Origin of the sequence: Psychrobacter nivimaris (genome assembly GCF_904846365.1) — a bacterium.
GTDB lineage: Bacteria > Pseudomonadota > Gammaproteobacteria > Pseudomonadales > Moraxellaceae > Psychrobacter > Psychrobacter nivimaris_B.
Window position 1 is genome coordinate 1 of record NZ_CAJHAL010000017.1, and the last position, 57,671, is coordinate 57,671.

At 42.9% G+C, this 57,671-nt stretch carries 48 protein-coding genes (1 of these 48 running past the window's edge); 19 read left to right on the plus strand and 29 right to left on the minus strand.

Going from position 1 to position 57,671, the window contains the following annotated elements; genetic code table 11:
• The first annotated feature begins 374 nt into the window (after positions 1–374).
• Positions 375–1,226, plus strand: coding sequence for a thymidylate synthase (locus JMX63_RS08205; RefSeq protein WP_101204880.1), 852 nt, complete (start codon positions 375–377; stop codon positions 1,224–1,226).
• A gap of 171 nt (positions 1,227–1,397) precedes the next feature.
• On the opposite strand, the gene JMX63_RS08210 is transcribed toward JMX63_RS08205, so the two are convergent.
• The 11 genes from JMX63_RS08210 to urtA form a co-directional block, all read right to left on the minus strand.
• Positions 1,398–1,910 (minus strand): hypothetical protein, encoded by a 513-nt coding sequence (locus JMX63_RS08210; protein WP_101204881.1) that lies wholly within the window; start codon positions 1,908–1,910, stop codon positions 1,398–1,400.
• Entirely contained in the window at positions 1,907–4,015 is a 2,109-nt protein-coding gene (locus tag JMX63_RS08215; RefSeq protein ID WP_101204882.1) for a site-specific integrase, read from the minus strand. The genes JMX63_RS08210 and JMX63_RS08215 overlap by 4 nt, the downstream gene beginning before the upstream one ends.
• The gene (locus tag JMX63_RS08220) at positions 4,015–6,468 is read right to left on the minus strand and encodes a tyrosine-type recombinase/integrase (protein WP_102078171.1); all 2,454 of its coding nucleotides are present in this window, start codon (positions 6,466–6,468) and stop codon (positions 4,015–4,017) included. Before JMX63_RS08220 ends, JMX63_RS08215 begins: the two co-directional genes overlap by 1 nt.
• Entirely contained in the window at positions 6,465–7,700 is a 1,236-nt protein-coding gene (locus tag JMX63_RS08225) for a tyrosine-type recombinase/integrase (protein ID WP_102078170.1), read from the minus strand. The genes JMX63_RS08220 and JMX63_RS08225 overlap by 4 nt, the downstream gene beginning before the upstream one ends.
• A gap of 42 nt (positions 7,701–7,742) precedes the next feature.
• A complete protein-coding gene (gene thyA / locus JMX63_RS08230) occupies positions 7,743–8,384 on the minus strand; it encodes a thymidylate synthase (RefSeq protein WP_265089096.1) in 642 nt (213 codons plus the stop codon).
• 148 nt (positions 8,385–8,532) lie between these two features.
• On the minus strand, positions 8,533–9,417 hold the full coding sequence (gene lgt, locus JMX63_RS08235; protein ID WP_057761969.1) for a prolipoprotein diacylglyceryl transferase: 885 nt from the start codon (positions 9,415–9,417) through the stop codon (positions 8,533–8,535).
• Between the two features lie 317 nt (positions 9,418–9,734).
• The gene (urtE, locus tag JMX63_RS08240) at positions 9,735–10,433 is read right to left on the minus strand and encodes an urea ABC transporter ATP-binding subunit UrtE (RefSeq protein ID WP_057761967.1); all 699 of its coding nucleotides are present in this window, start codon (positions 10,431–10,433) and stop codon (positions 9,735–9,737) included.
• 78 nt (positions 10,434–10,511) lie between these two features.
• A complete protein-coding gene (gene urtD, locus JMX63_RS08245; protein WP_320157864.1) occupies positions 10,512–11,321 on the minus strand; it encodes an urea ABC transporter ATP-binding protein UrtD in 810 nt (269 codons plus the stop codon).
• A 44-nt stretch (positions 11,322–11,365) separates the two neighbouring features.
• Positions 11,366–12,436 carry an urea ABC transporter permease subunit UrtC gene (gene urtC, locus JMX63_RS08250; RefSeq protein ID WP_160022111.1) on the minus strand — a complete coding sequence of 357 codons (1,071 nt, stop codon included), beginning with the start codon at positions 12,434–12,436 and terminating at the stop codon, positions 11,366–11,368.
• 10 nt (positions 12,437–12,446) lie between these two features.
• Positions 12,447–14,273 carry an urea ABC transporter permease subunit UrtB gene (gene urtB / locus JMX63_RS08255; protein ID WP_406947836.1) on the minus strand — a complete coding sequence of 609 codons (1,827 nt, stop codon included), beginning with the start codon at positions 14,271–14,273 and terminating at the stop codon, positions 12,447–12,449.
• A 214-nt stretch (positions 14,274–14,487) separates the two neighbouring features.
• On the minus strand, positions 14,488–15,840 hold the full coding sequence (urtA, locus tag JMX63_RS08260; RefSeq protein ID WP_406947837.1) for an urea ABC transporter substrate-binding protein: 1,353 nt from the start codon (positions 15,838–15,840) through the stop codon (positions 14,488–14,490).
• 413 nt (positions 15,841–16,253) lie between these two features.
• Here urtA and JMX63_RS08265 point away from each other — a divergent pair, with 413 nt between their 5' ends.
• Complete coding sequence (locus JMX63_RS08265) at positions 16,254–17,906, plus strand: DUF4139 domain-containing protein (protein WP_201571981.1); 1,653 nt, start codon at positions 16,254–16,256, stop codon at positions 17,904–17,906.
• A 108-nt stretch (positions 17,907–18,014) separates the two neighbouring features.
• The gene (locus JMX63_RS08270; RefSeq protein WP_201571983.1) at positions 18,015–18,848 is read left to right on the plus strand and encodes an NRDE family protein; all 834 of its coding nucleotides are present in this window, start codon (positions 18,015–18,017) and stop codon (positions 18,846–18,848) included.
• Between the two features lie 97 nt (positions 18,849–18,945).
• Here JMX63_RS08270 and JMX63_RS08275 read toward each other — a convergent pair whose 3' ends face one another.
• On the minus strand, positions 18,946–19,464 hold the full coding sequence (locus JMX63_RS08275; protein WP_057761956.1) for an RNA pyrophosphohydrolase: 519 nt from the start codon (positions 19,462–19,464) through the stop codon (positions 18,946–18,948).
• 475 nt (positions 19,465–19,939) lie between these two features.
• On the opposite strand from JMX63_RS08275, the gene JMX63_RS08280 reads away from it, so the two are divergent.
• Positions 19,940–20,353, plus strand: coding sequence for an OsmC family protein (locus JMX63_RS08280; RefSeq protein ID WP_102093887.1), 414 nt, complete (start codon positions 19,940–19,942; stop codon positions 20,351–20,353).
• An 11-nt stretch (positions 20,354–20,364) separates the two neighbouring features.
• A complete protein-coding gene (locus JMX63_RS08285) occupies positions 20,365–20,793 on the plus strand; it encodes an MAPEG family protein (RefSeq protein ID WP_406947838.1) in 429 nt (142 codons plus the stop codon).
• Positions 20,794–21,009: 216 nt separating this feature from the next.
• On the opposite strand, the gene JMX63_RS08290 is transcribed toward JMX63_RS08285, so the two are convergent.
• From JMX63_RS08290 to JMX63_RS08320, 7 genes are all read right to left on the minus strand, one after another.
• Positions 21,010–22,044, minus strand: coding sequence for a tRNA dihydrouridine synthase (locus JMX63_RS08290; RefSeq protein ID WP_201571985.1), 1,035 nt, complete (start codon positions 22,042–22,044; stop codon positions 21,010–21,012).
• Between the two features lie 75 nt (positions 22,045–22,119).
• Positions 22,120–23,619, minus strand: a complete 1,500-nt coding sequence (locus tag JMX63_RS08295; RefSeq protein WP_057761950.1) for a UvrD-helicase domain-containing protein — start codon at positions 23,617–23,619, stop codon at positions 22,120–22,122.
• A gap of 216 nt (positions 23,620–23,835) precedes the next feature.
• Positions 23,836–24,723, minus strand: a complete 888-nt coding sequence (tatC, locus tag JMX63_RS08300) for a twin-arginine translocase subunit TatC (protein ID WP_201571987.1) — start codon at positions 24,721–24,723, stop codon at positions 23,836–23,838.
• Entirely contained in the window at positions 24,723–25,418 is a 696-nt protein-coding gene (tatB, locus tag JMX63_RS08305; RefSeq protein WP_201571989.1) for a Sec-independent protein translocase protein TatB, read from the minus strand. The genes tatC and tatB overlap by 1 nt, the downstream gene beginning before the upstream one ends.
• 26 nt (positions 25,419–25,444) lie before the next feature.
• Complete coding sequence (gene tatA, locus JMX63_RS08310; protein ID WP_201571991.1) at positions 25,445–25,684, minus strand: Sec-independent protein translocase subunit TatA; 240 nt, start codon at positions 25,682–25,684, stop codon at positions 25,445–25,447.
• Positions 25,685–25,889: 205 nt separating this feature from the next.
• Complete coding sequence (gene hisIE / locus JMX63_RS08315; protein ID WP_201571993.1) at positions 25,890–26,726, minus strand: bifunctional phosphoribosyl-AMP cyclohydrolase/phosphoribosyl-ATP diphosphatase HisIE; 837 nt, start codon at positions 26,724–26,726, stop codon at positions 25,890–25,892.
• 195 nt (positions 26,727–26,921) lie between these two features.
• Entirely contained in the window at positions 26,922–27,365 is a 444-nt protein-coding gene (locus JMX63_RS08320) for an acyl-CoA thioesterase (RefSeq protein ID WP_102093896.1), read from the minus strand.
• Positions 27,366–27,801: 436 nt separating this feature from the next.
• Between JMX63_RS08320 and rpmI the strand changes: the two genes are divergently transcribed.
• From rpmI to JMX63_RS08345, 5 genes are all read left to right on the plus strand, one after another.
• Complete coding sequence (rpmI, locus tag JMX63_RS08325; RefSeq protein WP_025651519.1) at positions 27,802–27,999, plus strand: 50S ribosomal protein L35; 198 nt, start codon at positions 27,802–27,804, stop codon at positions 27,997–27,999.
• A gap of 124 nt (positions 28,000–28,123) precedes the next feature.
• Complete coding sequence (gene rplT / locus JMX63_RS08330; RefSeq protein ID WP_025651520.1) at positions 28,124–28,480, plus strand: 50S ribosomal protein L20; 357 nt, start codon at positions 28,124–28,126, stop codon at positions 28,478–28,480.
• A 357-nt stretch (positions 28,481–28,837) separates the two neighbouring features.
• Complete coding sequence (gene pheS, locus JMX63_RS08335; RefSeq protein WP_201571995.1) at positions 28,838–29,893, plus strand: phenylalanine--tRNA ligase subunit alpha; 1,056 nt, start codon at positions 28,838–28,840, stop codon at positions 29,891–29,893.
• Between the two features lie 188 nt (positions 29,894–30,081).
• Positions 30,082–32,487: a phenylalanine--tRNA ligase subunit beta gene (gene pheT / locus JMX63_RS08340; protein ID WP_201571997.1), complete on the plus strand. Its 2,406-nt coding sequence runs from the start codon at positions 30,082–30,084 to the stop codon at positions 32,485–32,487.
• A 215-nt stretch (positions 32,488–32,702) separates the two neighbouring features.
• Positions 32,703–33,002, plus strand: a complete 300-nt coding sequence (locus JMX63_RS08345; RefSeq protein WP_160022131.1) for an integration host factor subunit alpha — start codon at positions 32,703–32,705, stop codon at positions 33,000–33,002.
• Positions 33,003–33,250: 248 nt separating this feature from the next.
• Here JMX63_RS08345 and JMX63_RS08350 read toward each other — a convergent pair whose 3' ends face one another.
• Complete coding sequence (locus JMX63_RS08350) at positions 33,251–33,610, minus strand: hypothetical protein (RefSeq protein ID WP_201571999.1); 360 nt, start codon at positions 33,608–33,610, stop codon at positions 33,251–33,253.
• 551 nt (positions 33,611–34,161) lie between these two features.
• On the opposite strand from JMX63_RS08350, the gene ypfJ reads away from it, so the two are divergent.
• The gene (gene ypfJ, locus JMX63_RS08355) at positions 34,162–35,049 is read left to right on the plus strand and encodes a KPN_02809 family neutral zinc metallopeptidase (protein WP_102092076.1); all 888 of its coding nucleotides are present in this window, start codon (positions 34,162–34,164) and stop codon (positions 35,047–35,049) included.
• Between the two features lie 196 nt (positions 35,050–35,245).
• On the opposite strand, the gene JMX63_RS08360 is transcribed toward ypfJ, so the two are convergent.
• The 3 genes from JMX63_RS08360 to trxA all read right to left on the minus strand — a co-directional run bounded on the left by JMX63_RS08360 (position 35,246) and on the right by trxA (position 37,911).
• Positions 35,246–35,473, minus strand: a complete 228-nt coding sequence (locus JMX63_RS08360; RefSeq protein WP_101204904.1) for a hypothetical protein — start codon at positions 35,471–35,473, stop codon at positions 35,246–35,248.
• Positions 35,474–35,790: 317 nt separating this feature from the next.
• The gene (gene rho / locus JMX63_RS08365) at positions 35,791–37,059 is read right to left on the minus strand and encodes a transcription termination factor Rho (RefSeq protein ID WP_055125334.1); all 1,269 of its coding nucleotides are present in this window, start codon (positions 37,057–37,059) and stop codon (positions 35,791–35,793) included.
• A gap of 525 nt (positions 37,060–37,584) precedes the next feature.
• Complete coding sequence (gene trxA / locus JMX63_RS08370; RefSeq protein ID WP_057761928.1) at positions 37,585–37,911, minus strand: thioredoxin; 327 nt, start codon at positions 37,909–37,911, stop codon at positions 37,585–37,587.
• Positions 37,912–38,391: 480 nt separating this feature from the next.
• Between trxA and JMX63_RS08375 the strand changes: the two genes are divergently transcribed.
• A complete protein-coding gene (locus tag JMX63_RS08375; protein ID WP_201572000.1) occupies positions 38,392–39,105 on the plus strand; it encodes an RluA family pseudouridine synthase in 714 nt (237 codons plus the stop codon).
• 219 nt (positions 39,106–39,324) lie between these two features.
• On the plus strand, positions 39,325–40,827 hold the full coding sequence (locus JMX63_RS08380) for a flavin-containing monooxygenase (RefSeq protein WP_406947839.1): 1,503 nt from the start codon (positions 39,325–39,327) through the stop codon (positions 40,825–40,827).
• An 11-nt stretch (positions 40,828–40,838) separates the two neighbouring features.
• Here the strand turns inward: JMX63_RS08380 and JMX63_RS08385 are convergent, their stop codons facing one another.
• Positions 40,839–41,786, minus strand: a complete 948-nt coding sequence (locus JMX63_RS08385) for an NAD(P)-dependent oxidoreductase (RefSeq protein ID WP_201572002.1) — start codon at positions 41,784–41,786, stop codon at positions 40,839–40,841.
• Positions 41,787–42,240: 454 nt separating this feature from the next.
• Here JMX63_RS08385 and rapA point away from each other — a divergent pair, with 454 nt between their 5' ends.
• Together rapA and JMX63_RS08395 are read left to right on the plus strand one after the other, a co-directional pair.
• Positions 42,241–45,129 carry an RNA polymerase-associated protein RapA gene (rapA, locus tag JMX63_RS08390; RefSeq protein ID WP_201572003.1) on the plus strand — a complete coding sequence of 963 codons (2,889 nt, stop codon included), beginning with the start codon at positions 42,241–42,243 and terminating at the stop codon, positions 45,127–45,129.
• 360 nt (positions 45,130–45,489) lie between these two features.
• Positions 45,490–46,392, plus strand: a complete 903-nt coding sequence (locus JMX63_RS08395; protein ID WP_201572004.1) for an acyl-CoA thioesterase — start codon at positions 45,490–45,492, stop codon at positions 46,390–46,392.
• A gap of 227 nt (positions 46,393–46,619) precedes the next feature.
• Here the strand turns inward: JMX63_RS08395 and mutY are convergent, their stop codons facing one another.
• Entirely contained in the window at positions 46,620–47,861 is a 1,242-nt protein-coding gene (mutY, locus tag JMX63_RS08400) for an A/G-specific adenine glycosylase (RefSeq protein ID WP_201572005.1), read from the minus strand.
• 188 nt (positions 47,862–48,049) lie between these two features.
• On the opposite strand from mutY, the gene JMX63_RS08405 reads away from it, so the two are divergent.
• Positions 48,050–49,174 (plus strand): hypothetical protein, encoded by a 1,125-nt coding sequence (locus JMX63_RS08405; RefSeq protein ID WP_201572006.1) that lies wholly within the window; start codon positions 48,050–48,052, stop codon positions 49,172–49,174.
• Positions 49,175–49,180: 6 nt separating this feature from the next.
• Positions 49,181–49,576, plus strand: coding sequence for a hypothetical protein (locus JMX63_RS08410; RefSeq protein ID WP_201572007.1), 396 nt, complete (start codon positions 49,181–49,183; stop codon positions 49,574–49,576).
• A gap of 21 nt (positions 49,577–49,597) precedes the next feature.
• Here JMX63_RS08410 and ylqF read toward each other — a convergent pair whose 3' ends face one another.
• The 3 genes from ylqF to JMX63_RS08425 all read right to left on the minus strand — a co-directional run bounded on the left by ylqF (position 49,598) and on the right by JMX63_RS08425 (position 54,823).
• A complete protein-coding gene (ylqF, locus tag JMX63_RS08415) occupies positions 49,598–50,554 on the minus strand; it encodes a ribosome biogenesis GTPase YlqF (protein WP_102092071.1) in 957 nt (318 codons plus the stop codon).
• A 143-nt stretch (positions 50,555–50,697) separates the two neighbouring features.
• Positions 50,698–53,913 carry a DUF2339 domain-containing protein gene (locus tag JMX63_RS08420; protein WP_201572008.1) on the minus strand — a complete coding sequence of 1,072 codons (3,216 nt, stop codon included), beginning with the start codon at positions 53,911–53,913 and terminating at the stop codon, positions 50,698–50,700.
• Between the two features lie 172 nt (positions 53,914–54,085).
• Positions 54,086–54,823, minus strand: a complete 738-nt coding sequence (locus JMX63_RS08425) for a dienelactone hydrolase family protein (RefSeq protein WP_201572010.1) — start codon at positions 54,821–54,823, stop codon at positions 54,086–54,088.
• A 160-nt stretch (positions 54,824–54,983) separates the two neighbouring features.
• Here JMX63_RS08425 and JMX63_RS08430 point away from each other — a divergent pair, with 160 nt between their 5' ends.
• The gene (locus JMX63_RS08430) at positions 54,984–55,577 is read left to right on the plus strand and encodes a YcgN family cysteine cluster protein (protein WP_201549024.1); all 594 of its coding nucleotides are present in this window, start codon (positions 54,984–54,986) and stop codon (positions 55,575–55,577) included.
• A gap of 23 nt (positions 55,578–55,600) precedes the next feature.
• On the opposite strand, the gene JMX63_RS08435 is transcribed toward JMX63_RS08430, so the two are convergent.
• Positions 55,601–56,914 carry an Lnb N-terminal periplasmic domain-containing protein gene (locus tag JMX63_RS08435; protein WP_201572012.1) on the minus strand — a complete coding sequence of 438 codons (1,314 nt, stop codon included), beginning with the start codon at positions 56,912–56,914 and terminating at the stop codon, positions 55,601–55,603.
• Positions 56,915–57,202: 288 nt separating this feature from the next.
• Between JMX63_RS08435 and JMX63_RS08440 the strand changes: the two genes are divergently transcribed.
• A protein-coding gene (locus JMX63_RS08440) for a CBS domain-containing protein (protein WP_201572021.1) crosses the window boundary here: on the plus strand, positions 57,203–57,671 show its 5' portion. Its footprint extends 431 nt past the window's final position; the window shows 469 of its 900 coding nt (coding positions 1–469); it begins with the start codon at positions 57,203–57,205; its stop codon lies off the right edge, out of view.

The following is a 57,671-nucleotide window of genomic DNA, read 5'->3' on the forward strand; positions in this document are numbered from 1 at the left end:
GCGCACCGATCATAGATAGAATATCTATGGTAAGTACATCATGAAGTACACTGTGGCTATCTCAGCAAGTTGAAACCTTAATACCATTAGCTCACAGCCAAAGATTCAAGTCCTCACTAGGGAACCGCGCATTCTGCGCATAAAGCTGCATTATGGTAAATGGTTTTAGATAGAATGATTCGGTTTCATTGGATCCATTGGGGCATAGCCTGTTGATAAGTTATTAAGACAATTAGTTGTTACGAACAGGTTTGTACAATTGAGCCTTGAAACTTTATAATGCTCAATGAAATCATGAGGTAAAATGTGTTGTGATCACGGGCAATAAGAAATTACCTCACGAGAAAAGTATACAGTCCAATTAAGGTTATTGAATGAAACAATATCTAGATTTATGTCAACGTATAGTTGATGAGGGTGTATGGGTCGAGAATGAACGGACTGGAAAACGCTGCTTAACCGTTATTAATGCTGATTTAAACTACAATGTAGGAGCTAATGAGTTTCCCTTAGTAACTACTCGAAAGAGTTATTGGAAAGCAGCTATCGCAGAATTATTAGGGTATCTACGTGGTTATGATAGCGCAGCTCAGTTTCGAGCTATTGGATGTAATACATGGAACGCTAATGCCAATGAAAATGAAGCTTGGTTAGCTAATCCTTATCGTAAAGGTGAGGATGATATGGGCCGAGTATATGGTGTACAGGGCCGCAGGTGGCGTAATTCAGTAGGAGAGGAGTTTGACCAGCTTCGTAAGATTTATGATAACTTGCGGAACGGTATTGATGATCGAGGTGAAATCCTAACTTTCTATAATCCAGGTGAGTTTCATATGGGATGTTTACGTCCTTGTATGCATACTCATACATTTTCGTTGTTAGGTGGCAAGCTTTATTTGACTTCATCACAACGTTCCTGTGATGTGCCATTAGGTCAAAATTTCAATCAAGTCCAGGTTTTTACTTTATTGGCTTTAATGGCTCAAATTACGGGGCATGAGGCTGGAAAAGCTTATCACAAGATTGTAAATGCACATATATATGAAGACCAATTAGAGTTAATGCGTGATGTGCAATTAAAACGCGAACCGTATCCAGCCCCTAAACTTCACATTAACCCTGAAATTAAGTCTCTCGAAGATATTGAGACATGGGTAACATTGGACGATTTTGAAGTGGAAGGGTATCAGTATCATGAGTCTATCGCGTATCCATTCTCAGTTTGATACAAATATAAATTAAAAGTTAAGAAAGATGATAAATTTCTGTTAGGCATAAAGTATTAATATATGTGATTTATGCTATAAGGTATATATTTGTTAGCTAAGCTCTTGCTAGCTTTTAAGTACAAGGAAATTAAGTTTATACTTTTTATAGCATAGGTAGTTTTCGATAGATTAGTGCATCAGCTGGTTCGGTGTTGCATCTTTTAAAGCTAACATTTGTCTCAGTTTTTTAATCTCCTGTCTAGCTTCTAATAACGACCTTTTATCTGTATCAGATTGTGTTTTATAATAATCTCGTGACTCTTTCATTTTTTGTAACCGTTTATCTGAGTGTTGAGTGACTCTTTTTATATCTTGATATTCATTAAACCAGTAGATAACCTCATTTTGTGCTTGAATCATTTTTGCTTCAAGCGCATTCTTAACATCAGCGTTATCTATAGCTTTTTTTTCTTTACGCGATTTCTCTTCAGCTTTTCTGATATCTTTGATCTGATTTAGCTTTTGGACAGGCCAACCACGGTTTGTAATAGTATTTCGATGAATACCAGTCATCTTCGAAAGTTGCGCTATAGTGGGTTTTAGTTTTTTATTATTTTCAAGATCTATTAGGGCAATATTTAGAGCAGAAGTTATTGCTTCATAGTCGTCATTATTTTTTTGATCATAAGCTTCATTACTCATAGTTCGATTGCCTCACCAAGATTTTCCAATACCATTTTGGCCTCGTTCATTGCTGATAGAATTTGCTCTCGATTGTCTGAATATTCTGGTTTATTGAGGTTGGTTTTATTTAACATGTAAACTTCACGCCATTTAGGAGCATGCTTAGTAGTTACAACGGCTTGTTTGCATCGAGCTGGGTTACAACGCAGTGAACCAATACATGGTAGGCTTGAGTCATACTCTTCTGCTCTACCACCATAGCAAAGCCCTTGTCCCATATAGACCATGGCAACCCCTTGATCTACCATAGCCTCATAAATCTCATCCTCTGTGTATCCTTCAGCCATATATCCACTAAACGTCTTGATCAGACCTTTTTTATGCTCACTCGCTTTACCACCATAATATGTACCATTTGGATTATGGGCAGTTTTAATAGCATCTAATTCAGCTGCTCGGCGCAGTGATTTCGTATCACCTTTTCGGTTGCCGTCTTTTGACAGCATCTCACCTATATCACCGTAGCCTAACGTAACTGACGAGGTGGCGCCAGTAGATGTGTACTTAGAGATGCTCTCTACAAAATGTTTCAATTGAAACGATATAAGAGGCAATCCAACTTCAGCCTTAAACAATTGATATGTTAATGTGTGTCTTAACATATATGGATTGAATTTTAGTTCTTTAGCAACTTTTTCGCCTAAGAGTTGGCTAATAAAGTTATTCATTTGATACACGATACCAGTACTAGTCATTGACTGGGGGGAGTTATCAGGTTTAACAGTATCTACATTAGAAATTAAGTAGGGCGACGCCTTAATTTTTGAGATATACGAAGCTGCTAATACTGCATCCTTAACAATTGGTATAGCTACCCATCTGTCGTCAAACAAACCTGTACTAACTTCATCTTTATGCTTTTTGACCGTACTTTCAATCAGCCAGACGGAGTCACTTTGAATTAAGCACGAACAATCCTGAACTCTTATTTCTGATAGTTCAGATGGTCTCATACCTGTATATTGACCCACTAAATACGCGCAGGCATACGCTACGAGGTTAAAGTATTCTCTAAGATTATCTAACTTGTAACCACGTTTTTTCAATGCGTTACGTAAAGTTCGTCCACCCATGACACTAGAGTCTTTTTTGAGCATCCAATCATAGGGTTCAATTATGTTTGTAATGAAACTTGAAGGATAGCCTTTAGTTCCTAATCTCATAGCAATATAAGCATTTAAAATTTCGTGGGTTACTCCTTCTTCGTTTGCCCATGAAACGTGGTTGCTTGTATTAAATCTTTCTAAGGAGTTAGGATCTGATATCTTTGCTGAAGCTCCTGTAGCGTTTAAAAAGTCCACTATGATAAAGGAAGCCATTTTCGAGAGAGATTCAAATACCAGATCTGGCAGTACTTGTTCTTTTTTCGAAGTATTAGTATTAGCAAGTTTCTTCCATTTCAGGCTATTTAACTCTACATAAGCGATAGGTTTTTCAAATACATACTTGACAGAAGCCGGGCTGCGTAGATATTTGAAAAATTTATCTAGCTCCACACCTTTTACGCGATCATAGTTTTCAGCAGCTTTGGAATACAGTTCGGGTGTTATATCGGAGAGTGTTCTGATTTTTTCCTGAACAAACTCATAGCCTAGCTCATGAGATGCCTGTTTAAATATTTCATTAATAAACGTTAATCCATTTTCAAAAATTGTAATTAAAGAGTTTGCTTTTAAGACTTTTTTTGTTCGACTTTGGCCTTCCTTACTTTGAAGCTTGAAAATCGAATTGTTTAGCAAGGCCAACTCGAATATGATTTTTATTTCTATTAAAACGAATCTTGGGATATCTGTATACTTTGAAAAACTAATGCGGAGCTTTGCGCCCTGAACATTTCGTGCAGCATTAGGATAGTCGTCATTAAAGTCCCAAAAGTCGTCAGAAAACTTTGATAATTTCGATACAGGTTTGTCCATAAGGTACGTCACATACTCTATGTCATCTGTGTAATTATTTTGAAGGTGCTTCTTCTTTTGAACTGTAGCATGGTCTAGAGCATCTAAAACATATAAACGATGTTCTGCAAAACCTGTTAATACATTCAGCTTTTTTTCATAGTCCATTAGATTACTCCATCAACTAGTGTGGTCGTTTCAATGTATTCTGCTAAACGCCGTCCATTTTCTAATTCTTCTAAGGAAAAATTAGATAGTTCAGGTTCTGTAATACCTTTTATCAGTTCTAAATTCTCTGAAATAACATGCCCATAGGGTGTATCCATGACACGGGAGTGCTCTTTCAAAAGCGTATAGTCACGCTTCATTGCAAAAATTTCAGGCAGATTCTTAGCTGTAATAATGACATTGTCACAACCCAAACATTTGTTATATTGTGAGCATGGAGTACCAGGTATGTAGGATGAAAGATTTTTTACAAAATCTGGTGGGTCAAAAATATTTCTGCATTCAGCTAGAGGAGTATGAAAGGTTGTTACCAACTCATCATTTTTTTTGGACTCTATATCTTCTGGCACTTTCTCAACTTTTTTATCCAGAGTCGATTGATGTATCTCTTCTAATTCATCATTTATCTTCATTCTACTCATGGAGTTAAAATCTAGAGAATCTATATAACCGAGAGTTGTTTGGAGTGAGGAGTGACCCAACATGAGTTGAATTTCACGTACAGTTACGCCATTTCTAAGCATCTCACTAACAAATGTTGGTCTAAAGCGACTTATTGTAAGAGTTAGGGGATCTCCTGCATCATTTTTTAAATTATATTTCTTAACAAACCTGGACAAACTAGCTCCCAATGCTTCTGTATTTTTTTCTTTGTTTCCTAATAGTGGAGATACTCTGCCGTGCTTTTTTGTACTATTCGACTGATAGATAAACAACCTATCTTTAAAAGCATTATCTTCAATGTCTTGTCGAAAACTACTCGTCAATTGGACTAATTCTTCAAAAATAATTTTTATAGACTTAGCTTGAGATGACGTAAGCCATGTCAGTTCTGCATTAAAAAGATCGAGGTGGTATTCTTTATGACCATCAGACCTTTCTTTCCAATATCTAAGACAAGGCCGCGATGTTGCCGGATGGGAATCTACATAATCGTTTATATCAAGAGAAAGTAAAGGATTTGCATTTAAACCAGTAATTTGAGCAAGCCTTAAAACGTAAGGCGTTAGTGTATCCATATTTATCATTGGGGTAATGCCCCAGTCGTTGTATACCTCTATCAAACCCTTATCTGAATCATTAATAATTCTTAAGAAAGACTTTTCAATAGGTGATTTAGCTGTATTATAATGAACTGGCTTACACATTAAGCGGTTTTCAAAGAGCCATCGCGCATTCTCTAGTGTCGAAAGGCCTCTAATGACTGAACCCTTTTCGTCCAAAGGATTGCTACCTAAACCCGTTTTCTTATAAGGTTTGAGGGCTTTTCTAGATTCGCTCAATCCTTTTTCAATAGCCTCTAATATTCGAAGTCGCTCGTTCATTGTAAATGGCTTTTTAACATCTGTTTCTCTAGTTGTAGCAAATCCATTTATATTGAAAAAGCTATATTCTATATCGCGTACTTGAGTCAGCCGATTCAATGTTATACGGACTGAACTCAAAACTGTATTTGCATGATGACTTGATATTTCTTTATTTATTACCTTGCCCTCTAAATATTTCCGATATCTAGATAATAGGTATTCATCAAAAGTTGTTACGATTCTAAAGGGTTTATTTCCATACAGTTTAGATAAGAACTCTATAAATGAACTACTCGCAACTCTATAATTACTCTTGCCTGATTTTGAAGAGACAGTTTTGCTACTACAAGCAAACAGTTGCTCAACCTGAATAAACGGTTCTAATTTTGAAGGAGGGAAGAAGTCATCAGCTGCATTTAGCTCTCTTGCTGCGAGTCTATGAAAACGCTCTATCTGACTTTCACTATGATTTATTCTATTGACATTCGCTTCGCTTGTTCTTTCAGCAACGCTTTTATAATTTGGATCAATAATTCCAATTTTTTCTAAGTCTTTGTGAATGAATTCCCAAGCATCTTTAACAACATTAAATCTTAAGGATTCTTTTTTTATAGGTAGTTGTTCTGGAGACATTTTTCCTATCGAAATTTTGTTGCCGAAAATAGGTAAAGTGTGCTTTTCCTCTACAGTTAGCTTTCTGTACCAATTCAAAAGTTTTCTAGTGTTTTCGATGCCAGCCGCTTCGTAGCTTTCACTTGGTATTACTAGAATCCCTTCTTCAATCATCCTTCCAATTAAAGGAGTAGTAAGACCCCTATATTTTTGTGCAACAGAGTATGAGACACCTACAGCACTCTGAATATGCTTAACAGCTACACTGAAGCCCAAAGTATTATCCGCTTTACTAATTGGTATTTCCCATAGTGCTTCTTTATCTCCAGCTGTTTTCGATACCCATTCTATAACAGCTGCTTCGGCGTCTTTAATCGGTTGTTTTTCTTCAACGTTCTTAAAGTCTGCACCTAAAATTCCTGGCTCAGGAAAATCCTCATGAATCTCATCAATGGTTATTCCAATGTTTTTCATTTGATGTCCTTAATGCCAATTCTTAACTGTGTCTGTTCAGATAAGCGCTTCATTTTCTCAGCTTTGGTTAATGTATCACCATTCTCGTCACACATGCTCTTGTAGATATCTTGAGGGATATTAGTGTATATCTGTGTAGTACTAAGATGGTTGTGGCCTAAGCAATTCTGCACAATAGCAAGCCGATCTACATAGTTAGGCCCTAAATCCTTTGACTGTAGTATTGAATAAGCGTTGCCATGCCGTAGCTTGTGGGGAGAAATCAGTCGATTGAGTCGACCGTGTTTGATTGCGCGTTTACTTATACGTTCAAGTAGCTTACTGATTGAATTTGGGGTGTAAGGAGTGCCTTCAGCATTAAGGAACGCTGGTGTTTCAGACGGCTTTAAATATTTACGAGCGTATTTTTTATACAAGGGAGATGCGTGGTATTTTTCCACACGTTTGATAGTTACTAAGCTAAGCAAAGTCCAGCGTGGCTTAATTTGATTACCACGGCCCTTACTTCCTTTAACTTTCAAAGATACATAGTCGGGATGAATAGGCAGGTCAGTATCGCGGGAAATATATTTTTCAGAATTAAGGCTAGTAATATCTTTAAAGTCTTGAAGAGTAACTCTAGGTAGTTCTGAACGACGTAAGCCAGAGTCGTATAAAAACTGGAGTAAAGCTCTTTCTCGTTCTGAATCAGTAAATTCAATCAATATGAAAAGGTCATCAAGTGTGCAAGAGCTAATCGGTGTGCGCTTTGGTGGTTTTGATAGCAAGCCATCGCTATATGGGTTATCTTGTCTAAGCTTATCACGGTCTTCTGTAGGGCTACAAAGGTATTCGATGAAGGCATGTATTGTCTCATCTCGACTTCTAACAGTAGATGAGTTCTTATGGTCTTCACGGATTAAAAATGTCAGGTATTCTTGAATTACGTATTTTGGAACTGTAATAAATACTTCATCAGATTCACTGTCATCATAATCTGGACGACTACGAATATAACTTAAGAAGTAGCTTAGGTTTCTACCATAAGTAACTGCTGATTTATAAGAGATTATTTGATGTTTGGTTCGATACGACAAATACTCAGAAACAAGAGGAAGGATCTTGCCATCATCATCAAATACTCCAACACCATTCACTGTTACGGTTTTGTTCAATGATAAATTTGGAATCTCATTGAGTAAACAAGACTTAGATAAATCTAACTTTGTATCAAAACAAACTTTAACATCCATAATAATCACTATCTCAATACATAGACTAAGTTATGTATTGCATTATATACGATCTATTACTCCGTATTGTGCATTATTGTTATGGGGGTATAATAGGAATAAGTCAGCCGAACGTTGATATAGCTGGCATGACAGCTTATTGTCTGCGACAAAGAACTGAAATAATGTATGACATGGTGGTAGGGCTACTTGCTCTGCTTCACCTGGATTCCAGCCTGACACAATCAAGCGGCGCGAATTCGGATTGGTCTTTATCTGTTCAACGACCTGTGCGATTTGATCGACGCCATCAGCGTTATAACTGGCATCTTCATTTTTGGTCGCGCCATAGTTACGCCATTGATGCCCATAGATAGGACCCAAATCGCCAGCAGGTCTGTTAAAGCGCGCGGTCTGTTCTGCTGTCGCCCACTCATTCCAGATACGAACGTTATTCTGTTGGAGATAATCGACATGAGTGCTGCCACTTAAAAACCATAATAGCTCATAAGCGATAGATTTAAAGTGAACCTTTTTGGTCGTTAGCAGTGGAAAGCCATCTGCTAAGTCAAAGCGTAGCTGCGCGCCGAAATGGCTAAGCGTACCCGTACCAGTACGATCACCTTTTTCGGTGCCATTGTCGAGAACGTGGCGTAGCAAATCTAAATAGCCTTGCTCGTTATTACTTTGGATGCCATTGATCATAAAATGCTCTTTAGTTACTGCTGACAGCACATACAGGCTAGATGAATAGTCGATATATACACTGTCATTATTGAAAGTATTGCTAGGATAAGCGTTTTGACAGCTTACCCTATTTTAAGTCATCAACCTTTATCATAAAAAGGTAGGCTTAATAAGCAGCTTGCTTACCCCAGTCGTAGATGCCGCGTTTATAGGCATAACCGATCAAGAACAGACCGATAATTATCATTGGGGCGCTTAGTATCTGACCTTTGGTCATCCAGCCTAGCAAGATGAATCCTTGGTCGATGTCTGGCTGGCGAAAAAACTCAATGATGAAACGGCTAAAGCCATAACCAAGCATAAAGACACCAGTCACTGCCATACGAGGACGGGGCTTCGATGAGTACCACCACAAGAATAGAAATAACAGTAGACCTTCTGCAAGGGCTTCATACAGTTGCGACGGGTGACGAGGCAACAGGTACTGGCCATTGACCTCAGTCATCAGGTCTTGTAGCGCAGGATTGGCTTGTAGCTGCTGCATATCAACGCTAGCGGCCTGCGGGAAGTAGGTCAACCAGTTATAGCCACCATCAGAGACGCGGCCCCATAGCTCGGCATTGATATAGTTACCAATACGTCCGAACAATAGACCAGTTGGCACACAGGGAACGACAAAATCGAGCACTTGGAAAGGTGTCTTTTTATATTTGCGGGCAAAATACAGCATACCCAACATGACACCAATCAGGCCACCATGGAATGACATACCGCCTTCCCAGACTTTAAACAGATAGGCAGGGTTTTGGAGCAGTTCACCGAACTGATAAAACAATACATAGCCGACACGGCCACCTAATATCACACCAAGTGCGCCAAAGAACACTAGGTCAGAGACCATATCTGTCGTCCAGCCTTCACGTTTGGTACTGCGATACCATGCCAGTCCGTAGGCGGCGGCAAATGCCAACAAATACATCAGCCCATACCAATGGACTTCGACAGGCCCAACTGCTAATGCTACAGGATCGTACTGAGGATGAATCATCATAAGGGCATCATAATATTGATAATAAAATACTGACTATAATAGCAAATTTCGTTCAATGGGCATACACAATTGCTATGACGCCAATCAGAGGATATTGGTAATGTGAGTTTTTGAAATGGCACAGAATATATAGGCTAAGAGTCAAAAAATAAGAAGTGAGGTAAAAAGTGACTTTAATTAAGGAGTGTTTTCGTGATGATATGTAATCTTGGTAGCTAGCAGCTCAGAATAAAAGCGTGATTTCTGTTGTTTTAAGCGGTCACTACCAAGTGTTCGTAAATAAACGCAGTTAAGCCAATATAGCTAAGTAAATGCAGCTAGATGGCGACTAAGTCTTGTACTTTGTTTTCGACCATCGTGTCGCCTGCGCCTTGTGAGACTACCTTGCCGCGTGATAATACCGTGTAATTGTCAGCAAGCTCTTCGGCGAATTCATAGAACTGCTCAACCAGTACAATGGCCATGTCACCTTTGTCAGCCAAGTCACGTAGTACTCGGCCAATATCTTTGATGATAGAAGGCTGTATACCCTCAGTTGGCTCATCTAAAATTAACACAGTCGGCTCGGAGGCTAAGGCACGGGCGATAGCAAGTTGCTGCTGCTGACCACCAGACAAATCACCACCGCGGCGATGTTTCATCTCATCGAGTACCGGAAAAATATCGTATAAATGCTTGGGTACGTGTTTTGCCTTGCTGCGTGAAAACTTGGCCATACCAATTAATATGTTCTCTTCTACCGTCAGTGTCGAAAAAATATCGCGGCCTTGTGGTACATAAGCCAATCCTGCTCGTACCCGTTGCTCTGGAGACATCTTGCTGATGTCTTTATCATTAAGCAAAATTTCTCCTGATTTAATCGGTAGTATCCCCATCAGGCATTTAAGCAGAGTAGTTTTGCCCACGCCATTACGTCCAAGTACCACGCTGCATGCGCCTACAGGCGCTGTAAACGAGACATCTCGTAAAATATGACTGCCGCCGTAATACTGGTTGATATCGTTCACTTGTAACATGGCTGTCTCCTAAACTCTAAAACTTTTCTAATATTTCAAAGGGAATGTTCGTTTGGCTCGTCTAGATGATACGTTTAGCTATCGACCTAAGTAGGACTCAATCACTGCTTCATTGGCTTGCACTTCCGCTAACGTACCTTCGGCCAAAATCGCCCCTTGTGCCAATACTGTGACTTTTTCACTGATAGCATCGATAAAGGTCATGTCATGCTCAACTACTACTAAGGTATGATTCTTTTTAAGGCGTAGACACAGCTCAGCGGTATGTTCAGTTTCTGCATCAGTCATACCGGCCACAGGCTCATCAAGCAGAATTAGCTTGGGGCTTTGCATTAACAGCATGCCAATCTCTAGCCATTGCTTTTGTCCATGTGAGAGCAAGCCAGCAGGTTTATTGATCTTATCGGTCAGGCGAATTTGTTGTAGGGTCGCGTCGAGGGTATCGCGAGTATCGGCATTGAGTTTGTTAAATAAGCTTTTAACCACACGTTTGTCTTTTGGCGCAGCAAGTAACAGATTATCCATTACCGTAAAATTCTCAAAGACAGTAGGTTTTTGAAACTTACGGCCGATACCTGCTTCAGCGATTTGTTCGGTAGATAAGCTGGCAAGGTTGTGAGTCTGACCAAAAAACACGCTGCCTTCGGTAGGGCGGGTTTTACCTGTAATGACATCCATTAGTGTGGTTTTGCCAGCGCCGTTGGGGCCGATGATACAGCGTAGCTCGCCTTCTTCGATATAGAGTGACAGATTGTTGAGTGCGCGAAACGAATCAAACCAAACACTTAAATCTTCTAAATATAATGCAATACCATGGCTAAAATCGACGCCAGATTTTTTGGGATGACTGAGACCGTCACGTCCATCAGTATGATCATATTCAGACAGCGCCTTAGTCGATTGTTCGGTCGATGGTGATTTATCATTTAGCATTATTGTTTCTCCTTTTTGAAGCGATCGAACAAGCCCATAATGCCATTGGGTAAAAATAACGTCACGACGACGAACAGTCCGCCTAATATCAATAGCCAAAACTCAGGGTAGGCGACGGTAAAGTAGGTTTTCACAGCATTTACCACACCAGTTCCTAAAATCGCGCCAATTAAGCTTCCTCGACCACCAGTTGCTACCCAGACGGCTATCTCAATCGAGTTCACTGGGTTCATCTCACTCGGATTGATAATGCCGACTTGCGGCACGTATAGCGCACCTGCGACACCAGCAATGACAGCGGATAATACCCAAGCGGATAGCTTGTACCATAATGTACGGTAGCCTAAATACTGCAAGCGGTTTTCGCTGTCACGAATGGCACCAAGTACTCGACCATAAGGTTGGTTCATTAAATGACGCAAACCCATATAAGAGACTAACAATGCTAAGGCCGTGACGAAGCACAGCATTGAGCGCGTAGAGGCAGCGGTAATGTCATAGCCGAGTAAGGTGGTAAAACCAGTAAAGCCATTGTTACCACCGAAGCCTGTCTCATTACGGAAGAACAGCAAGGCTGCTGCATAGACCATGGCTTGGGTGATGATAGAAAAATAAACGCCTTTGATTTTGGAGCGAAAAGCAAAGAAACCAAATATAAACGCAACCAAGCCAGGTACTAATACGACCAGTACGACTGCCCACCAAAAGTGCTGCGTGCCAGCCCAATACCATGGCATCTCAGTCCAGCTCAAAAATCGCATAAAGTCAGGAAGCGCGTCGCCTGCTGTCTCACGTGTTAGGTACATGCCAAACGCATAACCACCCAAAGCAAAATACAAGCCATGTCCCAAGCTCAAAATACCAGCATAGCCCCAGACGAGATCTAGTGCCAAAGCCACCATGGCCAGTGCCATGATTTTGCCAATCAAGGTAATCCAGTAGGCTGAAAGGTGAAAGGCTGAGGTCTCCGGCATAAGATGTAGCCAAGGCAGTATCAGTAGTACGGCAAAACATAATCCAATTAAAACAGCACTACGCGGTGTATCAGACAGTAATTTGATCAGTATCATAGGAGTCTCCTTATTCGACAAAGCGGCCTTTGAGTGCAAATAAACCTTGTGGCCGTTTCTGAATAAACAGAATCACAAGAACCAACAACACAATCTTAGCCAATACCGCACCGATACCAATCTCAAGTACCGTACCGCTAATACCAAGTCCCAAGGCGGCCAATACTGCGCCCCATACTTGTCCGACACCGCCAACGACGACGACCAAAAAGGTATCAATGATATAGGTTTGGCCCAAATCAGGACCGACGTTGCCTACTTGGGCAAGGGCACAGCCAGCCATACCAGCCAGCCCAGAACCCAAACCAAATGCCATCATATCGATACGTGCAGAGGGGATGCCAACAGCACGTGCCATTTGGCGATTTTGGGTAACGGCTCGTATAAACAAACCAAAGCGGGTTTTGTTAAGTAAGTACACCAGTAGCGCCACGACAATGACGGTAAAACCAATAATAGCAATACGGTTGTAAGGCAGTACCAAACTTGATGACACTTGATACGCACCGCTGAGCCACGCCACGTTACTGACTTCAACGTTTTGCGCACCAAAAATCATCCGTACTAATTGCATCAAAATCAGACTCACCCCAAAGGTTGCCAGTAAGGTCTCTAGCTCGCGACCATATAATGGGCGAATCACGATACGTTCAATAATCATACCGATGATAGCACTGACTAAAAACGCAGCTGGAATAGCAGCAAGCAAATACCAACCTGCCATATCTGGCATATAAGCCTGAAAGAAGTTTTGCACCATATAAGTGGTATAAGCCCCGATCATGATTAGCTCACCGTGCGCCATATTAATAACGCCAAGCAGACCAAAGGTAATCGCGAGACCAAGTGCGGCGAGCAGTAAAATACTGGCGGTACTCATACCAGTGAAGATATGACCCGTCCATGTACTTATTTCAATACGACGTGACACGCTAGATTCAGCATCGATAAGTGCAGCTTTGAGCGAGGCATCTAAGCCATCAGCCGCGAGGGCAGACTCGATATCGACCAAAACTTGTGGGTTATCACTATCTGCAAGTAGATTGACCGCTGCAATCTGAGTGGGCAGGTCACCGTTTTTGAAATCAATACGAGCTTGTAGTGCCGTTAGTGCTTTTTTAACTTTAGCATTGTCTTCGTTTGCTGCTGCGGTCGTGATAATGGCTGGATCTACTTGGTCAATATTATCGGCCAAAATCTCTACAGCTTGCAGGCGCTGTGCGGGCTTGTCAGAAGCTAGCTTTACCTTAGCCTGTCCAAAGATGAGCGCTGAGCGAAGGGCATTGGTTAGGGTGATTTGTGATAAATCACTTGGCCAATCGTCAGTCTCTTTTTTATCAGGATAAGTAAACAGCTGGTCATCTTTATTCAGTAGATACGTTTGTCCACCATTGCCTTGATATAGCTCATCATTGGCAATAAATTCAACCAAACTATCTAAACTCTCAACGGATCCTGGCCAATCACTTAGCATGGCTTGACGCTTACTAAAATCACCGGCTACAAATTGTTGAATGGCATCACCTGAGTTTGTAGTTGCTGTTGAAATATTTGAGGTGCTGGCTTGAGTAGAAGTGGCTACGTTGACAGGTGTGACCAAAGATTGCTCACTATGAGCGGTATCCGTATCGTGGTCATGTATCTGACCATTATGATCCGCATACGCTGTGGTGGTGAAAATTGTTATGCATAATGCCATCAATGCAAGTAATCGCAGAGGCGCATGAATTGAAAAACGTGCCACATACTGCATGACTTCACTGACTGATGCTTGTGGGTTGTTACCATTTTCGGACGATGTTTGCCCTACAAACGGGCGTAAAGTATGGTGCTGCATGTGCGGCTCCCTGTTTTTCACAGACAACAAACCTTTAGCTTTTACTGCTTAGCGTTTTAAGCGATAGAAGAGTTGATAAGGTTTGGTGTTATTTAAAAGTTAAGAATAAGTGTGAAAAGTAGGCGTTAGGACGGTTATTGGTATCGTTTATCCATCCGCCTACTTTTCAGTTACTATATACGTGCTTTTCAGTACTGATTTATTTAGGGATAGCCTATTTAGGAATGTACTCGCTCCATGGCTGGGCTTGGATAACTTCTGGCGTTTTGAAAATCGTATCAAACTGTCCGTCGGCACGAATTTGACCAATCATGACAGGCTTCCATAGGTGATGGTTTTCTTCATCCATTTTTAGCGTGTAGCCAGAAGGTGCATCAAACGTTTGTCCCGCCATGCTGATACGCACTTTGTCGACATCAGTCGTACCGGCTTTTTCGACAGCTTGCTTCCACATGTTGATACCGACATAAGTCGCTTCCATTGGATCATTGGTCACGACTTTTTCAGCATTCGGTAGTTTTTGGTCCAATGCATACTGCTTATAGCGTTTGGTGAAGGCACTGTTGGTTGGGTTTTTGATCGACATAAAGTAGTTCCACGCCGCCAAATGCCCTTGTAGCAGACTGGTATCGATACCGCGTAGCTCTTCTTCACCGACAGAGAATGCCATGACTGGAATGTCTGACGCTTTGATACCTTGGTTCGCTAGTTCACGATAGAACGGAACGTTTGAATCGCCATTGATGGTAGAGATCACCGCCGTCTTTTTTCCCGTTGAGAATTTCTTAATATTCGAGACGATGGTTTGATAGTTGCTAAAACCAAATGGCGTGTACTCTTCCATGATGTCTGCATCAGCCACGCCTTTTGATTTCAAAAATGCCTTTAGAATCTGGTTGGTGGTGCGTGGATAAACGTAATCAGTACCTAACAACACAAAGCGCTCTGCACCGCCGCCTTCTTCACTCATCAAGTACTCTACTGCCGGAATAGCTTGCTGATTTGGTGCCGCACCAGTATAAAAGATGTTTTCTGACTGCTCTTGTCCTTCGTACTGTACTGGATAGAACATCAACCCGTTCAACTCTTCAACTACAGGCAACACGGATTTGCGTGATACTGATGTCCAACCACCAAAGATAACATCTACTTTATCTTGAGTGAGCAGCTGACGTGCTTTTTCAGCGAATAATGGCCAATCAGAAGCAGGGTCGACGACGACTGGTTCTAGCTGCTTACCGAGCACGCCACCATTGGCATTGATTTCATCAATCGTCATCAGCGCGGTATCTTTTAGAGAGGTTTCAGAGATGGCCATGGTGCCAGATAACGAATGTAGTATGCCGACTTTGATAGTGTCGCCATCAGCAGCAGGCTCGGTGGTTGTTTCTGTTGTGGTTTCAGTCGTTGTCTCTGCCGATGTCGCAGTTTCGGCAGGCTTTTGACAGCCAGCGAGACTTAAGCTACCAACGACGGCAATCGCTAATAATGAGAAGCGTGATTTGATTTTGCCTTGCAGATGAGTCTCAACAAACTGAGGATTGGCTAAAGTTGGTAACGAAAACATGGACATCTCCTAAATAAACACAAAAGATAAAATATGGCTCCTGAACACTTATTAAGAGTTCAAGTTCCGTGCCAAGTTAAAAAAGCCAATAATCGTGTAATAATTGAGCAATAATTAAGTATTGTTTAATATATTCATTAATTTAGTGCAGGAAGGTTAATAAACTGCACCATAAAGGGGAGATGAACAAAAAAATGGTGCAGTATTAAAAAACAAATTTTAAAAATTGAATAGCTATCATATGAAGAGATTTATCGTTAAAAGTGCTTATTGCTAAAAGTGCAGTCTGCCAAAAGCATTTATTGCCAAAGACCTGCAAAACGGCTACGGTAATATCTCTAAGATAGTTACTATTTTGCGCGTTGAGCCAATGCGTGGCTGCCATGATGGATTTTACTGCTAAGGAATGATGTATGAACGCACAATTAACGGATTCGTCTGTCTCAACAGGGCATGGCAACGTATTGCCGCCGCTTAATCAAATGACTAGATTTGCTATCCTGCCATTTGTACTTGGTAGCAGTGCCATCTTGGGGTTGTCTTCGGCGCAAGCAGCAACCAGTAGCATCGAGCAAGTGACCATTTATCAGGGGCTAGCGAGCGTGACGCGCGCATTACCAATAACAGGTAGCGGTGAGCAAACGGTGGTGTTTTCGTGCCTGTCACCTTATATGGATAAAGAAAGTCTAAGTGTACAAGCGACGAGTAATGTTAGCGTTGGGGAAGTCAGTATCGAAGAGCTGACAGGTGAGCAGGCAGCCCAATGCCAGTATCAAGGTGATACCAAGGTACAGACGCAGCAAAATACCCTAGCCAATATCAATGCTGAATTAGAAGCAGCACGGTTAGCAAAGGCCTACTTGCAGAACTTGACCAAAGCCACGCAAGTCAATACAGACAGTACGATTGCCAATAATGCCCGCGATATAGAAACTCAAGCGTCCAGTATTAACCAAAGAATTTTAGAGATTCAACAGCGACAAGCTCGTGCCCAAGACGCACTGAATCAACTGATGGCAGGCAGCGCGACATCGACCTTTAACAAGGTGACACAGGTGAGTGTACGTACGGCAAGTCGCTCGCCGAGTAGTATTAAGTTGCATTATCAAGTGCAAGGTGCAGGTTGGGAGCCTGCGTATCAAGCTCGTCTAAACACAAATAGTGAGCAGTTAAGTATCATAGCTTCTGCGATTATTGCTCAGCAAACTGGCGAGAACTGGACAAATGTACCACTGACACTCAGCACCGTTAATCCCAATCAAAGGACGACGGGGCAACTGCCGTATGTACAACGTCTATCATTGTATGAAGAGAGCGAAGATGCTCGAGTAAGACGTGAACTACCTATGATGGATGCGTCCCCTGTTATGATGGAAGAGCCTGCTTATAATAAAGGAGCAGGGGCAGCTATGGCACCGCTACCTAATTTTACGGTCAGTAGCCAAAACAAGAATGGCATCATCGAGTATCGTTTACCGCAGTTGGTCAGTATTCCGAGTGACGGGAGACGCGTACGAACAGTGATTGGGGAGCAGGCAGGTAATAGTAAGCTCTGGATTCGCAGTACGCCAAGTGTTGAGACTGCTGCCTACTGGTATGCGTCAGCGCCGTTTTTGACGCCGGATTGGGTCGACGGTTCGCTACAGTTGTACCGTGATGACAACTATGTAGGTCAGTCGCGTTATAATTATCAAGTGCTAAAAGAGCAGGGGATTGGATTTGGTCGTGACTCAAATATGCTCGTAAAAGAGCTGACCAATGAAGATAAGCAAGGTGAGAAAGGCGTGCTAAACCGTACCCAAACACTGACGACCACCAAAGCCTATCAGTTTACCAATCAGCACAATCGTAGCGTACGCTTACAAGTACTGGGCAGTGAACCTATCAGTCGTGACGATAGTTTAAAGGTTGCGGTGACGCATACGCCGCCTGTGACTGAGCGAGATTGGAATGACAATCAAGGTATGGTGGCGTGGGAATTTAACTTACCAAGTAAGCAATCAAAGGTAATACGTTCAACTTCCCAAATTAGTTATCCTGCCAATAAATTGCTAACTGGCAATTAATAAGTACTGCCTGTAAGTGCTACCTTATTAATAGGTAAAGTCTGAAATAATATCTTTGCCTCTATTAAGAATTACTCGCATAACGAAAATTATTATAAAAGGAAAGCTATGTGTATTGTCGCTATTGCTTGGCAATTATTTGATGAGTTACCGCTGGTACTACTGTCTAATCGTGATGAGTTTTTGCAGCGCCCAACTGAGCCGCTCCACCAGTGGTCTGACCAACCTATTTATGCTGGTCGTGATAAACAAAGCGGTGGCACGTGGTTAGGCATTCATCAGAACGCGTCACCAGCGCAGAGTGCAGAGTATTATGAACAGAATAGGCGCTGGGCTGCGGTGTTGAACTTTCGTGATGGGGTGCAAGCAAGCAGTGATGAGCGCTCGCGGGGCGCGCTGGTCACCGAATTCTTGATAGGAACTCTAAGTCCAATGGATTTTGCACGGCAGATTGATTTGCAGAATTATGCGGGTTTTAATCTGATCATTGGCGATGCTGCGCAAGCTGTGATCGTCAATAATCGTGGTCATGCACCTACGCCATTATATGCAGGTCTACATGTTATCTCTAATGGTCAACCAGAGGACAGTTGGTTTAAGACAGAGCGGTTGCGCGGGCGACTACGTCAAGAGGTGCTGCCATTGATTGCAGAGGATAGCTCGCCTGCGTATTGGCAAGAGGCGGCTTTTAACGTTTTGTCAGATAGTATCAAAGCACCAGAAGACAAACTGCCTATGACTGGCGTGGCATTTGAAGTAGAGCAGATGTTATCGTCTGTTTATATTGAACCTGTCGCTTTTGGCGACACTGAAACTAGTAAACCTACTTATGGTACCCGCACTCAAAGCATCTTAACGTTACGCACAGAGAGAGATACGGGAGCAAACTATACGGCGAATATTATTAGCCGAGAGTTTGACAATCATAATCATAGTCACTAACAATGACTGTTAGTAGATTATAAAAAAACACCCACGGTAATTGCTAACATTCTAGCTACTATCGTGGGTGTTTTGCATCGTACTATTAAGTGACTCATTACATCAGCAAGTGATTATTTTGCTCAGGAATGATCAGCTCTTGCTTTAGCGGAAGTTCGCGTACCAATTCTTGTAAGGCACGACGATAAACGCCTCGTTTAAAGTGAATCACTTGTCCGAGTGGATACCAGTAGCTGACCCATTGCCAATGGTCAAATTCAGGTTTCCCTTCATCAAAGCGAATATGTTGAGTATTTGGCTCATCTAAGCGTAGCAAAAACCATTTTTGTTTTTGCCCAATACATAAGGGATGCTGACCATGACGTACATAACGTTTTGGCAAACGATAGCGCAACCAGTCTTGCGTGACTGCCAATAAGTCTACGTGACGCGGATGCAAGCCGACCTCTTCCCAGAGCTCGCGATACATTGCATCCATCGGCGTCTCCCCGCGGTCGATACCACCCTGCGGAAATTGCCAAGCGTTGTGACCAATACGTTTTGCCCACAGAACCTGCCCTTGTGTATTTGCCAAGATGATGCCGACGTTGGCGCGAAAGCCGTCTGCATCTATCATGACTAAACCTTTTAATTTGTTTAAAAATAGCTTGTTTTGACTTGAAACCGTGACAGCAATCGTAATTATTATAAGGTGATTGTTATCGATATCCGCTCAAAACAAGATTCATTACCGTTATTAAACCAAGAAACAAGCAAAATGTGTAACAGTATTTTGCTATAAAATGTTTCACGAGTTTTACCTTTTAAAATCAACTATTTATGAGCAGACTTTTGTAGGTTTTTATACGGCACTTTTAGGCAAGTGTTGAAGAGTAGTAATAGGCGTATAGATATACAATTATTCAGTAAACTATCGAAGTCCACTATTTCGATATGTATAAAGTGATAAAAGCACAGGTTTCACTGGTGAGCTAGCAGCAAAACAATGAGCCTATAAAATCTTGCTTTGGCTTATGCTACACTAGCTGGGCAATATATCATCTACACAATAATAATAGGCAATACGCCATTTAAAATAAGGAACATCTGCAATGTCAGAATCAAAAGCAAGCGTCATATGGCAAGAGAATAAAGCCTTTATGGGTGTGTCACCATCAGGACATAATGTACAAATCGATGCTGATAAAGAAAAAGGCTCAAGCCCAATGGAGCTGATTTTGCTAGGACTAGGTGGTTGCGCCAGTTATGATGTCGTAGAGATTTTACAAAAATCACGCCAAGCAGTGACGGATGTACGTTGTGAGCTAACCGCCCAGCGCGCTGAAACTGTACCAGCGGTCTATACTGATATTCATATGCATTTCGTTGTCACTGGTCAAGATGTCAAAGAAAAACAAGTCGAAAAAGCCATCCAGTTATCAGCAGAAAAATACTGTTCTGCCAGCCGTATGTTAGTAGCAGGTGGGGTCAATATCACCCATGATTTCGAAGTGGTTGCAGGCTAGGGACTTATATAATGATAAGTGCATTCTTTGAGTTGGTAACTGATAAAGTGGCGTCTGCCATTTTAGCCATGGTGGTAGCAAGTCTATTGCCATGGGCGGTGTCAATCGTTGCGAAAGTATCTGGTGGCTTTAGAATCAGAAATAATGCACATCCTCGCGAATTTTTTCAAAATGCGACAGGCATGGCAGCACGTGCTAATGCAGCACAACAAAACAGTTATGAAACCTTGCCAGTGTTTTTGGCAGCAGTATTGGTAGCTATGCTGTTCTTTGTACCGCAGTCGATTATCAACGTATTGGCTTGGCTGTATGTGATGATACGAATTGGTTTTTGTGTGGCGTATATTACTAATTTGGCAATGTTCCGCTCTATCCTCTGGGTACTATCAATGGCATGTTGTCTAATGCTATTTTATTTAGCGATACGAGTCAGCGTCTAGGGCATGTCCTCAATTCAAACGACAGCTATCTAAACGGATTAAAAATGGCTCAATTTTGCCAAACAGCGTCAAATCGCTTGCTAGTATCTCGATATTATCTACGCTATTTTTCTCGTTTGACGGCAATTTATCTCATTTTTATCTCCATTTTTGAAATGAGGACCACCCTAGTAAAAATACCCGTAACCGCCAAAATGCTCAAATACAAGCAGGTGATTAATCTCGTACGCTTGCTTGTAGGGCGCTAATAATCACCGCTTTATTTTTTTCTCGTTTAATACCTTCCCACACTGTTTGCGCCTCAACATAGCCTTTGGTAAGCATCCCTAACCATTGCTTATAACGACCGACCAAAACCACATCGTTCTTTGCCTCACCTTCCAAGAACTTAATCTGATGGGCAATCAAATCTTGCCATGACAACGTAGCCGTATTCTCTACGCTGTCAGTACTTTTTTCAGTATCATTATCAACCTGTGCCACTAAATCAGGACGTGTTACTGCGCCGCGACCTAACATTAAATGCGGTGTACCTGCTTGCGTCATACAATTTTGCGCATGCTCAAAGTTCCAAATTTCTCCATTAGCAATGACTGGAATATCGAGCGCATTAAAGCTCTGGATTTTGTCCCAATAGGCAGGCGGCTTATAGCCTTGGGTTTTAGTGCGTGCATGAATGGTCAGCCAGTCGGCGCCGCTATCGTTAATTGCGCCGCGAATATCATCCATGCGACTGGTATCGGTATAGCCCAAGCGAATCTTAGCTGATACTGGTATGTGAGCGGGAACGGCTTGACGTACGGCACTGATAATCTGATACATTGTTTCAGGTTCATCTAACAATACAGAACCACCACGATGGCTGTTGACCGTTTTTGCAGGACAGCCAAAATTGATATCAATCGCAGGTGCACCAAGCTCGCAAGCATAAGTGGCGTTTTCTGCCATCAGCTGCGCTTCGCTACCCAAAATCTGTATATGAATGGGCGTACCAGAGGCTGTTTTGGCATCATGATGTAGCTCAGGCACATATTTATAAAACACATGCGCAGGCAAGACGTGCTGAGTGATGCGAATAAACTCACTGACTGACCAATCATAAGGACGACCCAAGTCAGACGCAATTTGGGTTAAGATTTGGCGCATTAATGGATCGGTCAAGCCCTCCATAGGTGCGAGCAAACGCACGGGAGCTGCAAATAACTGATTAATAGTATTTTGACGCGTTTGAAGTTGCTGGCTATTATTCATGCTGGTGATTCACTGCTAAAGGGTAGTTATAAGAGAGATTGAATAAAACTTGAGTCTGACAGAGGTGTAGGGTAATTAGGTATTACCAAAAATCACTTTTTTGCCCGTCTGCAATCCTGATATCAAGTCTTTAATATTATGAATATCCAAATTGCTTTGCGCACGAGTACAGGCGACATAGAGTAGGCGCAACTCTTCTGGACTAATCTTGACCGCGTTGGTGGTCACATCGTAGTAAAAATCATCATCTAACTGTACTTTTCCCCATTCGAGCCCTTTGGCTTTATGAGCGGTAGAGATGACATAGTCAGCATTTTCAATACTGGTCAGACTATTGACCGCTTGGCTTAGTACATTAGTACCATGGTCATCGACCAGTTTGACCAGTGTTTTGAGGTCGCTACCCTCGTTGGTTTCGGCATACTCTTGCACATCACCCCAGTTATAAAAATACGCCAGCTCAGGTACACCGTAAGCCGATTTACCATTTTTTAAGTTTTCGGCTGCCTGACAGAATTTGAGCATACGGTCGGTATCCGCTTGTAGCGCCACACGATGCCCGTGCTTTAATCCTGTCAATAGTTGTGACATGGCAGCAGCATTGGTACGGCACAAAATAGCATCTTTTTTACTATGTACCATGCCCTTGTCGGTAGAAGATTGTTTATTCGGATTGCCTTTTAGCGGTACATCCTCTTGTAGTGCTTTTAATAGGGTATTGGCCACTTCTGCAATCGGCTCACCAAAGCGAAAAGATTGCGTCAATAATGTCTGCGGCAATGGCAACTTTTTCATGGCATTGACCGCGCCGCGCCATTCATAAATCTGCTGATGCGCATCGCCCACATAGATGACTTGTCTCGACTGCTGCGTCAAGATACCCATCATCAATGGGTCGGCATCCTGTGCTTCATCAAATAAGATAAAGTCCGCTGGAATACTAGGTTTAGACAACGCCCAGAGCTTGAGATAAATATCATGGCCAATACCAGCAGGGTGACGCGCATCAATCGACTGTAACCAGCGCTGCTCAACAGCAGGGTAGAGCATCTCGCGTAGCTGCTCTGCATCTGAGTCATCGAGCCAGCTTGGGAACAGGATGTGCCTTGGCGCAGGGTAGCTGGCATGTGTGCTGCAAAAATTACTTACTGCATCGCTGACGAATCGAGACAATCGTGCGGGTGTCAGCGTAATGTATTTATTAACCCCATCCATTTGTCGACGCACTTGTACAGGCTGTAGTCCCAAATCATCACCAAGGCGTTTAGGTGAAAAGCGCGGCAGAGATAGCTTGGCGGTAATATCACGAGCAACATGACGATAAGCTAATGAGTGAAAAGTACGACACTCTACATGCGGCGGAAACTTTGAACGAGCATCATTGGCGATCGCTTTGTTAAAGGCTAGATACAGTCCGCGGCCACGTAAGCGCTCACCGATTAGCTTGAGCGTCGTTGTCTTACCGGCGCCCGCATAAGCGACCACTTTAAACGACTTGTGATCCATCGCCATATTCAGCGCGCTCAGCTGCTCGTCAGTGGGATCGCTCATATAAGCTGGCATAGATGCGGACATAATAAAGCTACCTAAATACAAAAATTGATTAAAAACAAAAGGGGCAAAAAAAGCCACTGGGTAAACAATGGCTTATAGATGATGGTGATGCTAAAACGTGATAATAAGCAATCAGCTTACTAATGAGGCAAGAATAAAACGGTGTAATGGTAGTTTAACGCATAGCTATATGTAATCAATAACTTTATTTTAGTCTAGATTAGACTGGTAAGTGTTTTATTCTTTGTCTGTCGATACGAGAGTAAGACTGGGCTCTTCTTTGATTAAAATCTTTGCCAAAAACAAACCAAGCTCAAACAACAACCACATCGGAATCGCTAGCATGAGCATCGATACGCCATCTGGCGGCGTGACAACAGCAGCCACAGCAAAACAGCCCACAATGATATAACGACGTTTTTCTTCTAAGCTCTGAATGGAGACAATACCTGCCAATATCAATAGCAAAGTAACGACTGGAATCTCAAACGTTAAGCCGAATACCATAAATAGTTTTAAGGCAAAACTGAGATAGCTGTCGATATCTGTCATTGGTAGTACGTTTTGCGGGGCAAACATGATAAAGAATTTTAAGACCCCTTTGAGCACAATGAAATAGGAAAAAGCCACACCAGCGTAAAACAGAAATATAGAAGATAGCAGCACTGGAATAGCAATTTTCTTTTCTTTTTTATACAGGCCGGGTGCTACAAATGACCAAATTTGATAAAGAATGTAGGGCATCGCCAAAAACGCGGCTACAAATACGGTCAAACGTATCGGTGCCATAAAGTTTGACGTGATATCGGTGGCAATCATGGTCGAGTTGGCGGGTAACTGCGCAACCAGTGGGTCAGATAAAAAGTTGTATAGCTCGCGCGAATAGCCGACCAAACCTAAAAATATTATCAGTACTGCCACACATATTTTGATCAAATGCCGACGCAGCTCAATCAAATGCTCGGTAATAGGCATATCAGCCAAAGGGCTTAAAACATCCTCTGATTTTTTATCTTGAGTGGTACTAGTTTTTGTTTCAGTATCTTGATCGATGACATTTGGGTCAGTAACGGCAGAAACAGCGATTTTCTCTTGACGACTTTTTTTGCGCTTGAATAATGACATCAATCAGTCTCCTGCTTATGGTCAGAAGTCTGCATGTTGGCAGGACTGTTGAGTAGGGCATCCGCTTTATAGTTTGGCACATATGGCGGCATTGGGAGCCGACGTGCTTTGTCATAAGCGCCCAGTCGAAACCACATGTTTTCCCATGGACGGGTAGTGATGGTCTGAACAACTGGCGCTGCCTTGGCATTATCACTCACAGTTGTATCATCTACAACGTCACCGCTGTGACCGCCTTTCGATAATTGACTATTTTCTATTGTGTCTGGCTGCTCGTCAGTGGCATAAGCATAGTCGAAGGCTTTTGGCGTGGCTGATTGCTGCTTTTGTGTGCGGTTATTTTCATAAGCTTCGTCATCCTTGCTGTTTTCAGCATTCGTAGATGCTTCAGAAGCTATCGAAGCAGGACTATGTGAGCTTTCAAAAGCTTTCATATTTCCGCGCATCTCAGCCATCTCACGCCTCATTTCAGCTTCGGTCTGGCGAATTTTGGCGAGTTCTTTTTGCATTTGCTGACGCGTCTCAGCCAAGTCAAGCTCAGCCTCTATTTCAGACTGCAATGTTGAGACTGTACGGCGAATTTTGGCATACCATTGCCCAGCCGTGCGCGCTGCCTGTGGCAGTTTTTCTGGGCCCAGTACGATTAGGGCGATAACGCCAAAGAGAAGTAGTTCAGAAAACCCGATATCAAACATAATGGTCCGATGTCACTGTTTAGATGCTATACGTTATGCTTATCATCAACCTTGCTGGTTGAGCGCTCTTCAGTGTGTGCCGTTGCATCGTGGTCAAGAACCGCGTGTTTTTTGGCATGCTCTGTATTTTCATCTTTGACAGCTTCTTTAAAGCCTTTGACAGCACCGCCCAAATCTTTACCAGCATTTCTGAGTTTTGAGGTGCCAAACACGACAACGACAACGACCAATAGTATCAGCCAATGTGTAATAGAAAAACTACCCATAACGGTATCCTTGTGACCTGGTTTTGCGACTTAGTTTTCAGTCTTTATATGCCTGCTTTGAGTTTGCAAAAAGGTCCAACTAGCAAACAAAAAGCATCGACATATAATGCGAGATAAAACAGAGCTATATTATAACCTGCACTTATTACAAATAGGTGAAAGCAACAATAATCAAATAAAATAGACGTTTATTTTTTATTTAGGCTTATCTAGCGGCTTTCTCCTCGATACCTGATAACCCAAAACGTCTGCCTAGCTCATTTAACACAGCATCCGACTCTATATCAAACCATGCCAGTCCAACCAAGGTATGGAACCAGACATCTGCGACTTCATAGATCAGCTCATGACGCGCTTCATCGTAGCTTGCTTTGTCTGCAATCTCATCACAGTTAGCAAAATCTTTGGCAGCGATGATACTTTCTGTACTCTCTTCACCGACTTTCTCTAATATCTTATTTAATCCTTTGGCATACAGACTGGCCACATAAGAGCTGTTGGCATCGGCTTGTTTGCGCTCTGCTAATACGCTATCGAGCTGCTGCAATACAGAGGCTTTATCGACTTGTGCTTGGATAGTATCAGAGTCAGTATTCGAACCAGTGTTTTCAATTTCAAGAGTTTCGCTAGTAGAGTCATGAGAATGATAAATATCCGCAGGGTCTTTCAATACTTTATCGACAGTTTGCCATTCAGGCGTTTGACCTGATAAATCCAACCGCTGATAAAAGCAAGATTCACGTCCCGTATGGCAAGCAATGCCGCCAGCCTGAGTGACACTAAGCACAATCACATCTGCATCACAGTCTAGACGAATATCATGCACAGTTTGCGTATGACCTGATGACTCACCTTTATGCCACAACTTGGCACGTGAGCGTGAAAAATAAACCGCTGTTTGGGTTTGCGCGGTTAGCTGCAATGCTTCTGCATTCATCCACGCCATCATCAAAATACGACCTGTCTGATGATCTTGAGCAATTGCAGGAATCAAACCATCATCATTAAAAGTTACGGCAGTCAGCCAAGCAGGTAAAGTCATAATGTATTTGTCGTCTTATAGGTAGAAAGTGAAAAAGAGTGATAAGCAATTATACTACTTATGATTAAAGCGGGGAGATTATCTGAAATGCTCTGCAATATGCTGACAGCTAGCAATATGATGTCAGCTAAATGCGCTATAGAGTGCAATTATGCTAAATCTAAATGAACAGCATACTATTGATAATAAGCGATTCTACAGTCTAAATAAATGCGGATACAACGCTTCTTTAATCGTATTATCAAGCTTAGTCACTTTATTGAGGTTAAAGTCGTAACCTCTAAAATGCTGGCGTGCTTTTGCTACTATCTCGCCCGTGTGCATCCGCGTGACCTTTAGGATTATATTACCGCCATTATCATATATTGGCTCAACACCAACTTCAAATAATAGCTCTTCTCGTACGCGGATACGGCTTACAATATCTAGCTGCAATTTATCAATAATCAAGCCTTGATGATCTGCGTTGATTTCTTTGACACCTTTAGCGTATAGAAACCTTAACCGTGCTTCGGACAATAGCGCTGTCAGAGATTCGACCGTCATGTGCTGTCCTGCGTCGGCTTCCGTATGACGTACACGCATCACTGTCTCAAAAACAAACAAGTCGTCGTCGAATACTAACTCTTGTTTTGACACACTGTCTCCTAGAGTGATGGCCAAAGATTATTCTATTTATCATGCTGTAGGTTAGTAGCACTGTTATCGTTGTAGCTATACATTACAGCGTAAACATTCATAGTGAATAAGGTGGTTTTAATAGTGTTTATATGAAAATATAGCTCAGTCTCTACTTAAGCACAGCTTAGGCTGACATTCAATCTATTTGGATAAAAATCAGCCGTTTTATTAAGGCTTTTAAGAGAGCTGCTATCGCTTATTTGATGCTGATTACTTGTCTATATTGACTACTAAAACCTCGCCAAAACTTTCCTTGGCAAAACAGCGCACTATCTGCTAAAATAGCGCCTCCCACCTCGAGGCAAATAGAGGTTTAGTGGTTGTTTTTAAAGCCACTATTCGTTATTGACTATTTGACGACCAGGTTCTATTAAAGACAAAGAGGCAAATCATCATGAAAAATAAGATGAAAACCAGAAGCGGTGCAGCTAAACGCTTCAAAAAAACAGCGAATGGCTTTAAGCGTAAGCAAGCCTTCAAAAGCCATATCTTGACCAAGAAATCAGCTAAGCGTATTCGCCAGTTGCGCGGTCTAAAGATGGTGGACAAATCTGACGAAGCAGCAGTTCGTCGCATGTGCCCATACCTCTAGTCGACTATCGTCATCTATTTTTAATTAAAAATATGTGACTTTGCAATCTGACAACGATGTCTGTTATTTACTAACATTCATTTCATAACATCGTTAATCGCTTAACAATATCTTGGAGTAATTTATGGCCCGTGTAAAACGTGGTGTACAGGCAAATCGCCGTCACAAAAAAATCTTAAAGCGCGCAAAAGGCTACTACGGTGCCCGTTCACGTGTTTACCGCGTAGCGGTACAAGCAGTGACCAAAGCTGGTCAATATGCTTATCGTGACCGTCGCAACAAAAAACGTACTTTCCGTCGTCTTTGGATTGCACGTATCAATGCTGGTGCACGCTTAAACGGTTTAAGCTACAGCCGCTTTATCAATGGCATGAAATTGGCTAACATCACTGTTGATCGTCGCGTACTTGCTGACATCGCTATGCATGATGCAGCAACTTTCACAGCCTTGGTCGAAAAAGCAAAAGCAGCCCTAGCATAAATATTAACTGTCCTTTAGGCATGCCGCTTGTTAAGTGATTATCTATAGTTACTTACTCATAAGGGATTATCTAAATGGATAGGACTAATATTGATTAACAGGTCGATATTAATAAAAGCTACCGCTGGTCGGTGGCTTTTTTTATATTAAATTATTTTACGGTCGGTTTTATTACCGTTATGATGCAAAACGCTTTTAGGGAAGTTGCACTTTTCATTGTCTAAATATTCAAGCCATTTCTGTAACACGTCTTTAATTTACAATGAATGGGTAAATGGTTTGCAATATTTGGTCAAATCTCTACAATTATAAATCACTATTACTAATAGTCCGTTTAAATCAGGAAGAATGCGTCTTATGACTACCCCTGCTGCTACCACCGATTTGTCGGCGCTACCGACCTTGTCTACAGAGCTTAATGAGCTTAACGAAGCTCAGCTTACCGAATTTGCAAATGCTGCTGAAGCTCTAATCCTACAAGTAACTGATGCGCGTACACTGCAAGATTTTCGTGTGCAATTGACTGGTAAAAAGAGTCCGTTAACGGGCTGGTCAAAGCAGATGGGCAAGCTCGATGCTGATGATAAAAAAACTTATGGCGGCTGGTTGCATCAAGTACGTAGCCGCATTCAGCAAGCACTGACAGACCAACAGCAGCAACTAGAAGTTGCAGCGCTCAATGCCAAGCTAGAAAGCGAAAGCATTGATATCACTTTGCCTGCTCGTGGTGGCCAAAAGGGTCATCTGCATCCAGTAACTATGATTACTCAGCGTATGCAGCAGTATTTTATTCAAGCAGGTTTCAATGTCGCAACTGGCCCCGAAGTCGAGAGCGACTACTATAATTTTGAAGCGTTAAATATCCCGTCGCACCATCCTGCGCGCGCGATGCATGACACCTTTTATTTCGATGCGCATTATCTACTGCGTACGCACACTAGTCCTGTTCAGATTCGTACCATGGAAAAAAATGAGCCGCCGATTCGCATCATTTGCCCAGGCCGTGTTTATCGTAATGACTCAGACCAAACCCACTCGCCAATGTTCCATCAGCTAGAAGGCCTTATGGTCACCGAGTCGAGCACTTTTGCTGAGCTAAAAGGTTTGATTAGTGAGTTTCTAGAAGCATTTTTTGCCAAAGAGCTGACCGTACGTTTCCGTCCGTCGTTTTTCCCATTCACTGAGCCTTCAGCAGAAGTGGATATCTTAGATGATAATGGCAAATGGCTTGAAGTGATGGGCTGCGGTATGGTACATCCACAAGTGCTAACCAACTGCGGTATCGATAGCGACAAATACACAGGCTTTGCTTTTGGTATGGGTATCGAGCGCTTTGCAATGTTGTATTACGGTATTGATGACTTGCGCTTATTTTTCCAAAATGACGTGCGCTTCTTAAAGCAATTTGGCTAGAGTTTTCCTTATACCTATATAGTTAGTTCAAGATAATTTAGATCCAAGGAAGGCGAGTGAAAGTGCTACAAATCGTAGACTGAGCGAGCCTGACGCTGTATCTAACTTATATAAGATTGACTATAGCAAGTGAATTCGCCAAGCTTTACTCCAACATCTTTATTATAAAATTCTGATCCGAGATATTTATGAAAATTAGCGAACAGTGGCTACGTCAGTGGGTAAACCCTACAAATACTAGCGAACAGTTAGCCGAACAGTTGACTATGGCAGGTCTTGAGATTGATGATCGCTATGCGGTTGCCCGTGCTTTTAGCGGTGTGGTTGTCGGTGAAGTCATCAGCATTGAGCAGCATCCTGATGCAGATAAATTGCGTGTTACTCAAGTAAATATCGGTGACGCTGAGCCATTACAAATTGTCTGCGGTGCTCCTAACGTGACCGTCGGTATGAAAGCGCCTGTCGCTACCGTTGGTGCGGTATTGCCAAGCGATGATAAGAAAGGGTTTAAAATCAAAAAGAGTAAGCTACGCGGTGTGGCCTCAAACGGCATGCTATGCGGTGCTTCTGAAATTGATTTAGTCGATGATATAGATGGTTTGCTTGAGTTGCCTGAAGATGCACCAGTTGGTACGGATATTCGTGAATATCTAGGTCTAGATAATCAAGTATTGGATATCTCAATCACCCCAAACCGTGGTGATTGCTTTAGCGTACGTGGTATCGCTCGCGAGATTTCAGTCATCAATGACTTGCCTGTACAGTTGCCAGAGATTCCTGACAATGTAGTCGCTTCTGATAATGGTGCAACGCCCGCTGTGACAGTCGATGCAAAGGAAGCGTGCCCTCGCTATCTGTTGCAGTCGATTCACAATATTGATCGTAGCATCGATACTCCGAAATGGATGCAAGATGCACTGGTACAGTCAGGACTACGTTCACACAACTTCTTGGTCGATGTGACCAACTATGTATTGATGGAATTAGGTCAACCGTTACATGCGTTTGACGCAGACACGATCGAAGGTGATATCGTTGTACGTTTGGCAAAGCCTGATGAAACCATTACTTTGCTGAATGAGCAAACCGTTACCTTGACCGGTGATGAACTTGTGATTGCTGATGATAAAGGTGCCTTGGCACTGGCTGGTATCATGGGTGGTCAGCGTAGCAGTGTCACCGATAGTACGACCAATATCGTGGTAGAAAGCGCTTTCTTTAATCAACTGGCTATCGCTGCACGCGCACGCCGTTTTGGATTGCACACCGATGCCTCGCAGCGTTTTGAGCGTGGGGTCGATTTTGAATTGCCAGCATTGGCGTTGGCACGAGCTTGTGATTTAATCACCAGTATCACTGGCGGTGAAGCTGGACAAATAGTCACGGCTGAAAACCTTGAGCATTTGCCAGCGCGCGCGCCAATTACATTGCCAATCGCGAAAGTTCGTGATGTCATTGGGATTGATATTGAGCCATCTGAGATGGTACGTATCTTGACCCAATTGGGTTTTGATGTAGAGCAGCAGAGCGATTCACTAGTTTGCAAGCCGCCATCTTATCGTTTTGATATGAGTATCCGCGAGGATTTAATCGAAGAGATTGCTCGTATCTATGGCTATGACAATATTCCAAGTGTCCTGCCACATTTGCAAGTCAGTATGGATTATGATGATACTGCAGATTTGACCCATGAGATGAAGCTATCATTAGTCGACAACGGCTATATGGAAGCGATCAGCTTTAGCTTTAGTGATGCAAAACTAGAAGCATTGCTTGACGACGAAGCGCTAGGAGAGGTGTTGGCACTAGCAAACCCTATCTCTAGTGATTTAGCCGTTATGCGTCGTACTTTGCTATCGAGCCTACTGCCTTGCGTGCAATATAACTTGAATCGTCAGCAGCCACGTGTACGCTTCTTTGAGACAGGTCTTAGCTTTGTTGGACAAAGTATTAGTGACTTAGTACAAACGCCAAGTATTGCTTTAGTCGCAGTTGGTGATATATGGAGCGAGCAAGCTTATCAAAACCGCGCCTTAGATTTTTATGACCTAAAGCATGATATTGAGCAGCTATTACCAGCACAAATCGATAGCGCACGTATCCGCTATGAGCGTAGTACGCTGAGCTTCCTGCATCCAGGACAAAGCGCTGAGTTATATATCGATGATGTATATGTTGGTTGGTTGGGCCAGTTGCACCCAAATACTGCTAAGCAATTAGACCTGCCTACTACCTGGGTCGCTCAATTGTCACTGGCACCGCTATTGATGATTGCACGTGAGCAGCATGCTATCACGACACCAAGCAAGTTTCCGCAAGTACGCCGCGATATTGCTATCTTGGTAGACAGTGACATCAGTTTGCAGACGTTAGAGACAACAGTACGGGCTGCGGCAGGTGATTTGCTGACTGATCTTTGGTTATTTGATGTTTATCAAGGTGACAAAGTACCAGCAGGCCAGCGCTCACTAGCTTTTGCGCTGATATGGCAAGATAGTACGCAAACGTTGTCTGATGAAGCCGTCAAAACTGCTACAGATAAAGTGGTACAAGCGCTAACTGAACAGCATTCTGTACAGCTGCGCGACAGCTAACATTTAGTAAGTATTATACCCAATGCTCTGTAGTCTTTTTACCATGAGGCTACGGAGCATTGCTATTCATAGAATAAGTTAAGTGGTTATTAATAAAGGATTTTAATGAAGACTTTGTTAAAAAATGCTCAAAAAACCTTTATAATAGCTAGCCTTAACCCTCATACCGCTAAACCATGATATTCGACATCACGACATAGCATAGGAGTCGTACTGTGAGCACCTTAACCAAATCTGACATGATTGAGCATTTGATGAGTCACATGCACCTAACACGCCAAGAAGGCCGCTGTTTGGTAGAGAACTTTTTTGATGAGCTGTCGGAGAGTTTGATTGACGGCAAAGAGGTCAAGCTTTCAGGCTTTGGCAACTTTGAGCTTAAAGATAAAAACAGCCGTCCAGGCCGTAACCCTAAAACAGGGGAACCTGTTGCAGTATCCGCGCGCCGTGTGGTTACCTTTAAAACAGGACAGAAATTTCGTCAAAAGGTTGACGAGCGTTTGTTTGATAGCTAATACCTAATTTGGCATTACCCTAAATAATAGCGTGCCTGCTTTATCGTGAGTTTCCAAGAATGCTAGTGCGTATTTGCACTTAGTTATTTTTTTGCATACATTTACGTATTTAGAGATGGCAGCATGACTCGTACACTATGGTTATTTATAACGTAGCATCTTACTAAGATCATAAATGATAGACGTAAAAAAAGAGAGCATAGGCTCTCTTTTTTTTACTGCAGTTTATCTATTGTATGAACAATAAATTACTGAGCTTCTTCAACTACTACTTCGTCAGAAGCTTCAACAGCAGCAGTATCAGTTTCGCTAGCTACGTCTACGCTAGTGGTGTCGCCGTCTACAGGAACTTCAGCGTCCATTTCGTCAGTAGCAGTTGCAACTTGAGCGTCAGCGATGTCAGCTTCAGCGTCAGCAACAGCAGCGTCAGCATCAGCAGGGATAGCTTCACCGTCAGCAGCGCCTTCAGCTAGCTCTTCTTGTGCGTCTTGCACTTCTTCTTGCGCGTCAGATAAATCTTCAGCAGCGTTTTCTTTGCTGCTATCACAGGCAGTTAGGCCCATAGTTGCAGTCATGATACCAGCTAGAGCAAGTAATTTAAGTTTCATATGGTTTTCTCCGGAAAAATGAAATGAGCAGTAGCAGCAACAAAGGTCGAAATCCGAGATTTCTCAGAATTCAACTAGTCTTAGTTACAGCTACTCAGCTTCCACGCATTCTATAGGTTTTCTAAGTAAATAGAAATAGCCTGTACAATTAAGTAACAATAAAAGTTAAAATAATATTTTACTTTCTCTATCCGATATACTTTTTAATACAAGAGGCTAGATTAATCGACGTATAATCAATGACATCAGAGGGATTAAGACCTCTTTTGGTTCTCATTTTTTGTCTCGAATTTTCGCTATTAGCCCCGTTTTTATGGGTAAGAATTGAATTAAATAGTCCGATTATGGTCCTATATTACATAAATCCTAGTTAAGTTAGCAATTTTATAGGTTTCTACTTGCTTTTAGGATAGTAGACTAGGTCATAGCGTAAATTAACTGGCCAAATAATATATAACATAAGTAATGATTAATGATTAATAGAAGTAGTGGCTAATAGAGATAGTGGTTAATAGAAATAATGAATCAATCTATATTTGAGGAATAGAATTATGAAATGGCAAGGTAGACGAGGCAGCTCGAATGTGCGTTCTAGCACAGGTGGCGGTAAGATGATCGGCGGTGGTATTGGCGGTATTATCATCGCAGGTATTTTATGGTTGGTATTTGGGGTAAACCCAATGACCGCATTACAGACAGGACAAGCGGTCACAGGCGGTGGTAGTGAGTCATCTACCGAGCTTGCAACCAGCACAGACCGAGACACGCAGTTTGTGAAAGTTGTACTAGCAGATACAGAAGAAGTCTGGCATCAAATCTTTAATGAAGCTGGTAGCACTTATCAAGAGCCGTCATTGATTTTGTTTAATGGTCAGGTTAGCTCGGCATGTGGTAGTGCTAGCTCTGCAACTGGTCCATTTTATTGTCCAGGGGATCAGACTGTTTATTTGGATACGTCATTTTTTGTAGAGATGCGCCAAAATCTTGGCATATCAGGCGATCAGCAAGGCTCTGGTGGTGAAGAGAACCAAGGCAAGGCTGGCGATTTCGCACAGGCCTACGTGATAGCACATGAGGTAGGTCATCATGTTCAGACGTTATTGGGCATCAGCCAACAAGTTAATGAAGCTCGTCAGCAAGTGACCCAAGCACAGTCCAATAAGCTATCAGTATTGCAAGAGTTGCAAGCGGATTGTTTTGCTGGTGTATGGGCCCAGCGCAATCAAGAACGTGTACAGTTTTTAGAGGCTGGTGATCTTGATGAAGCGGTGAATGCAGCTAGTCAAATCGGTGATGATCGTCTAGCAAAAGCGAGTGGTGGTGCAGTAGTGCCCGATAACTTTACTCATGGTACCAGTCAACAACGTGTCGAATGGTTCACCCGTGGTCTAGAAAGCGGTAATGTACAATCTTGCGATACGTTCAGCGGTGCACTTTAATGGCCATATGTATTAATAACTGTGTATTTGACTAATGATGTATTTCTAATACTAATGTTTTTGATTATAAGTCTAGCGCATGGACTTATAATCGAAATTAAGACATAAAAAAGTCTGCAACGAATTGCAGGCTTTTTTATCATCTTTTATCTGATATTACTCAATCAATTGTCAAATAATATCAGCGTAGAAAGATTTAGTTGTTGTCAAGAACATAACCACCAGCACCGCCAATCGCTGCACCAGCCAATGCGCCACGAGCGATATCTTTGCTGTCGCCTTTGCTTCTAATAAGAGCACCAGCGGCTGCGCCAGCGGTAGCACCTTTAGCTGTATTGCTCATACCGCTATAAGAGTTACAACCAGTCATGATTAGGGCTGAGCTAGTAATTGCAGTCATTGCGATCGTTTTAGCAAATTTCATATTATCACCTATTAAGTCATCAAGTTTAAAATACAATACCTTCAAAATACTGTGTCCATGATATTTTCAAGTACATTCCTACTGTCTGTCATAATAATCCGTTACTAATAATATAGTCGTAGTAAAAACGCTAAACTTTGCAAATAAGATGTAAGCGATGTTGCCGTACTGTATCATCAGTAGTGCTTGTGAATGACAGAGCAGCATAGTTTAATTGGCTTAACTATTAATATTTGGATGCTGTCATAAAAAAGACTACCTATAGGTAGTCTTAATATCAAATCGAAGCTGAATATGTCTAGCAAACTAACTAAGAATTAGTTTTGTGATTTACGCTTCATTTGCTCAAAGAATTCATCATTGGTTTTCGCTTCTTTTAGGCGGTCCAACAAGAACTCAGTGGCTTGTACGCCATCCATCGGTTGAAGCAGTTTGCGTAAAATCCATACTTTACGCAGCTTGTCTTCGTCCAATAGACGCTCTTCGCGGCGTGTACCAGATTTTTTGATATTAATCGCAGGGAATACACGTTTTTCAGCCAAGTCACGCTCAAGCGTAATCTCTTGGTTACCAGTTCCCTTAAATTCTTCAAAAATGACGCTATCCATCTTACTACCAGTATCAATCAATGCACTGGCAATAATGGTCAAACTACCACCTTCTTCCACGTTACGCGCAGCACCAAAGAAACGTTTTGGACGTTCTAGAGCATTGGCATCTAGACCACCCGTCAATACTTTGCCTGATGATGGGATAACCGTATTATAAGCACGTGCTAGACGCGTAATCGAATCAAGTAAAATCACTACGTCTTGCTTATGCTCAACCAAACGTTTGGCCTTTTCGATGACCATTTCAGCCACTTGTACGTGACGCTGTGGCGGCTCATCAAAAGTAGAAGCAACCACTTCACCGCGTACCGTACGTACCATTTCGGTGACTTCTTCTGGACGCTCATCAATCAATAGTACGATTAAATAACATTCAGGGTTGTTACGAGTGATCGATTGCGCGATGGTCTGTAGCAACATCGTTTTACCCGCTTTTGGCGGTGCGACGATGATAGAACGCTGACCTTTACCAATCGGAGCGATTAGATCGATGATACGACCAGTCAAATCTTCAGTGGTTCCGTTACCAAGCTCAAGTTTTAAATGCTCAGTTGGGAATAGGGGTGTCAGGTTCTCAAAGATAAGCTTATGACGTGAGCGATCTGGCGTATCAAAGTTAATCTCGCCGACTTTCAATAATGCAAAATAACGCTCAGAATCTTTTGGTGGACGAATCGTACCAGCGATACTGTCACCAGTTTTTAGACTGAAACGGCGAATTTGGCTAGGGCTGACATAAATATCATCAGGACCGGCTAAATATGAGCCTTCTGATGAGCGCAAAAATCCAAAACCATCAGGAAGAACCTCAAGTACGCCGTCACCATAAATGGCTTCACCGTTACGCGCATGGGTTTTTAGAATAGCAAAGATAATGTCCTGTTTACGGCTACGAGCCATATTATCAAGACCCATTTCTTTGGCGATAGCCAATAGCTCAGCGATTGATTTTTTCTTTAATTCAGTAAGATTCATAGATAGGTCATTAGCAATTGATCAGATGAGAGATGCCATTAGCAGCACAAGTCACGACAGTGATTAAAATAACGGTAATATGATGATATGGGTGTGTGCACAGCGCTGTAGTTTATGTAGTTTTGGTTTTATATGTCTGCTTATGTACGCATTGCCATCATTGGAGGCAAGGTAATAAGAAATAAGGATAAAAAAGGCTACATAAGAGTCTGCGTCAAAAACTCAATATCAGTAATTGCGTTTAGTCATTTTGTTCAGCAATGGTGTTTATAATGACGATTGTGTTTTTGTTGATAAACACGAGGAGAATAGCGACAAGATACTTAGGAAAACAGTTGGTTTTCTCTTGTCAGCAGACTATACGGTCTTCACAATAGCGTTGTCAATAAATTTTGCCAAAAAAGTCATATTATCGAGTTTTTTGCACAAAAAACAAGCAAAAAAGCCACTATCTTAGTCAGATAATGGCTTTCTCGGTTATTCTATTTTACCCGCTCAAGATAGTCTGAAGCGAGAAAATTTAACTTATAAATGCTTGTCTAGTACTTTAGCCAATTCAGCTTTTGGCTGTAGGCCCATTACTGAATCAACTTTTTCGCCATCTTTGAATACAAATAGCGTTGGGATGTTACGAATACCAAAACGGCTAGCCGCTTGTGGGTTGTTGTCTACGTCTACTTTGACGATTTTAACTTTACCTTGGTACTCAGTCGCTAGATCTTCTAAAATAGGGGCGATGGCTTTACAAGGACCACACCATGGAGCCCAGAAGTCTACTAGTACAGGTACGTCTGATTGTAGAACGTCTTGATCAAAGTCTGTATCGGTAGTATGTACAATAAGGTCTGACATAATTTTATCTCTCTTGTTTTATTACTTCTATCACCACTCATCAACCTATATATTGGTTTAATAATAAATCAGTTGGTGGTCAAAGAATTGTTTAGAATGGGTGAAAATGTGCCATTATATTAACATGTTTGCCCTAATTTGACAGATACAGGCTGGTTAAATTGTTTAACAACTAGTATTAGCACAATAAATCGAAACGGTGCAGCACAAGCGTGTCTAATCTGTTATTTAATACGATTATCCTTATCAAAGTATGTATCTCAGCACGATAGAAGCTTTATGTTTACCTTGTTTATATAGTAGCTAGTGATTAGCAGCTAGCGATATTAATAACGTTAAAAATCAGTCAAAGTTTTGCCTTTTTATCCAAATAACCGTTGTTCATAAAATGGCTATCGTGCCAAATATAGCTGTCGTGTCTGAAGTATTAGCCACCAAAAATCCTTATCTTAAAACCAATTTACATAAGTAGTTAATTTTATGCCTTTTACCGATGAAGAAGTTAATGCCCTCAATGCCCAAGAAAGCGCTTATCCGCTTGAGTTCTTTAAAAATTTTGCGCAAGAAATTACGGTTTATGAAGACGATGACATTTGGGTGGTTGATAAACCTGCAGGCCTATTAAGCGTCGATGGTAAAACACTCAAAGTCAGTCTGCTTGCCCGTCTTGAGCGTGCCAATCCAGCCGTCAAATTGATTCACCGCTTAGATATGGACACGTCGGGACTGCTTATTTTTGCAAAAAACGCAGCAGCGCAAACCAATATCAGTAAGCAATTCATCGAACGTCTACCGCAAAAGAAATACCAAGCACGTGTCTTTGGTGAATGGGAGCAGGTCGGCACAACTGGTGAGATATCAGTGCCAGTGCGCTATGAGCCAAGTACCAAACCGCGCCATATCGTCGATCACGACTGGTCAAAGCATGCGCTGACGCTATACGAAGTTGTGGCTCACGAAACCTGTAATGGTGAGGCAGTCACGCGAGTCATGCTAAAGCCAGTCACAGGCCGCAGTCATCAGCTACGCGTACATATGGTGCATGTCGATCATGTGATGATTGGCGATCCGATTTATGCTGAAGGTGCAGCATTAGAGATAGCCCCAAGGCTCAACTTACATGCACAGCAATTGCGTTTAAAGCATCCAGTACTGGGTGCTTGGATGGACTGGGAGAGTCCTTGCCCATTTTAAGAAGTAGATTTTGCCGCTTACTGTTAATAGATGCGATAAACAGCGGCTCTAAAGCCAGCTATAAAATGCCAGTCATGCAAACACAAGGATGAAAGTATGCTTGATATCACCACTACCAAACAGGCCATTAAAAACCGCCTTAAAGGTAGAAGTTCAAAGACGGGTAAGGTAGCCGACTATGAAGTATTGATCATCGGTGCGGGTATTGCAGGTATTGGCATGGCTTGCCGTTTACAGCAACAGCAGCATAAAGGCTTATTCGGTCATAAAGCCCCCAAAAATCAAAAGCAGGTAAGTTCGACTAATAAGCAAAAACCTCCACAGCGCTTTGCTATCTTAGAAAAGCGTGCTGATTTGGGTGGTACATGGGATTTATTTACCTATCCTGGGATTCGCTCTGACTCTGACGCCCTGACCTTTGGCTATAATTTTAGGCCATGGCTTGATTATAGAATGCTTGCAGCAGGCGATGATATCAAGCGCTATATCGCCGATACGGCACACGAGTTTGGGGTGACCGAGCATATCCACTATCAGCACGAAGTTCAGCAGATATCATGGTCTAGTGAGGATCAACAGTGGTCAGCGACCATCAAAAACCATGCAAGCGGTGAGATGTTTGTTAAGACTGCCAAGTTTATCGTAGGTGCCACTGGCTATTATGACTATGAGCAAGGCTATCGCCCTCACTTTGAGGGAGAGGAGGATTTTCACGGTCAAATCGTCCATCCACAGCACTGGAATAATCTAGACTATAATGATAAAAAAGTTGTCGTTATTGGTAGTGGAGCCACGGCGATGACGTTGCTACCTGCGCTAGTAGCTAAAGACAATAATCAGTGTGCGCGTCATGTCACGATGCTGCAGCGTACGCCGACCTATGTGGCAAGCGTGCCGGGTGATGACCATGCTATTGATTGGTTATCAGGCAAGTTTTCACCATTATCAAAAGAGCAGGCCTATACGGTATTACGCGCGCGCAACGTGTTACGGCAACAAGGCCTTTACAAAGTTGCGACTCATGCACCCAAGGTGATGAAGGCAGTCTTAAGAAGTGGGGTGAAAAAAGAGTTAAAGGGTAGCGGCGTTGATAGCAAGCATTTTGTGCCTGACTATAATCCATGGGATCAACGAGTATGTGCGGTGCCTGATGGTGATTTATTCAAAGCCCTGCAGGACAAACGCGCAATAGTAGTGACCGATCAAATCAGCCAATTTACTGAAACAGGAGTTATGCTGCAATCTGGCCAGCATCTCGACGCTGATATCATCGTTACTGCGACTGGCTTAAAGCTACAGATGTTGGGCGGAGCTGCGGTATATATCGATGGTCAAGCTGTCGATATTGGCACGCGTATGACCTACAAAGCGGTCATGATAGAAGGCATACCTAATCTGGCTGCACTGTTTGGCTATACCAATGCCTCGTGGACACTAAAAATTGATTTGGCTTGTCAATATGTAGTGAGGCTGCTGGGGTATATGCATAAACAACGCTATCAAGTCGCCATGCCACAAGCACAGACTGACGATATGACAGCCTGTGCTCAAACAGATACTGTGATGGGTTCGCTATCGTCTGGTTATGTCAGACGCGGCAAAGACGAGCTACCTAAGCAAGGCGATCGCTATCCTTGGTTCGTGACCAACAACTATCTAAGCGATCGAATCATGCTTAAGTATCGCAAGATAAAAGACGACTGGTTACGATTTAGCCGTTAGCGTCTTGGTAATTATTGATGATGGTTGTCGATGAAATCGGCCACTTGCTTATTTAACATCTGCCACAAGGTCTCCTGAGCGCTTTTGCTGCCCCATGCATTGTGCGGACTAAAGATAACACGCGGATGATCGCTGATACTGAGCAAAGGATCATTATCAGCGATAGGTTCTTGTTCAAACACATCGCTAGCATAGCCGATGATTTGCTCATTATTAATCGCGTCAGTTAATGCCTGGCTATCAACGATGCCGCCACGTGCGACGTTGACGATGAGCGGTTGTTTAACCATTTTCGCCAGAGTATCTTTGTTAATAAGATGCTCAGTTTGTTCATTCAATGGGCAGTGCAGACTGATCACATCCGCACGTGCCAGCACTTCATCAAACGCGGTATAGTCGTCGCTGCGTGGTTCGCGTCCTTGGTGCTCTGCCCACAGTACGGTCATACCAAAGGCACGAGCAATCTCGGTTACGCGATTGCCGATGGTGCCAATACCAATGATACCTAGCGTCTTATCCTCCAAATCAATCAGCGGTATGTCCAGCAGGCAAAAATTGCCGTTTGCCAGCCACGTGCCATCAGCGACTTTCTGGTGATAATGAATACCAGCACGCATCGCTGTCAGCATGAGCATAAATGTGTGTTCGGGAACGCTTTTGACCGCATAACCAGCGACATTAAAAAGCGCGACACCGTGCTTATCGCAAGCGGCTTGATCGACGTTATTCATGCCAGTGGCAGTCAGTTGGATCAGCTTAAGTTTCGGCAATTGCTCTATCACCTCTGCACCAATCTGGACTTTATTGGTAATAATAATGTCAGCATCTTTGCAACGTTCAATGATGACAGCCGTGTCTTTTGGCGTGTCGTTATAAGTGATGTAGTCGCTCACACCCCTTGGTGCAGGCAGGTCAATACCTTCAGAAAAAGTACCTTTGTCTAAAAAAACGGCTTGCATGGCTAGTCCTTACTTATTGTTGTCTTATAGATAATCAGCGAATAAATGGTTATCGCATGAATCCTTATCGGCTTAATGTAGCACGTTGGTATTTTTAGTCAAAAACGAATCAACCAAATATCGATTGAACAGATATAAGCTGCTGATAAAATAGGATAATCTGTATTATTTAACAATCGTGTATTTGTCTGACATAGTATCGATTAAATAGCTGATAAAATCATAGCTATCGCAAGCTGCCTCTTGAAAAGTCAACTTAACGCACTCATCTACCCGCTAACGTTATATAATGGTTGGGCTTAACGATTGGCTTGATTGGTGTTGTGGCACTTCTTCTATGTCTTTTTGACATTTTATGGTGTGAACAACCTTATTTAGCTATTGTTAGCCGCCATTGCTGTTTTCTAAGCTATCTATCTAAATTTCATTATCTGAGTACAAAAGACATCGCCTTATGACTATCTCTATTGCTTCATTGCACAGTACTGAATTCGCCGTTGGTCAACGTTATTTATCTGATACGGAGTCTGAGCTTGGCTTAGGTGTGGTCATCGATGTTGACGACCGATGTGTGCATATTTTATTTCCGCAAAGTGAAGAGACACGCGTCTACGCAAAAAACTCTGCGCCATTATCGCGCGTGGTGTTTAAAGTGGGCGATAGCATCTACGACCAAGATGGCAAAAGCTATACGGTCAATGCCGTTGATGAAGTGATGGGTGTACTTAAATATGGCGTCGATGAGCACGAGCGCGGCATCATGGAAACCCGCCTTGCTGCCAATATCACATTGGCCAAGCCGCTTGAGCGTTTGCTTGCTGGCCGTATTGAGCGCGGTGACTGGTATGAGCTGCGCCAAGACATTTTGCGCATGCAGTCAGCGCTGGCAGGTCATCCACTCAAAGGGTTGATGGGTGCACGTGTCGATATCATCGAGCATCAGCTGTATATCGCACACGAAGTCGGTAAGCGTATCGCACCGCGTGTACTACTGGCTGATGAAGTTGGCCTTGGTAAGACCATCGAAGCGGGCATGATTATTCATCAGCAGCTATTAACGGGTAAAGCTGAGCGTGTATTGATTTTGGTACCAGATAGTTTGCAGTATCAATGGATGATTGAGCTGCGTCGCCGCTTTAACCTAAACTTTGCCTTGTTTGATCTAGTGCGTACTGCGGCTATCAAAGAACACGATCCTGAACAAAACGTCTTTGCTACTGAGCAATGTATTATTGGTGGTATGGATCTGTTGCTCGACCACCCAGACTTATATGATCAAGCGATGGATGCAGGGTTTGATTTATTGGTTGTCGATGAAGCGCATCATCTGCATTGGGATGAAGCACAGGGCGGCAATGATAAGTATGACTTGATTGCAGATTTCGCCGAAGAAACGCCGGGCGTGATGCTATTGACAGCAACGCCAGAGCAGCTTGGTGCGCAAAGTCACTTTGCCCGTTTGCGTCTACTTGATCCAGATCGTTTTGATGATTTGGATGAGTTTATCGATGGTCAAGAAGCTTTTGCAGAAACAGCAGCAGTTGCTGGCGTCTTAATAGAAGAAAAGCCATTGAATGAAGGTCAAATCGCTGCCTTAAGTAGCTTATTAGATATTAGTATTGAAGAACTATCCTCAATCAATGAAGATGAAAAACTACGAACGCATGCACTAAATGAGCTGTTAGATCGTCATGGTACAGGTCGTATTTTGTTCCGTAATACTCGTGAGAGTGTGAAAGGGTTCTATGGCCGCAGTAGCCAGCCATATCCATTGCCATTACCTGAAGCATGGAAAGACAGCTATCAAACCAATGGTAAGTTGCGTGAGCAGCTATGGGGCGAAGAAAACCAACCAGATGGTGGCTGGCTAGAAGATGATCCACGTGTTTCTTGGTTGATTGATATTTTGCGCGGTGAGCTTAAGCATCAAAAAGTCCTATTAATCGCTCGTAGTGGTGCGACGGTAGAGAGTTTAGAGGCGGTATTGCGTCTGCATGCAGGTATCAAAACAGCTATCTTTACTGAGCAGATGACTTTGCTTGAGCGAGACCAAGCAGCTGCATTCTTTGCAGATAGTGAAGGCGCTCAGATACTTCTATGTTCAGAAATTGGTTCAGAAGGTCGTAACTTCCAGTTTGCAAGCCAATTAATACTATGGGATCTACCTGCTAACCCAGATACGTTAGAGCAGCGTATTGGCCGTCTAGATCGTATCGGTCAGACGCAGCAAATCATGCTACATGTGCCTTATGTGCAAGGTACAGCGCAAGAGCGTCTGTATCAGTGGTATAACGATGCGCTGAACATGTTCAATCAGATATCGCCAACGGCACAAAGCGTGCAAGAGCAATATATCCAAGAGCTCAAGCCAATGCTTGAGGGTGCTGATACCGCTGAAAACAATGTCATCTTGCAAGACATTATTGACGAGGCGCTACAGACACGTTTGGGACTAGAAGCACAGCTACAAGCTGGTCGTGATCGTCTGTTAGAGTACAACTCATGTCGTCCGCGTGTCGCAGGTCGTATCGCCGATGCTATGCGTGACTTCGATGGTAATAATTTGCTGCCGCACTTTATTGAGCGTTTCTTTGCCTCTGCCAATATCGATCATAATATCCAGCGTGATGGCTCGTGGGTGATCGCACCTATCGATAGCACCGAGATCAGTGACTATATTGATGGTTTACCACTTGGTGATGAAGACGGTATGACCCTGACCTTTGAGCGTGAGCAAGCGCTTCAGCGTGAAGACATCGAGTTTATCACTCACGAGCATCCATTGATGCGTGCGATTTATGAGCTAGCGAGCACCAGCACCTTTGGTAATACGACAGTTGCCATGCTCAAAAGTGCCGCTGTTCCGCAAGGTATGGTACTGCTAGAAGTGAACTTCCGTGTTGAAGCAATCGCGCCAAAAGTGCTCAATCTGCCAGCGACTTTGTCCACACAAAATATCCGTGTCTTTATCAGTGAGCAGGGCAGTGATTTATCGGCTCGTATCAGTGCTGAGATGATTATGCCGCATGTTGAGCGATTGGATAAAAACCGTGCTCGCCAAGTCATTAGAGTACGCGGTGATGTGATTGAGCAGCGTTATTACGAAGCTGAAGACATTGCTCGTCAGCAGATCGCTGAAATTGGTGAGCAAGCAAGTAGCCGCTTTAGCCAGCAGTGGTCACGCGAAATCAAACGTCTAAAACATCTACAGACGATTAATCCAAACGTACGTCCTGAAGAGATTGAGCGTTTAGAGCAGCTCAAAGCTCAAGGTGAGCAAGCACTTGGTAACTTATCATTAGTGCCGGATTCTATTCGCGTACTCGTAGCGGTTAAGCCATAAATATCGGCGTATTTGTCAAAAACGAGGTGTTATTATACATCTCGTTTTTTTATGGTTGAGATTGCTTGTTTTGCTCTTTAGTTACGATTTTTCTGGCAAAAACAGCTAAGCAATACTTATGAGTAAGCCGACAGTAACTAGTCAAAGCCACTAATATTGGGTAAGATGTTTACCTTTTCTATAGAAAATAAATATTCGGTGATAACATCGCTAACGATGTCTGTATGTTTATTTTAAGATCTCCTTCGACAGATCTTAACAAGTGATCTCGCATTATTTTACATTCAAATATGATGGCTATATGGCATCAATATCATCAGATGCTGAGCGTTTTTGATAAAAATAAGGAAACATATCGTCATGTCCGACAATCTACAACTGATTGATGAGCTGCTGGCTACTATCGCGCTTATTGAAGTTACCCCTGATGTGTTTGAGGGTAAAAGCCATGACTATGTGGGCAGTCGTATATTTGGTGGGCAAGTGCTCGCTCAAGCGATTATGGCAGCGGCGCATACATTAGATAAAGACAAACCTTGTCACTCACTGCATGGGTATTTTTTGCGTGGTGGTGATATTAACCAACCGGTGATATACCAAGTCCGTCGATTGCGTGATGGTCGTAGCTTGTCTGCACGTGAAGTCACCGCTATTCAGTACAAAGAAGTACGTGGTAAGCCGCCTGTTGAGCAAGTGATATTTTCAATGATTGCCTCGTTTTCACCGATGGAAGATGGGCTTGAGTATCAAGAAGACATGCCTGTCTATCCACCGCCAGAAGACTTGCTGACAGAGCAAGATCTAAAAGAAGAGAACGTCGGAAAAGTGCCAGAAGCACTAAAAGCAAGATTTATGCGCCGCCGTCATGTCGAGATTAAGCCAGTGAAGCCGCGTAATCCGATTAGCCCAGAACCTATGAAACCCAAGCAAGCAAACTGGCTACGCATTCGTGAGTTAGGCAATCAGCCAGTGGCTATTCAGCAGGCACTATTGGCATTCTCGTCAGACTTTTATTTGGTTGGTACAGGGCTGATGTCGCATGGCGTCAGCTTTATGACCAGCGGTCTACAAGCGGCGAGCATCGATCATTCAATGCATTTTCATCGCGATTTTGATTTGAACGAATGGATGCTGTACGACATGTGGAGTGACACGACATCCAATGCGAAAGGGCTAAACCACGGACAGTTTTGGCAAGATGGTAAGCTGGTCGCTACCGTGCAACAAGAAGGCCTGATGCGTTTGCGTGTGCCAAAATCTTAAAGTGCTGTAGGCTCAGCTGCTTTTAGATTGTCATCATAAAAAAGCGACTCATTATTAATAGTGAGTCGCTTTTTTGGTGGTGTGTCAAAAAGTATGCTGATTAAAATTTGAACAATTTTTGAAGCCTTGAAAGCCTTATAGAATCAGAGAACTTAGCATAGATTTCGTATTGACTTTTATCGCCAGCATACTTTTTAGAACACCACCGCTTTTTTTATTCCAATTTCTTATTCTAAGATTTTAACCATCGCGCGAGGCAGTCCTAGGCTGTCTTGCGCTTTTTGTTCGGTTAGCCACTTAAAGTCAATTTCAGCCGCTGCTAACTTCTGATTTAACTCAGTTACCTGCGTCGCGTCAATCGTCAATTTACGCGGGGTTAGATACCAGTGAAAGTGCGTCAGCGAATGCTTGATAGGCGCATCATCGAGCAAGGTATTGCTAACTGATTTTGCCACCAGTTCATTTTTTATCAGCCATTCATTTATGATTTGCTCGGCAGTGGTAAATTCTGCTTCGTATACTTTTTCATTACTACGTACGTCATTTGGCATATTCGATAGTTTGTCATCGTTAGCTTCTACTTTCTTCGCAGTGTTACCACTCGTTTTACCATCAACTTTTTCCACGAACTGTAATGGTAAGCTCCATAATCCACCCCAGATACCGTTGTCAGGGCGCTGTAGCCATAGTATGTCACCATCTGCACTTTCGATCAGCAGGGCATCACTGAACTTACTAGGTTTGGGCTGCTTTTTGGCTTTGACGGGATAATCAGTCTCACGCCCTTGCGCATGGGCTAGGCAGTCTTCTTTTAATGGACATAATAGGCAGGCAGGCTTGCTACGGGTACATAATGTCGCACCCATATCCATCATGGCTTGCGCAAATAGTCCTGAGTTCTCTATAGGCGTCAAACGTTCTGCCAATACCCACAGCTCTTTAGTGGTGGCAGATTTAGTAATATCACCATCAATCGCCGCCCAACGGGTGAGCACTCGTTTGACATTACCATCACAGATGACGCCATAGCGATGTAGTCCCATTGCCATAATCGCGCCAGCAGTCGATGGCCCAACGCCAGAAATCGTTTCCCATCCTGCTAGCGTCTGCGGAAACTCGCCCGTTTCATCAATCACTGCAACCAGTTGCTTGGCGCCTTTATGCAGATTACGCGCGCGCGCATAGTAACCAAGCCCCGCCCAATGCTCGGCAACCAAATCCCATTCTGCTGCGGCTAAATCCTGCACGCTCGGAAAGGAGTCCATAAAACGCGCAAAGTAGGGCAGCACCGTAGTCACTTGCGTTTGCTGTAGCATGACTTCGGATAGCCAAACAATATAAGGGTTAGGCGTATCAGTTTGGTGCTGTTGCCAAGGTAAGTCGTGGCGACCGTTTTCAGCGAACCAGTCAAGGAGGCGGGAGGCGAAGGAGTTTAAAGATGAATCAGGTTGAGAGAATAAAGTAGGCAAGAATAATCCTTGTCAATTAATAAGAAATATCAGACTATAAAAGGTTATCTTTGTTTATGGGGTGATGCAGGTCGCTATGCAATGGTCTGTTATTTTTATGGAAGAATATAGTTTAACTATTCATTGTTGGTTTAATAATAAATATAAGTAGAACCATTGTTTTCATTAATAGTTTAGGAGAGAGTATATTGTCAGCACAAACCTTTTTCGTTTGGGATATCCATCAAATTACTTGTACACCAAGTAAAGATAGCTCATGGGAACAAGCAACGCACGATTTTGAAGCTTTGCGCCAGCAGCCAGTGGATGATATTAGTCCAAACATTATTGAGCTGGCAGATCTTCTCGTGAACGAAGCCAGAACCTCGGATTATTCAGAAGTCTTTTATGAATCCTACGTAAATACAAATTTAGAGATGAAAACACATCCTAAAACCGCTTGCGTCGCCATGCCCACACCTGAAGCACTGCACGGTGAAGCGCTAGATGTTATCGTCCCTTTATGTGAAGAATTAGGGCTAGTGTTTTATGACACGCGGGGTATGGTCGCCTATCCAGATGGTACGATCTATCCGCCTAACATCGCAAGAGGCATGGCACTGCTAAAAGAAAAGCGGGCGCTGGCAAAACAGTCCGCTGATATTTATAAGCCAGAGGCACAGGTTCCTAGAGATAGAGAGGACTTTGAAAAAATACTGCACCCATTCATGCATGATTGTTTAGAACGTTATGGTTATCAGCGTAGCCAAGTAACAAGCGCTAACGTTATTGACTCTCTTGAAGTCGATGGTTGTACCAAGCCCATGCCTTATGGTCATGTGCGGCTAACTGGAGGAGCAGAAGGTAAGAACGGCTATTTTATATTAAAGATTCATGCGTATTTTGTATCACCAGCTTTTGAAGAGATTTACGATAAAGTATCGCTGCCAACTGAGCTTACTCGACAATCTCCTTATTTAAAGCTAGATTATATGAATGTATGTTATAGCAGCTTTTCAGATAAGCAAAAACAGATTCCTGAATTTATCAATACTGAGTTTGTCAGTAAACTGGATGAAGTAGATCAGATAGACAGCTACAATCAGCTTTTTTTGTTACTACATAATAAGATTGCAAAAGGGCATAGCCATGGTGAAAGTGCGGATATACAACTTATTTTAGCCAAACTTGCAGGTCGAGAGGACTTTGATGAGTTGGTTACCCAGTATCGTGATCTGATTAATAACTCACCAAACGATTATGTTAAGCATAGAATGAATGAGCGCTGGGATAGACTTTTAGAGATTTTATCTACCGTAGAGCCATTGGAGTAGCCAGCTATGCATGAATATGCTTTGTTTTATGTTTGGGATGCAAGCTTGGGTGATGGCGATGAGTATCTGCCAGACTCGTATGATAGCGCAGGTGTATTATTACCACAGCTACTAGAGGTAGAAGTCAGCGCTCATAGCGAAAACCTATTAAAGTTCGCCACTGAGCTACAGCAACTGGCTCACGAAGGTGATTTATCATTTGAGCTTTCATTAGCATTTGGGGCAACGGTTGCCCATGTACAGCTACAGGATACCTTTGCTGTTTCTCTGCCGCTGCCAGATAGTAATATGCAAGAAGCTGCTAGAGTAATTGCACCATTGGCAAAGAAACATGGGTTGGTATTTTATTATTTGCTAGGGTTGGTTTCTTTGCCTGACGGGAAGATTTTTACTTCTACATGATTGGTTTTACGTTTATCAAACCTACTTCCGATTCTTCCGAGTCTTCAAACGACGTAAGCGTTTTTCTTCCTCTTTCGCTTTTTTCTTTTCTTCAGCAGCGAGTCGTTGTTCAGCGACCACGATTTCTTCAGCTTCAGTCATCGCTGGTGTCTCTAACGTTATACGACCAATCTTCGCGCTACGCAGTTCGTTAATGAGAATCTCAGACATACGATAAGTATCGACTTGATTGCCCGCGCGTACACAGCCGCGATTACGTCCAGCCACTTCAAAAAACTCCCAGTCAGTCTTTGGCAGCTCTTCAATTTTGTAGCGGGTTTTTAGCAGCTCAGGATAGGCTTGCATCAAGTATTCAGCGGTATAGCTTGCCACATCAGCGAAGTCAAAAGCCGTATCACGAATACCGCCTGTTGCTGCTAAACGATAACCAGAGTTTTCGTTTTCAACTTTTGGCCATAGCATACCGGGTGTATCATAGAGCATGATGTCATCGTCGAGTTTAATCAGCTGCTGCGATTTGGTCACGGCTGGCTCATCACCGGTTCTTGCTACCGCGCGTCCTGCTAGCGTATTGATCAGCGTTGATTTGCCAACGTTTGGAATACCCATAATCATCGCTTTGATTTGACGACCAGTCCCGACTTTATTAGGTACTAGATGTTTACAGATGGCGATGATGCGTTTGACATCATTGGCTTTTTCGGTGTCGCAAGCAATGGCTTTGACCCCATCTTGCTGCTCAAGATAATCCATCCATGCTTGAGTTAATTCAGGATCGGCAAGGTCAGCTTTGTTCAGGATTTTGATAACAGGTTTTTCGCCGCGTAGTGCTGCGACCATTGGGTTTTCACTACTATATGGAATACGCGCATCGATGACCTCGATGACCAAATCCATCTGCGGCATGACTTCTTTGATTTCGTTACGGGCTTTGTTCATGTGCCCAGGGAACCACTGAATACTTGCTCTCTTATCCATCTGCTTTCATAACCTTTTATAAAAAATGCTAAAAGTAAAACAATCAATGTTTACTTTCTAATGGTGTCCAGTTTACTACAGAACCACATTGCTCACGGCACAATTTCACTTAACCATGATGCGAGGTCGTGATCAGGTTATGGTTACGTCTTATCCGTTATTTCATCGTGCGAGGGTGGTAGTGGTGCCAAATAACCAATGAGCAGAATCAAACTGCCCGCGCCAAGGAAAGATATGACTCGCCAAATTGCCTCAGTCTGTGACAAATCGACTAAGACCAGCTTAAGTACGACAATACCTAACAACCCAATACCCATAAACCAAAGCGCACGCTGCCAATAGCGACTCGCCCTGATGGTAGCGACCAATGCCAAGAGCGTCCATAGAATCGTCAGCCCTGTTTGTACTTGCTCGCTCTGCCATGCGCCGCCTTGATAGTCATTCCAAAGTGGCGTGCCAATAAAGGCGTGTAGCGTTCTGACTAACATGCTTGAAGTCAACCAAAAACTGATCAGTCCCAATACAATTAACAGACTCTCAGCAGTGAATACGCGCTTAGATTTGGCAGCTGCACTCGGCTCGGTAATGGTTTCATTGTGTCGGCGTTGGCTGATGTAATACAGACTAAAACCAACCGATAGTGTCAGCCAAGATGTGATGTCATATAGATTAAACAATGGAAAATAAGACAGTCCCCAAATCACACCGTCATAAGACCAATTGGTAAGAACTACCCACAGTAAAGCAATGAGAGCAAAAATGGCAGCGCATCCTAATACTGCTTGCTGCCAATCAAACCAATACAGCAGATCTTGTCCTACAGTTTTATTGGTTGAGGTATTTTCTTCATTTTGACTAAGATAACGATGGTTGAACCATAACCCAGACAATATGAGTACCGCTGAAAACAAGAAAGCCATTACGCCATCAGAGTCTGGTAGGCCATAATGCGCCGCGGCAGCAATGAGTAAGATACCCGTACCTAGCCAGCTTGCATCAGTATAGCGTGAGGTATTCTTATTATCAGACCATGTATCAGACCATGTATCAGACCATGTTTTTAGCCATAGCTGCCCCATGACTAACCAGCCGATTATTAACCCTACAAACACCAACCATTCCGTTGTTGACCATGTTAAATTTCGCTCAAACTTTTGTGGCAGTTGCAGTATTAGCATGAAGTAGAACAGGGCCAATAATCCATGACTAAGCTGTCTAATTTCCGCCCACGGACGATAGCGATTGATGACCCAATAAGCAATCAAGCTGATGAGTGCTGCCAGTGCAATTACCGTCGTGCTTGATTGCCAGATATCAAACCAATGATGCAAATCAAGCATCAGTACTTGTAGCATCCAAGCCATCGCGGTCAAGGTCAGAAACCATATCAATCTAGGGCTGCGCCAAACGAGGCCAAACACTTTGCTTTGGCTATTGACCGAAGTCAGCCACTGCTGCGCGGCTTGGTCACTGATACCCAATGCACTGGCGTATGTCGTGATTGAGTCTGATGTGGTGTTTTTTTCTTTAGCCTGTGCTAAATGACTGTCTGAGTTTGCATTTAAGTCGGCATCCAAGTGGTCGTTCAACATCGCTGGCGAGTTGCTGGCACGTAAGATGAATACGGTGGCTATATAAGCAATCGCTGAAATACTCAAGGCTAAAATCGGATAGTCATTGCTAGAGAATACGATGGTAGCCATCAACATGACGACACTGATGAGCTGCAATAGCACACCGAATAATACCGACCATGCGCGCAGTGAGCGTCGTCCAAACCATGCCAAGGCCAATCCTTGTACCGACCAGCCAAAAGCAATCCATTCTGCATCGAGTGCCAACGGAATCACTAAGGCCAAAAATCCAAACCCTAACGCCAACATACCTTCAGTAATTAAGGCATATCGCTGACTACGCTGGATAAATAGCCAGCCTAAGCCAAGATAAACCGCGCCTAAAACGGCACTGACAATAGTCAAAGCATGAGGAATATCCTCTAATAAAGCAGAAAATAAGCCAAAGGCCAGTAGCGGTACTGAAAATAGTAAACCAGTATCAATGGGAAATAGATACGTGCTATTGCCCACATGGACTTCGTTTAAATGCTCTATGTCATTTGCGTTATCGGTATGGCTGAGAACTTTTTCATTAAGCGTGTTATAAGCAATGATTTGCTGTGCGTAGCGAATTACGACAAACAGGTAAAGACTCAAATGCAAGGCAACCAACAAAGTCAATGACCAACGCTGTGATTCAATGACAGCGTCTAGATTTCCGCTGATTCCCCAATAATAGGCGAGGCTAAAGGTCACAGTCACACCGAATAAGTTCAATATCTTCCACGGTCGATAATGAGCAATAACAGCAATGGTGACGTTTAGCAGTAGATAATAGCTAAATAAGATGACCAAGCTGCCAGTATCTTCACTGGTCAAAATCGGTGCAAAAAAACCACCCGATAATGCCAGTAATGCCAATGGGAAGGCGTTCTGACGTACGGCGAGGGCAATGGTAATGGCAGACAATAACCCAAGTCCGATAAAGCTTGGGACACTAGGAATGATTTCATAAACACTGTAAGCAAAAAAGGTACTTAGATACGCAATTGCTAAACCTGCACCTTGTAGCGTAATCCCATATGAGAAGCGTTTTGCCGTTAGCTTTAACCCAAGCGCTGCCAATGCTAACCCTGTAACGCCAACTGCTATCAGCTTTGTGGTAATTGAAATCTCGATATATTCGCTCAATAAGCGAAGCAGGAGCACCACACCTACCAGCAGCACCAGTACGCCGACTCGCACGACCAAGTTGCCACCGAAAAACCAGTTTTTTATTGAATGAATGAGCGAGGTCACAATAGGTAATGAGCGTTCATCTGGCTCAATCGGTGCGGACGACGCCGTATTTTTCGTATTTATCGAGGCGTTATCGTCTATAGATTTACTATTAGATATATTTGATGCTGCATGTGTGGTCGAGTTTGAAGCAACGGTAGGAAGCGGTGGTGGTGATACAGGCAGCCGATTATCTAGAGAAGAGTGTTGTGAGTCAAAAGCTATTTCTTTAGCATCATGGTCTTTAGTGTTACTGTCTTTAGGAACATGGTCTTTAGGAATATTGTCTTTAAGATCATTATCGTTAGTAGTAGTGTTGCGTGCGTAATTGCTTTTATCGATCAAAGGTGCAGATGGAGGCGACATAATACGATGTCTTTGCTGCTCAAGCTCAGCTTGCAGCGTCGTTACATCACGGCGTAGATGCTCGATTTTTCGAGCTATCCTAGTATATAATGCGACCACTACGATCAATAAAATCGTAAAAGCCAGCCAGCCCAACTGGGTCACCATTAGATACAACATCTTCGTCACTCAATCCAGTTTATAGTAAAGTGATAATGACGTGATTTGATAAGAAGCACAAGACTACTCTGATTACTGGGCTAAAAGACAAATGCTAGAATGACACTCAAAATAAAAGGGTAGCTTAATAATTAAGCTACCCTTTTTAATGGTCTTTATACCAAATCGTTTTTTATGCTAAATTGGCTTTCATAAACTCAAGCATGTTTTCCCAGCTTTGTTTAGCAGCAGCTTCATTGTAGCCAAGATCTACTTCATTTTTGGCTGCACGCTCATCAGCATGCGGATTGGTAAAGCCATGTTTGGCATTGTCATAAACGTCGATAGTGTAGTCAACATCGGCTGCATCTAGCTCTGATTTTAGACCTTCGATAGCATCCATTGATACCATTGAGTCATCACGTCCATGAGCGACCAACACTTTTGCTGCAAAGTTTTTGTCTGCTGGCTGTTTTGGGGTTGGGTTACCATGGAACGTGGCAACGGCTTTTAGCGGCATGCCTTCGCGAGCCATATCTAGTACAACTTTACCACCGAAGCAGTAACCGATTGCGCCTAGGTTATCACCATCGACTGACAACTGATCGCTGAAGTCATTAAGGATTAAGCGGCAGCGTGCCATCAGCATGTCTTGATCAGCAAGCACTTGCTCCATCCACATGTTCGCTTGTGCGGCATCGGTAGTGAGTTTGCCTTCGCCATAGACGTCCATTGCGACCGCTGCATAACCAGCTTCTGCCAAACGCTCTACTACTGATTTTGGATGATCGACCACGCCCCACCATTCTGGTGCAACCAGAATACCTGCTGCTGGGTTATCATCAGAAGCGTTCTCTGGTAGTGCCACATAGCTGATGAGTTCAACACCGTTTTCGGTGGTACTGATTAACTCGAAAGTCTTAACTGACATATGATTGTCCTTTTTTATGTTATGAGTTTTAATTATTCGTCGTTTTGATTATTTGTCATTGTGATGGTTCGTTTTCTAACTTGTACTACCTTAACGCCCATATCTAGCAAAAACAGCTATAATAGTGTAACGCTCTTTATCAAAATGCTACTGCGACCCTATGACTATAAATTTCTTAAACAAAAATGATGAACAATCAGGCTTGCATTCAGGCGTCAATCCAGATGGTAAGCTTGCGCAATCGGTAAGTTTATTTCCTGATAGTGCTGATACTGATTCTAGGTCTGAGCCACTACGCCCGCAGTTTTGGTCAAGATTTGCCTTAAACGAGCTAAACCATAGCGAATGGGAAGCGTTGTGTGATGGCTGCGGCAGCTGCTGCTTAATCAAATACATCGATAATGATGATGACGAAGAGCTGGTCGAGTATACCGATGTGACGTGTCAGCTCATGGACTGTGCGACAGGTTATTGTCAACACTATGCCACACGTCAAGAGCACGTACCAGACTGTATTCAGCTGACCATGGACAACTTGCCTAATATGATGTGGCTACCATCGCATTGCGCCTACAAGCGCTTGTATAAAGGGCAGAATTTACCAAGCTGGCATCTATTATTGACTGAGGATGCTGTAGTCACCCAGCACGAGATGCGTGCGGCTAATGTGGGTGTCGCTGGCCGCTGTATATCGGAGATTGGTATGTCTGATGAAGAGATGGAAACACGTGTGGTTAATTGGGTGAATCCATAACTGCTATAGGGAAGATTATCACGCTAATAAGATACCTGAGCAGTCGATTTGGCTTTTGCTTCAGCACTAGATTGAGAGTCGGCCAATGGTGGTATTGGAATATCTTGACGAATTTGCCGAGAGAACTCACGGCTATTGGCAATAGAGTGCAGGTTATTGAAGCCACTCGATTTTGGATTAATATGGGTGCGCTCATACCACGTATCCATCGACCAAGGCTGGTTTTGCTTTTCAGGCGCAGCATCCAGCATGCCAACATCATATAGATAGTTTGGTAGCCAACCAGAGACCCAGATTCGATAATCCCACGGCAAGCGATCACCACTAACGATACGCGCCATATAAAAGATAATATTAGTACAGTTACTCGTCAACGTGTTGTACCAAGCGGGCTTGGTATTCAACTCATCCATTGCGGTTAGGTAAGATTCAAACAACGATCTCACCTCATGTTGCTGCAAATTGCTGATAGGAAACAGATAGACTTGCTCACCGCGTGCGTTGCTACGCGTATAGATAATATCGCGCTCTTCTGCGGCAATCAGGCTCAGCTCATAACGTCGAAAAAAGCCAGCAAGTGCTGAAAAAGACTCGCCATCTTCTTTACGTATCTCGAATGAGAAGGCAAGTGGTCTATCATCTTCAAATCGAAAGCTAACTAAAGTATGAGCGATTAGCGGTCCCATCCAATAAGAATTGGTCACATCAACGCCAGAGAGTTTAGACAGATCAATCGTACGAGTATCCCAGTGCTCGGTAGCATCCTCTTCAGTTTGCCAATCAAAGTTTCGAACATTGGTTAAGGTAATCAAGTCAGGATTGGTCGCATCGCGCTCATAGGAGACTCGCTGGTCGACCTCAGCCATCCATTCTCGATCTTGTTTCGGTTCGATAGAAAAAAACCAACCTAGACCCACGAGCCAAACAGCGCCATATATACCGATAAGCAGCTTAGTTGCTGTGCCTTTGCTAATTGATTTTTTATTAGATAGTGAGTCACTGTGCAATACTCTTGTGACGACATTCCAATAACGTGTACTTAGCAGCGCAGCTAATATGCCTACAATTGCTATTGTCGCAAGCCAAGTTAATACTGAGCTGACGCCATATTGATACCAAATCGCGAGTAATAACCATAGCGCTGATAACAATAACGTAACGGCAATTAAAAAAGTCACAAGACGCTGGCGCCATGTAGGCTTTGGCTGTTTACGTTCTAATGTTTTGCGTTTTAAGTCCAGACTCTCTAAACCACGGCTCTCTAAGCCACGACTGTCTGACAGTCGACTACGCGTATGCGACGAGAGTAAGCGAGAAAAGAAGGAACGTAGCGACATAGGGTTTGCTTTGATAAATAAAGGCTTTGACCATAGCAAAGTTTATAACACGCTGACAATACAATTTGAGTGAATTTGTCGTTGAATGTCGGTGAGCCTTGCGATAAAGTGAAGCTAATTTGTACTAGCTAGTTTGTTATTCATGCAGTAATTAATAACAAACCAGCTGTTTTATTTGCTACTTTTATCCCCATCTAGGCTCTACTTATTTTTTTATTGAGTATTGTTCGTTTTTTTATTGAATACTATTCTAATTTTTATTAACTAAAGAGGTTAAATCACACCACCATGTCTGACGACACTCCCAGCCCGAGTAGTTGGTCGATGCGCGGCTTAAAACGCTGGCTATCGACCGCCCCCGAAACCCGTGATGAATTGATTCGTCTGGTACAAGACTCGCGCCAGTTTTTAGAGCCTGATACGGTCGATATGCTAGAAGGCGTGCTAGATTTGCCTGCGACACAAGTCCGCGAAATCATGACGCCCCGTCCGCAAGTAATTGGTCTGCACGAGAGCACCAGTCTTGCTGAAGTGATGGACATCATTCTTGAGACCACCCATTCGCGCTATCCTGTTTTTGACAGTCAAGACGATGATGCTGTCATCGGTATCTTATTGGCAAAAGACTTAATTCCGATTTTGGTACATATGGTTCGCAACCAAGAAGACAAAATTGACAGTAAACGTCTCAAAGATTTGGTGCGTCAGCCGTTATATATCAGTGAGACGGCTCGTTCTGATACCTTGCTACGCTCAT

Bases quoted from the DNA above. Each gene is read 5' to 3' on its own strand.
- JMX63_RS08205 (WP_101204880.1), top strand. From the start codon at position 375: ATGAAACAATATCTAGATTTATGTCAACGTATAGTTGATGAGGGTGTA.
- JMX63_RS08210 (WP_101204881.1), bottom strand. From the start codon at position 1,910: ATGAGTAATGAAGCTTATGATCAAAAAAATAATGACGACTATGAAGCA.
- JMX63_RS08215 (WP_101204882.1), bottom strand. From the start codon at position 4,015: ATGGACTATGAAAAAAAGCTGAATGTATTAACAGGTTTTGCAGAACAT.
- JMX63_RS08220 (WP_102078171.1), bottom strand. From the start codon at position 6,468: ATGAAAAACATTGGAATAACCATTGATGAGATTCATGAGGATTTTCCT.
- JMX63_RS08225 (WP_102078170.1), bottom strand. From the start codon at position 7,700: ATGGATGTTAAAGTTTGTTTTGATACAAAGTTAGATTTATCTAAGTCT.
- thyA (WP_265089096.1), bottom strand. From the start codon at position 8,384: ATGATCAATGGCATCCAAAGTAATAACGAGCAAGGCTATTTAGATTTG.
- lgt (WP_057761969.1), bottom strand. From the start codon at position 9,417: ATGATGATTCATCCTCAGTACGATCCTGTAGCATTAGCAGTTGGGCCT.
- urtE (WP_057761967.1), bottom strand. From the start codon at position 10,433: ATGTTACAAGTGAACGATATCAACCAGTATTACGGCGGCAGTCATATT.
- urtC (WP_160022111.1), bottom strand. From the start codon at position 12,436: ATGATACTGATCAAATTACTGTCTGATACACCGCGTAGTGCTGTTTTA.
- urtB (WP_406947836.1), bottom strand. From the start codon at position 14,273: ATGCAGCACCATACTTTACGCCCGTTTGTAGGGCAAACATCGTCCGAA.
- urtA (WP_406947837.1), bottom strand. From the start codon at position 15,840: ATGTTTTCGTTACCAACTTTAGCCAATCCTCAGTTTGTTGAGACTCAT.
- JMX63_RS08265 (WP_201571981.1), top strand. From the start codon at position 16,254: ATGAACGCACAATTAACGGATTCGTCTGTCTCAACAGGGCATGGCAAC.
- JMX63_RS08270 (WP_201571983.1), top strand. From the start codon at position 18,015: ATGTGTATTGTCGCTATTGCTTGGCAATTATTTGATGAGTTACCGCTG.
- JMX63_RS08275 (WP_057761956.1), bottom strand. From the start codon at position 19,464: ATGATAGATGCAGACGGCTTTCGCGCCAACGTCGGCATCATCTTGGCA.
- JMX63_RS08280 (WP_102093887.1), top strand. From the start codon at position 19,940: ATGTCAGAATCAAAAGCAAGCGTCATATGGCAAGAGAATAAAGCCTTT.
- JMX63_RS08285 (WP_406947838.1), top strand. From the start codon at position 20,365: ATGATAAGTGCATTCTTTGAGTTGGTAACTGATAAAGTGGCGTCTGCC.
- JMX63_RS08290 (WP_201571985.1), bottom strand. From the start codon at position 22,044: ATGAATAATAGCCAGCAACTTCAAACGCGTCAAAATACTATTAATCAG.
- JMX63_RS08295 (WP_057761950.1), bottom strand. From the start codon at position 23,619: ATGTCCGCATCTATGCCAGCTTATATGAGCGATCCCACTGACGAGCAG.
- tatC (WP_201571987.1), bottom strand. From the start codon at position 24,723: ATGTCATTATTCAAGCGCAAAAAAAGTCGTCAAGAGAAAATCGCTGTT.
- tatB (WP_201571989.1), bottom strand. From the start codon at position 25,418: ATGTTTGATATCGGGTTTTCTGAACTACTTCTCTTTGGCGTTATCGCC.
- tatA (WP_201571991.1), bottom strand. From the start codon at position 25,684: ATGGGTAGTTTTTCTATTACACATTGGCTGATACTATTGGTCGTTGTC.
- hisIE (WP_201571993.1), bottom strand. From the start codon at position 26,726: ATGACTTTACCTGCTTGGCTGACTGCCGTAACTTTTAATGATGATGGT.
- rpmI (WP_025651519.1), top strand. From the start codon at position 27,802: ATGAAAAATAAGATGAAAACCAGAAGCGGTGCAGCTAAACGCTTCAAA.
- rplT (WP_025651520.1), top strand. From the start codon at position 28,124: ATGGCCCGTGTAAAACGTGGTGTACAGGCAAATCGCCGTCACAAAAAA.
- pheS (WP_201571995.1), top strand. From the start codon at position 28,838: ATGACTACCCCTGCTGCTACCACCGATTTGTCGGCGCTACCGACCTTG.
- pheT (WP_201571997.1), top strand. From the start codon at position 30,082: ATGAAAATTAGCGAACAGTGGCTACGTCAGTGGGTAAACCCTACAAAT.
- JMX63_RS08350 (WP_201571999.1), bottom strand. From the start codon at position 33,610: ATGAAACTTAAATTACTTGCTCTAGCTGGTATCATGACTGCAACTATG.
- ypfJ (WP_102092076.1), top strand. From the start codon at position 34,162: ATGAAATGGCAAGGTAGACGAGGCAGCTCGAATGTGCGTTCTAGCACA.
- JMX63_RS08360 (WP_101204904.1), bottom strand. From the start codon at position 35,473: ATGAAATTTGCTAAAACGATCGCAATGACTGCAATTACTAGCTCAGCC.
- rho (WP_055125334.1), bottom strand. From the start codon at position 37,059: ATGAATCTTACTGAATTAAAGAAAAAATCAATCGCTGAGCTATTGGCT.
- trxA (WP_057761928.1), bottom strand. From the start codon at position 37,911: ATGTCAGACCTTATTGTACATACTACCGATACAGACTTTGATCAAGAC.
- JMX63_RS08375 (WP_201572000.1), top strand. From the start codon at position 38,392: ATGCCTTTTACCGATGAAGAAGTTAATGCCCTCAATGCCCAAGAAAGC.
- JMX63_RS08380 (WP_406947839.1), top strand. From the start codon at position 39,325: ATGGCTTGCCGTTTACAGCAACAGCAGCATAAAGGCTTATTCGGTCAT.
- JMX63_RS08385 (WP_201572002.1), bottom strand. From the start codon at position 41,786: ATGCAAGCCGTTTTTTTAGACAAAGGTACTTTTTCTGAAGGTATTGAC.
- rapA (WP_201572003.1), top strand. From the start codon at position 42,241: ATGACTATCTCTATTGCTTCATTGCACAGTACTGAATTCGCCGTTGGT.
- JMX63_RS08395 (WP_201572004.1), top strand. From the start codon at position 45,490: ATGTCCGACAATCTACAACTGATTGATGAGCTGCTGGCTACTATCGCG.
- JMX63_RS08410 (WP_201572007.1), top strand. From the start codon at position 49,181: ATGCATGAATATGCTTTGTTTTATGTTTGGGATGCAAGCTTGGGTGAT.
- ylqF (WP_102092071.1), bottom strand. From the start codon at position 50,554: ATGGATAAGAGAGCAAGTATTCAGTGGTTCCCTGGGCACATGAACAAA.
- JMX63_RS08420 (WP_201572008.1), bottom strand. From the start codon at position 53,913: ATGTTGTATCTAATGGTGACCCAGTTGGGCTGGCTGGCTTTTACGATT.
- JMX63_RS08425 (WP_201572010.1), bottom strand. From the start codon at position 54,823: ATGTCAGTTAAGACTTTCGAGTTAATCAGTACCACCGAAAACGGTGTT.
- JMX63_RS08430 (WP_201549024.1), top strand. From the start codon at position 54,984: ATGACTATAAATTTCTTAAACAAAAATGATGAACAATCAGGCTTGCAT.
- JMX63_RS08435 (WP_201572012.1), bottom strand. From the start codon at position 56,914: ATGTCGCTACGTTCCTTCTTTTCTCGCTTACTCTCGTCGCATACGCGT.